Here is a 55,010-nt window from a genome sequence, read left to right as displayed (position 1 = left end):
GCATTGATGATGCTGGCGCAGTCGACCACCTTCGCCGAGGCGGCGGCGATACTGCCGACCACAGGGTCGGTGTACGACTACATCAACTGCGGCATGGGCCGGTTCTTCGCCATCACCGGCACCTTGTCGGCCTACCTGATCGTGCACGTGTTCGCCGGTACCGCCGAGACCATTCTGTCTGGCGTCATGGCCCTGGTGAACTTCGAGCACCTCAATACCCTGGCGGAGTCCGCAGGTGGCTCGTGGCTGCTCGGCGTGTTCTTCGTGTTGGCATTCGCGGTGCTCAATGCTTTTGGCGTCAGTGCCTTCAGCCGCGCCGAGGTGATCCTGACCTTCGGCATGTGGACCACGCTGATGGTGTTTGGCGTGCTCGGCCTGATCGCTGCCCCGGCGGTTGAGCTGGAAGGGCCGTTCGGCGCTTCGCTGGTCGGCACCGACCTGATGACCATCCTCTCGCTGATCGGTATGGCCATGTTCATGTTCGTCGGGTGTGAGTTCGTCACCCCGCTGGCGCCGGAACTGCGCCGTTCGGCCTGGGTGTTGCCGCGGGCCATGGCGTTGGGTTTGTTTGGCGTGGCCAGCTGCATGTTCATCTACGGCGCGGCGATGAAGCGCCAGGTGGAAAACGTTGTGCTCGATGCCGCCAGCGGTGTGCACCTGCTCGACACGCCTATGGCCATCCCGCGTTTCGCCGAGCAGGTGATGGGCGATATCGGCCCGGTGTGGCTGGGTATCGGCTTTCTGTTTGCCGGCGCTGCCACCATCAACACCTTGATGGCCGGGGTGCCGCGCATCCTCTACGGTATGGCGGTGGATGGTGCACTGCCCAAGGCCTTCAGCTACCTGCATCCGCGCTTCAAGACGCCTTTGCTGTGCATTCTGGTGGTTGCCTTGATCCCGTGCCTGCACGCCTGGTACCTGGGGGGCAACCCGGACAACATCCTGCACCTGGTACTGGCGGCGGTGTGTGCCTGGAGCACCGCTTACCTGCTGGTGACGTTGTCGGTGGTGATCCTGCGCATCCGTCGTCCGGACCTGCCACGTGCCTACCGCTCGCCGTTGTTCCCGCTGCCGCAGATCCTCTCCAGCAGCGGCATCGTCATCGGCATGGCGTTCATCACCCCACCGGGCATGAACCCGGCCGATATCTACGTGCCGTTCGCGATCATGCTGGCCGGCACCGCGACCTATGCGCTGTTCTGGACGCTGTGCGTACAGAAGGTCAACCCGTTCAAGCCGGCGCGGGTCGAGGATGTACTGGCACAAGAATTCGCGGCAGAGCCGGGCCCTGCAGTGGAGCACATGCAGCATGATCAGACATTTGCGTGAGCGCCTGCTGGCGCCGCGTGCCCCAACCGGTTACCGGCCAGGGGCTACGCTGGGGCTGCTGTCGCGTAACCTGGGGCAGGTACAGATGCACCTGCTGGAACCCGCCCGCGCGGTGCTCGACAACCCCGCCCAAGGCTGGCGTGCCGAGGTGCGCGAGTGCGTCGAGGCGCACTTGCTGATGCACGTGGTGACCTGCGAATTCCACCTGTGCCTGCCTGCCCTGCAAGGGGGCGAGGTGAGGCTTGAATTGCGTCACGCTGGTGCAATCCGCCGTACGGGCCTGGCCTGCGTGTACCGCAGCGGTGACAAGGCGCGCTTCATCCAGGCACGTGACCTGCTGCTGAGCAATGCGCAACTGACCGCTGCGCTCATGCCGCTGGATTTCAAGCGCCTGGCCCTGGAATGCCGCGATGGCCACTGGTGGCTGACCCTGGAACACATGGGCGGCAGCGAAGTGGTCAACCGCATGCCGGCGTTCCGGCGCTACATCCAGATCAGCCCGCCGCAGCGGGCGCACCTGATGGCTTGCCTCGGCCTGTTCGGGGAGTCGCTACCCCGCCTCTGACCTTTTTCTGGCACGTGCCTTGCTCCTGTTTCAGGCGAGAGATCACAGTTGTGCGGTCATTGATAACATGTTAACAATGGCTGCATAACAACAAATTCTGCGTCGAGGGCATCCATGCACACTCAACAACCCAATCGTCAGGGGCTGGAAAGCTGGACCACGGCCATGCAGCAGATCTGCGGCCGTTTCGAGACAGCGCTGGCCTCCAACCATTCCTTGTTCATCGGCGAAGTCTCCACGTTTTCCCGTGCGGGCCTGCCGCTTGCCAACCTGCGCACCAACGCCGGCAACATCCGCCGGCTGGGCGATAACCCGACCCTGGACGATGACCAGCATTGCTTTCTGGTCAGCCAGCGCATGGGGCATTCGACGGTGGCGCAAGGCGGCATGAGCGTCAGCCTGGCGCCGGGTGAATTGTTGCTGATGGATTCGGTCGGGCGTTGCGAAATCACCCCCAACGGCCTGATCGAACATGTGTCGCTGGCCCTTTCCCGCGAGCAGGTGCGCAAGCATGTACAAGGCGCGGGGGCAATGTTTGGCAAGATCTCCTCGACCAATGCCTGTGGGCGCATGCTGCATGTGCTGATGGACCAACTGTGCAAGGACGACCATGTCAGTGGCGATGGTGCACAAGGCGATGCGCTGCAGACTGCATTCATTGCGTTGCTCGAACCGGGCTTCGAGCGTAATGGCGAAGGCGCTTGCAACCTGGGGCCGCTCAGTGGTGGCAACCTGCGCAGCTATGTGCAGCAGGTGATTGATGAGTCCCTGTCGCAGCCGGGGCTGACACCGGCCAACCTGGCGGGTCGGCTGAATATTTCGGTTCGCCACCTGTACCGGTTGTTCGAGGAGGAGGGCGACAGCGTCTGCCGCTACATCCAGCGAGCGCGCCTGAAGCGCAGCGCGGACGACCTGGCCAACCCGTTCTTCAAGCGTGAGTCGATTACCTCGATCGCCTACAAGTGGGGCTTTACCGACTCGGCGCATTTCAGCCGCTCGTTCAAGAAGCAGTTCGAGCAATCGCCCAAGGACTTCCGCGCACAGGCCCTGGTCATGTAGGCCTCAGCTTACCGCCTGTTGTACGCCTTGCCGAGTGGCGGTGAGGGTCATGGCAGTGCTTCAGTAATGAAAGCAAAGGTTCAGCGGCGGCCGTTGAAATAGCCTGAAAGCTGGTGCACGGCTTTGCCGGCGGTAAGCAGTAGCGGGCGGAAATGGTCCTTGCCGAATATCCGCGCATGCTTGACCGAGCTGACCAGCTCATAGCGTGCCGACCCTTCGTGCATGCCTTCGGCGAGGAGTTTGCAAATGATGTGGCTGGGGGTGACGCCGAAACCCGAATAGCCCTGGACATAGAACGCGTTGGGACGATTGCTCAGCGTACCGATCTGGGGGAACAAGTTGGCGCTGGTGGCCATCGGGCCGCCCCAGGCCAGGTCGATGCGCACGTCCTTGAGGTACGGAAAAATCTTCAGCATCAGGGCGCGGTTCCACGCCTTGAGGTCCAGCGGGATGTGTTCGATGCAGGAGGTGGCGGCGCCGAACAGCAGGCGGTTCTCGCGGGTGACGCGGTAGTAGTCGATCACCGGGCGGATATCGCTGTAGGCGCCCCGGATCGGGCTGATGCGCGCGATCAGTTGATCCGGCAGCGGCTCGGTCATCATCTGGAAGGCGTAGGTGTTGACGGTGCGCGCGTGCAGCTCCGGCTCCAGCTTGTTGAGAAAACTGTCGCACGCCCACAGCAGTTTGCTTGCACGTACCGAGCCGCGGCCGGTGCGCACCTTGATACGCTCGCCGTAGGTCACTTCGAGCGCCGGGCTGTGCTCGAAAATGCGCGCACCGTGGCCGACCAGGGCCTGGGCCTCGCCAAGCAGCAGGTTGAGCGAATGCACGTGGCCACCGCCCATGTGCAGCAGGGCACTGCTGTAGGCGTCGCTGCCGATGATCTGGCGCACGTCCGAGCCTTCCAGGTAGCGGATTTCGTCTTGCGAATTGATGGCCTTGAACTGTTTTTCCCACGCGCGCAGGGTGTTCGCCTGGCGGCGATTGAAGCCCATGTAGCCGTAACCATGGCAGAAGTCGGCGTCGATGGCGTAGCGGGCGATGCGCGCCTTGATGATGCCGGCGCCCAGTTCGCTGAGCGCGAAGATTTCCTGCAGGCCCTGGTCGCCGACACTGCTTCTGATCTTCTCCAGGTCATGGCCGATGCCCGCCATGATCTGCCCGCCGTTGCGCCCGGTGCCGCCGAAACCCAAGTAGCGGGCTTCGAGCACGACGATGTTGGTCACGCCTTTTTCGGCCAGTTCCAGCGCCGTGTTGATGCCGGAAAACCCGCCACCGATGACCACCACATCCGCCTCGATGTCATGTTCCAAAGTGGGGTAGTTCAGGTTGTACTTTTTGGTGGCGCCGTAATAGGTCGGGCTTTCGAGGGTGATCATGACGCAGCCTGCCGAATGGGAGTTGTGATAGGGCTGTTTCGCAAGCGCACTGGCACATGCGGCCATTGAACGCCTGGCTATCGCCGGGGGTCTTGTCCTTGCCTGCCCCCCGAGTGTAACCAGCCTGCCAGCGTGGCGTACGGGCCCGTCATCGGCAGATTGGTTAATGTATTAATGAGCCTGCGATGGCATACTGGCCTGCTCGCCACTTTCCATGATGCTCGGGCACGCATGACCACACCAAGACCCTCTTTGACCCTGACCCTGCTACAGGCGCGTGAAGCCACGATGGCGTTCTTTCGACCGGCATTGAATGCCCATGACCTGACCGAACAGCAATGGCGGGTCATTCGCATTCTGCGCCAGCAAGGCGAGCTGGAAAGCCATCAGCTTGCCGAGCTTGCCTGCATCCTCAAGCCCAGCATGAGTGGCGTGCTCAAGCGGCTCGAACGCGACGGGGTGGTTGCACGGCGAAAGTCGCCGGAAGACCAGCGGCGGGTGTTCATCACGCTGACCGACAAGGGGCAGCAGGCGTTTCTGGCCATGAGCGAAGAAATGGCCCGCAACTACGACAGGATCCTCAGCCAGTTCGGCGAGGCAAAACTCGAGCAACTGATGCAACTGCTCAACGAGATGAAAAAGATCAAACCGTGATACGCCAACGGCCTTGTTTCATCGGCTGATGGCGCCATGGAAAGTACAATTTTCCCGCCGTAACGTGCATTCCGAGGTTTGGCCTTACCTCACATACTGAACGTGTCATTGCAGACTTTCCGGCTGTTCCTTCGCACCCAAACGCCCGCAACGACGGGCTTGGCGCAGCCGCTGTCGACTATCCAATAACAAGAGACCGTTCATGAAAAAGCCAAACTCCCTGCTGGAAGACCTCACGTCGATCTTGCCGACGATTGCCGCCAATGCTGTGCGCGCGGAGCAGGATCGCAGTGTTCCGGCAGAGAATATCGCGCTGCTCAAAAGCATCGGCATGCATCGCGCCTTCTTGCCAAAGCATTACGGCGGCATGGAGATTTCGCTGCCGCAGTTTGCCCAGTGCATCGCCACGCTGGCAGGCGCCTGCGCCAGCACCGCCTGGGCCATGAGCCTGCTGTGCACCCACAGCCACCAGATGGCGATGTTCTCGCCCAAGCTGCAGCAGGAGGTGTGGCAAGCCAACCCGGATGCAACGGCCAGCAGCAGCATCGCGCCCTTTGGCCGTACCGAAGAGGTCGAAGGCGGCGTGACCTTCAGCGGTGAAATGGGCTGGAGCTCCGGTTGCGACCATGCCGAGTGGGCGATCATGGGGTTCCGCCGGCAGAATGCAGAGGGCACCCAGGACTACTGCTTCGCCATTCTGCCGCGCAGCGATTATGAAATCCGTGATGACTGGTATGCCGTCGGCATGCGTGGCAGCGGCAGCAAGACCTTGATCGTGCGTGACGCCTTCGTGCCGGAGCACCGCATCCAGAAGGCCAAGGACATGATGGAGGGCAAGTCGGCAGGCTTTGGCCTGTACCCGGACAGCAAGATCTTCTTCGCCCCGTACCGCCCCTATTTTGCCAGTGGTTTCTCCACCGTCAGCCTTGGTGTCGCCGAGCGCATGCTGGCGGTGTTCCGCGAGAAAACCCGCAACCGCGTGCGCGCCTACACCGGTGCTGCGGTGGGCGCGGCAACGCCGGCACTCATGCGCCTGGCCGAGTCCACGCATCAAGTCGCCGCCGCACGGGCCCTGCTGGAAAAAAGCTGGGAAGAGATCGCCGAACACAGCGAGCGCCACCAATACCCGACACGCGCCACCCTGGCATTCTGGCGCACCAACCAGGGCTATGCCGTGAAGATGTGCATCCAGGCGGTAGACCGGCTGATGGAAGCGGCCGGTGGCGGCGCCTGGTTCGAAAGCAACGAGATGCAGCGCCTGTTCCGCGATGCGCACCTGACCGGTGCCCATGCCTACACCGATTACGACGTGTGCGCGCAAATCCTCGGCCGCGAGCTGATGGGCCTGGAGCCTGACCCGGCGATGGTCTGAGCCGCCGGCTGGCCGATCCCCCTCACAAATACAACAACGAACAGGGCAGGCTCTTGGTCTGCCCGGGAGTCTTGCATGTCCAATGAAACCGCAACTGCCGCTGGCTTCGATAGCCGTGCCTTCCGCCGCGCGCTGGGCAACTTCGCCACCGGCGTGACCGTTGTCACTGCCGCCGCCCCCGGCGGGCGCACGGTCGGCGTCACCGCCAACAGCTTCAACTCGGTATCGCTGGAGCCGGCGTTGATCTTGTGGAGCATCGACAAACGCTCCACCAGCCACGAGGTGTTCGAGCAAGCGTCGCACTTTGCCGTGAACATTCTGGCGGCGGACCAGATAGAGCTTTCCAACAACTTCGCACGGCCCCGGGACGACCGTTTTGCCGGTGTCGAATGCGAGCAAGGGGCGGGCGGCGCACCGCTGCTGGCCGACTGCTCGGCGCGTTTTCAGTGTGAGAAGTTTCAGCAACTGGACGGTGGTGACCACTGGATACTGATCGGCAAGGTGGTGGCGTTCGATGACTTCGGCCGCTCGCCGTTGCTGTACCACCAGGGGGCCTACTCGATGGTGCTGCCCCATACCCGCATGACCCAGCGTGCCGAGGGCCAGGCGCCGAGCAGCCACTTCCAGGGCCGCCTGCAGCACAACCTGTACTACCTGATGACCCAGGCGTTGCGGGCCTACCAGGGTGACTATCAGCCACGCCAACTGAGCACCGGCCTGCGTACCAGCGAAGCGCGGATGCTGATGGTGCTGGAGAACGATGCCGGGCTAGGCCTGAACGACCTGCAGCGTGAAGTGGCGATGCCGGCCCGGGAAATCGAGGAAGCGGTCGCCAACCTCAAGCGCAAGGGGTTGATTGCTAATGAGGAGGGCCGTGTGCGGCTTTCGGTCAAAGGTGTGGACGAGACCGAGATGCTCTGGACCATTGCCAGGGAGCAACAGGACAAGGTGTTTGGGCAGTTCAGCGATGAGCAGATGGACACCTTCAAGACGGTGTTGAGGGCGATCATCCAGGGGTAGGGCATTGCAGGCTGGGGCCGCGTTGCGGCCCTTTCGCGACGCAAGGCCGCTCCTACAGGCACAGCGCATGGCTCTGATGGTAGGAGCGGCCTTGCGTCGCGAAAGGGGCGCAAAGCGCCCCCCAAAGGTTGTCAGTAAACGCCGCCCCCATCACCGACCGCAGCCGCCCCCCCCTTGAACGCCCCCGCCAACGCCGTGAGCCCACGCATCAGCACCGTGGTATCCACCCCCACCGCCACAAACGCCGCGCCCAACGCCATGTAGCGCCGTGCCAGCGTCTGGTCCGCGCTGAGAATCCCCGCCGCCTTGCCCGCCTGGCCGATACGCACGATCGCGTCCTCGATGGCCGCTTGCACTTCAGGATGCCCAGGGTTACCCCGATGGCCCATGGCGGCGCTCAGGTCGGCCGGGCCGATGAACACGCCATCGACACCCTCGACCGCCACGATCTCATCCAGGTTGGCCAGCCCTTCCATGTTCTCGATCTGCACCAGCAAACACATTTGCGCATCAGCCTGGTCGAGGTAGCCGGGGATGCTGTTCCAGCGTGACGCCCGCGCCAGCGCGCTGCCCACCCCGCGTATGCCCTTGGGCGGGTAATGCATGGCCTGCACCAGCTGGCGCGCCTGCGCGGCGCTTTCCACCATCGGCACCAGCAAAGTCTGCGCGCCGATATCCAGCACTTGCTTGATCAGCGCGGTATCGCCAATCACCGGGCGGATCACCGCCTGGCTGGCGTAAGGCGCCACCGCCTGCAACTGCGCGAGCATGCTGCGCAGGTCGTTGGGTGCGTGCTCACCGTCGATCAACAGCCAGTCGAAGCCGGCGTTGGCGGCAAGCTCCGCGCAGTATGCATCGGCCAGGCCGAGCCACAGGCCGATCTGCGCCTCGCCACTGCGCAGGCGTTGTTTGAAACGGTTGACGGGCATGTCCATGGGCAAGTCCTCAGACGAAACGGCAGGCAATCGAGCCGAGTTGGTCGTAGTCGACGTGGAAGGTGTCGCCCGGCCGTGCGGCCACCGGGCGCGTGAAGGAGCCGCCCAGGATGATCTGCCCCGGCTGCAGCGTGACGTCATACGCGGCCAGCTTGTTGGCCAGCCAGGCGACGCCCTTGGCCGGGTGGTTGAGCACCGCAGCGCTGACCCCGGACTCCTCGATCACACCGTTGCGGTACAGCACGGCTGGCACCTTGCGCAGGTCGATCTCGGTGGGGCGCACGGCGCGCCCGCCCATCACCACGCCCGCATTGGCGGCGTTGTCGGAAATGGTGTCGAACACCTTGCGTGTGGCCTGGGTCTGCGGGTCGACCTGCTGGATACGGGCGTCGATGATCTCAAGCGCAGGGATCACCCACTCGGTGGCGTCCAGTACATCGAACACCGTGACATTCGGGCCCTTGAGCGGCTTGCCGAGAATGAAGGCCAGCTCCACTTCGACGCGCGGCACGATGAACCGCTCGAAGGGGATGTCGGTGCCTTCATCGAACAGCATGTCGTCCAGCAGGGCGCCGTAGTCAGGCTCGGTGATGTTCGACGACACCTGCATGGCGCGTGAGGTCAGGCCGATCTTGTGGCCGACCAGCTTGCGCCCGGCCGCGATCTTCTTGGCGACCCAGGCGCGCTGGATGGCGTAGGCATCTTCGATAGTGATAGCGGGTTGGTCGAGCGAGAACTGGCGCACCTGTTCGCGCGTGCGCTCGGCCTGGTCGAGGCGCTCGGCCGCCTGTTGGATGAAAGCGTTATCAAGCATGGTCAGAGTCTCTGCGTTCAAGGGTTGACGATGGCGGCGCGGGTGCGCAGCACCAGCAGGCCGCCGAGGGTGATGAAAGTGGCGAGCACATACAGCGCAAGGCTGGCGCTTTGCGTGGTGTCGCGGACCCAGCCGATGAAGTACGGTGTGGCGAACGAGGCGATGCTGCCCAGCGAGCTGATCAGGGCAATGCCAGCCGCCTGGGTGCGGTCATTGAGAAACGCCGGGGGCAGTTGCCAGAACATCGGCAGGGCGGCGCTCGCACCCATGCCTGCCAGTACCAGGCCGGCCAATACCGGCAGCGGCTGAGAGGGCGCAAGGGCGGCGATCGCGATACCGGCAGCGGCCATCAACAGCGGGATGGACAAGTGCCAGCGGCGCTCGCGGTGGCGGTCGGACGAGCGCCCGCAGGCCAGCATGAACACGCAGCCGGCCAGGTACGGCACGGCGCTGAGCAGGCCGACACTGGCGTCGCTGGCGATGCCGGCGGTGTGGATCAGGCTGGGCATCCAGAATGCCAAGGTGTTCACCGCCAGCATCACCGCGCTGTACACCGCCACCAGCAACCACAGCGCAGGGCTGACGAGGATGCCGGCGAACGAGGTAACCGGCTTGCGCTGTTCTTCCTGACCGAACTGAGCGCGCAGGGCGGCTTTTTGCTGCGCGTCGAGCCAGTTCACCTGCTCGAAGCGTTCCGGCAGGGTGGCCAGCACCACCAGGCCAAGCAGGATGACCGGTGCGCCTTCGAGCAGGAACATCCACTGCCAGCCACGCAGGCCCGCAGCGTCATGCATGAACGCCAGAATACCGCCAGACAGCGGCCCGCCGACCACCCCCGCCAGCGGCACGGCGATGGCGAACAGCGCGGTGATCTGCGCCCGGCGGCCGGCCGGGTACCAACGGTTGAGGTACACCAGAATGCCTGGGAAGAACCCGGCTTCGGCCGCGCCCAGGGCGAAGCGCAGCAGGTAGAACGCGCTGCTGCTCTCGATCAGCAGCATGCAGGTCGACAGCGCGCCCCACACCACCATCAGGCTGGCGATCCAGCGCCGTGGGCCGAAGCGTTCGAGCATCAGGTTGCTGGGCACGGCGAACAGCGCGTAGGCAATGAAAAACAGCCCGGCGCCCAGCCCGTAGACCGTGTCGGACAGGTGCAGGTCCTGGCTCATCTGCATCTTGGCGAAGCCGATGTTGATGCGGTCCAGGTGGGCGAACAGGTAACACACCAGCAGCAGCGGCATCAGCCGCCAGGTGATGGCCCGGTGTGTACTGTCGATGAGTGTGGCTTGCGCCGTGCTGCGCGAGGCGTGCTCCAGTGTGCTCATATTCTTGTACTTGTAGTGGATGAGACGTTGAGAGGGGCTGGCCGTGGCTTCAGGCCGGCGTGTTGAACAGCGGGTGCAGGGTGCTGTGCTTGGCGTCGTAGACCTGCGCGGTGCTCTCGTCGATCTGCACGGTGATGCCGATCGGGCGTTGCTGCAGCAGCCCGTCCAGGTGTTGTTTGAGCACTTGCAGCAGGCTGTCGCCCACCGTTTTGTGAACCTCGGCAGCGCGGCCGCTGCCCATCCGCAGGTTGGCGTACAGGAAGCCATAGTCGCCGTTGCCATCGGCTACCGCGCAGTGGGCGGCGGGGTAGGCCAGCACGCGCGTACCGCCGGTGGGGAATACCGCCTTGCCGGCGGCATCGCGCTGTTCAAGCATGGTGTCGGCCAGGGCGCGGCACAGGGCCGGGATGTCGGCGTCGGCTTCCAGGTCGGGGGTGTAGAGCAGAACCAGGTGTGGCATGAAGGGCATCCTCAGGGCAGGAATGCCTGGCCGCCGGGCAGGGCGGCCAGGCAGCGGGGTCACAGGCGGCTGGTGGAAAGCACAGCGGCCGGGTTGGCGGCCTGTGCGGCGGGAATGGCCGAACCATCCTGGGGGGTGACCGGGAAGATCGCGTTGATCTGGCCGGTGCCCGACGAGCCGAAGTAGGGCGTTACCACGTCGGCCTTGCCGTCGTACTTCGACCAGCCCAATGCGCCGAGCAGCATCGCGGTGTCATGCATGAACCCTTCGCCGTGGCCCTTGGCAGCGTATTCGGGGAGCATGCCGCAGAAGTCCTCCCATTCGGCGTTTTCCCACATCTTCACCACGCGGTGGTCCAGGGTTTCCAGGAATGGGCTCCACACCTTGGTGGCGAAGTCCGGCGCCTGGCCGTTCTGCGCGAAGCGGTGGGACAGCGAACCGCTGGCCAGGAACGCCACGGTGCCGTCGTAGTGGTCTTCCACGGCCTTGCGCATGGCCCAGCCGAGGCGCGCACTGTCGGCCAGGTAGTGGGAGGTGCACAGCGCCGAGACCGAGACCACCTTGAAGTGCTGGTCCTGGTTCATGTAGCGCATCGGTACCAGGGTGCCGTACTCCGGGCCCAGGGTGGTGGCGTGGTGGGCCATGGTCTCGACGTTGAAGCGGTTGCACGCTTCGGCCAGGATCAGCCCCAGGTCCTTGTTGCCCGGGAACTCGTACGCCATGTTGCTGATGAAGTGCGGCAGTTCATTGGAGGTGTAGACCCCCTTGAAGTGCTCACCACAGAGGATGTGGTAGTTGGCATTGACCAGCCAGTGGGTGTCGAACACCACAATCGTGTCGACCCCCAGCTCACGGCAGCGTCGGCTGATCTCGTAGTGCCCGTCGATGGCGGCTTGCCGAAAGCCCTGACGCGGGCCAGGCAGCTCGGACAGGTACATGCTGGGCACGTGAGTGATTTTGGCTGCGAGCGCCACTTTACCCATGATCAGACTCCTTATTCTTGTAAGTCCCGCAGCGCCGGGGCGGGTTTGCTCGGCGCTGCAGGAGGATGATCACACGCCCCAGCGCGGGATGTGGTGGCTGCCCATGGAAATGCACACGTTCTTGATCTCGGCGAACACTTCGAAGCTGTATTGCCCGCCTTCGCGACCGGTGCCGGAGCCTTTCACACCACCGAACGGTTGGCGCAGGTCACGTACGTTCTGGCTGTTGATGAACACCATGCCGGCTTCGATGCCGCGCGCCAGGCGGTGGGCCTTGCCGATGTCCTGGGTCCAGATGTAGGAGGCCAGGCCGTACTCGGTGTCGTTGGCCAGCTGCAGCGCTTGGGCCTCGTCCTTGAACGGGATCAGGCACACCACCGGGCCGAAGATTTCTTCCTGGGCGATGCGCATGCTGTTGTTCACGTCGGCGAACACGGTCGGCTGGATGAACTGCCCCTTGGCCAGGTGCGCTGGCAGGTTGGCCGGGCGCTCCAGGCCGCCTGCGACCAGGCGTGCGCCTTCCTCGATACCGATGCGGATGTAGCCGGTGACCTTGTCGTAGTGCTGCTGGGTGATCATCGAGCCGACTTGGGTTTTCGGGTCGGTCGGGTCACCGACGATCAGGCGCTTGGCGCGGGCAGCGAACTCGGCCACGAACTGCGAGTACACGCTTTCCTGGATGAAGATGCGGCTGCCGGCGGTGCAGCGTTCGCCGTTCAGCGAGAAGATGGTGAACAAGGCCGCGTCCAGGGCGCGCTCTAGGTCGGCATCCTCGAAGATCAGCACCGGTGACTTGCCGCCCAGCTCCATCGAGTACTTCTTCAGGCCTGCGGTCTGCATGATCTTCTTGCCGGTGGCGGTGCCGCCGGTGAACGAAATCGCCCGCACGTCCGGGTGACGCACCAGCGCATCGCCGGCAGTGGCGCCATAGCCTTGGATCACGTTGAGCACACCGTTGGGGATGCCGGCTTCAACGGCCAGGCGGCCGAGTTCATTGGCGGTCAGCGGCGACAGCTCGCTCATCTTCAGCACCGCAGTGTTGCCCAGCGCCAGGCACGGTGCGGTCTTCCAGGTGGCGGTCATGAACGGCACGTTCCACGGCGACACCAGGGCGCAGACACCCACCGGCTGGTACAGGGTGTAGTTGAGCATCTGGTCGTCGACCGGGTAGCTGTGGCCGTCCATGCGCGTGCACACTTCGGCGAAGAAGTCGAAGTTGTGCGAGGCACGCGGGATCAGCACGTTCTTGGTCTGGTGGATCGGCAGGCCGGTATCGAGGGTTTCCAGCTCGGCCAGTTTCGGCACGTTCTGCTCGATCAGCTCACCCAGCTTGCGCATCAGGCGGGCGCGTTCCTTGGCTGGGGTGTTGGCCCATTTGGGGAAGGCTTCCTTGGCCGCAGCAACCGCCTGGGCCACTTCCTCGGCACCGCCGCTGGCGACTTCGCAGATGGCATCGCCGGTGGCCGGGTTGTAGTTGACGAAGGTGTCTTTGCTCTCGACCTCACGGCCGTTGATCCAGTGCTTGATCATGCTGCTGATGCCTTGTAGTTCTTGAAGAAGTCAGCTTCGCTGACGATACGGTTGACCAGGCGGCCGACGCCTTCTACCTCCACCACCACTTCATCGCCCGGCACCACGTCGGCCAGGCCCTCTGGGGTGCCGGTGGCGATCATGTCGCCAGGTTGCAGGGTCATGAAGCTGGAGAAGTATTCGATCAGGTAGGGGATGTCGAAGATCATGTCCGAGGTGCTGCCTTCCTGCTTCAGCTCGCCGTTGATCCAGGTGCGCAGTTTCAGGTTGCTTACATCCGGCACGTCGGCGGCGTCGACGATCCACGGGCCGACCGGGGTGGTGGCGTCGCGGTTCTTCACCCGTAGGTTGGGGCGGTAGTAGTTCTCCAGGTAGTCGCGGATGGCGTAGTCGTTGCAAACGGTGTAGCCGGCAACGTAGCCCAGGGCGTCCTCGCGCTTGACGTTCTTCGCCGCTTTACCGATGACCGCGACCAACTCGCACTCGTAGTGCATGTAGGCGACGTTGTCTGGGCGCCAGGTGACCTGCTTGTGGCCGGTGTAGGTGCCGGGTGACTTGATGAACGCCAATGGCTCGGTGGGCGGCGAGAAGGCAAGCTCGGCAGCGTGGTCGGCGTAGTTCAGGCCAAGGGCGAACATGCTGCCGGTGGCCGGCGGCAACCAGGTCACCTGGTCTTCATGCACCAGACGGCCATCGGCCAGACGCAGGTGCTCGTCTTCGACGGTGACGGTGTGGGCTTGGCCGTCGAACTGGATACGGGCGTGTTTCACAGGGTGAGTCCTCATTCGGCGACGATGTGGTTGGTGAGCTTGCCCAAGCCGTCGATCTCGACCTCGACGCGATCGCCCGGCTGCACATCGACGCGGCCTTCGGGGGTGCCGGTGATCAGGATGTCGCCTGCATGCAGGGTCATGAATTCGCTGAGTTCGGCGATCAACTGGGCCACTGTGCGCACGCAGTTGGCCGTGGTGTTGTGCTGGCGCAGTTCACCGTTGACCCACAGGCGCAGGCCGAGGGCGTCCGGGTTGGCGACCTGGGCCGCAGGCACCAGCTCGGGGCCGACCGGGCAGAAGCCATCGCGGCACTTGGCCTTGACCGCAGGGCGGTAGTAGCTGGTTTCAGGCAGGCTGATTTCGTTGACGATGGTGTAGCCCGCCACATAGGCGAGTGCGTCTTCGGCGCTGACCCGGCTGGCGTCCTTGCCGATCACCACGCCCAGCGCAGGGCCCGGTTGCAGGCGCTCGACACCGGCCGGGTACAGCACATTGCCCTCATGGTGATTGCGGGTGTTGGGCGTCTTGATGAACAGCACCGGCTTGACGGGCGGTTGTTTGTAGGGCGCTTCGTGAAACGCCGCTTCGTGCTGCTGCAGCAGACCCTGGTAGTTCAGCGCAACGCCGAACAGGGTGCCGGTCGCAACGTCATGCAGGGCATGGCTCATGCTTTTCTCCAGGCGGTGCAGGGCGATAGTCGCTCTGCCGAGATTGTTAACGTGTTAATGTTATAGTTAATATGTTAACGAAGGTCAACACATCCGTCAGTGGTATCTGCCGGGCAGCCGGGGCACCATGGGTGAACGTCAACACGGTCAAGCGATTTGCGGGTAAGCAGGCATGAGCGATCGGCATCCGATTCCGAACATCAACATCGGCCAGGTCTACGACCAGCGCTACAGTGACAGCGAGGTGCATTACGACCGGCTGGGTAACCTTGCCGGGTTCTTCGGGCGCAACATGCCCGTGCACCGTCACGACCGGTTTTTTCAGGTGCATTACGTGAAGTCCGGCACGGTGCGGGTGTACCTGGACGATCAGCAGTACATCGAGTCGGGGCCGATGTTTTTCCTGACGCCGCCGACGGTGGCGCACGCCTTCGTCACCGAGGCGGACAGCGACGGCCATGTGCTGACGGTGCGTCAGCAGCTGGTCTGGCAATTGATCGAAGCGGACGCCAGCCTGCTGCCGGCGGGGGTGCAGGTACAGCCTGCCTGCGTTGCCCTGGGCAACGTGCCGGCCGCGTACAAGGCCGAGGCGCGCCGGCTGGAGCGCTGGCTGGATGCGCTCAGCGATGAGTTTGCCAGCCCCCACCCGGGGCGCGAGGCGGCACTGCAGTCGCTGACCCGGCTGATCATGGTCAGCTTGCTGCGGCTGTGCCCCAACTCGCTGGAGTCGACGCCGGCCCGGCATGAAGACCTGAAAATTTTCCACCGCTTCAATGCGCTGATCGAGGCGCACTACCTTGAGCATTGGCCGCTGGCGCAGTACGCACAACAGATCGGCGTGACCGAAGCACGCCTTAACGATGTGTGCCGGCGTATTGCCGACTTGCCGTCCAAACGCCTGGTGCTTGAGCGGCTGATGCAGGAGGCCAAGCGCCTGCTGTTGTTTTCCGGCAGCACGGCAAACGAAATCTGCTACCAGCTGGGCTTCAAGGACCCGGCCTATTTCAGCCGGTTCTTCAACCGTTACGCCAAGCTCACGCCCGGCGAATACCGCCAGCGGCAAGCCCAGTTGCAGTGATATGGCCACGTCGGTACGCCCGGATCGGGTTGTGAGTGTTTGATCCGGATGGTCGCAGCTTGCCCCTTGGCCTTGAATGGGTTTTCCATGGAACAGATTGCACTTTCCAGGTGCCTTGTCCCTTTTCGCCTATGCCCCTAATCTTGCCCGTTGTACTCCTATCACAGGCGCCAACATGACCAAGACTCAACCCTCGCTGACGCTGAGCCTGCTGCAGGCCAGGGAGGCTGCGATGGCATTTTTCAGGCCATTGCTGAACGAACATGACCTGACCGAACAACAGTGGCGAGTCATCCGTATCCTCAGCCAGCAGGGCGAGCTGGAAAGCTACCAGCTTGCGCACCTGGCCTGCATTCTCAAGCCGAGCATGACCGGGGTATTGAGCCGCCTCGAACGCGACGGCCTGGTGCGCCGGCAAAAGGCCGCCCAGGACCAGCGGCGCATGTTCGTGAGCCTGACCGAACGTGGCGAGGCCTGCTTCGAGTCGATGCGCGAGGGTATGGAGGCCAACTACCGCAAGATCCAGCAGCAGTTCGGCGAAGACAAGCTGGAGCAACTGATGGGCTTGCTGAATGAGCTCAAGCGCGTTGCGCCGTAGGCTTGGCTGAAGGGAAGGGCCGGCGCAGGCAGCGCACCGGCCTTGCTGCTACAACACTCAGTATTCCCAGAAGATACGCTGCAGCTCTTTGCTGTCCTGGGTCTTGGTCATTGCCACCATGGCCAGGATGCGGGCTTTTTGCGGGTTGAGGTCGTGGGCCACGACCCAGTCGTTCTTGTCGTCAGGCTGCTCGGCGTTACGCAGCACGAAACCGCCTTGGTTGACGTGGGACGAACGGATGATCTGCACGCCGTTCTTGCGCAGCTCTTGCAGCGCCGGCACTACCCGCGACGACACTGAGCCATTGCCGGTACCGGCATGGATGATCGCCTTGGCGCCGTTCTGCGCCAGTGCCTTGTAGGCGGTGTCGGTCACGTTGCCGTAGCCGTAGGCGATGTCGACGGCAGGCAGGCTGCTGATCTGCTTGATGTCGAATTCCGAATTGACCGTGTGGCGCTTGGCCGGCAGGCGGAACCAGTAGGATTTGCCTTCCACCACCATGCCCATTGGGCCCCAGGCGCTCTTGAACGCTTCGGTCTTGATGTTGACCGACTTGCTGACATCGCGGCCGGACTGGATTTCATCGTTCATGGTCACCAGTACGCCTTTGCCGCGCGACTGCTTGTCGCTGGCCACGGCCACGGCGTTGTACAGGTTGAGCATGCCGTCTGCCGACATGGCGGTACCGGGGCGCATCGAGCCGACCACCACGATGGGCTTGTCGGTCTTCTCTACCAGGTTGAGGAAGTAGGCGGTCTCTTCCAGGGTGTCGGTACCGTGGGTGATGACGATCCCGTCGACGTCGTTGCTCTCGGCCAGTTCGGCGACGCGCTTGCCCAGTTTCAGCAGGTCTTCGTTGGTGATGCTCTCGGAGGCGATCTGCATCACCTGTTCGCCGCGCACATTGGCCAGGTCTGCCAGCTCCGGTACGCCGGCGATCAGCTTGTCGACGCCAAGCTTGGCGGCCTGGTAGGTGGCACTGTTGGCCGCGCTGGCGCCCGCACCGGCAATGGTGCCGCCGGTGGCGAGGATGACCACGTTGGCCAGTTTCTGTTGGGTTTCGGCTTCCTTGGCCGAAGCCGTGGTCGGCAGGATCAGCAGCAGAGCGAGTGCGCTGGGGGCGAAGGTTTTAAGTGCAGCATTCATAGTTATTGTTCTCTCTTCCTAATGAGGCGATTGCTGAAGTGCAACTAACGCTAGGCATGTTTCGTACCAGCCTAGATGCGGCTTGTGGCAGGAGCGGCCTTGCGTCGCGAAAGGGCCCCGGATTTATGCGTCGCTGCGGATATCCCGGGGCCGCTATGCGGCCCTTTCGCGACGCAAGGCCGCTCCTACAAACATCAGGTTTAATTCGGGAACCCGAACAAGCATAGGAAAACCTGTTCGGTTTTTCGGATAAATTCCGGATACTCTGCCCCAGGGCGTGACTCAGGCCCAGCCAGCGAAACGGATTTGACAAAACCAGGTCCTGTTTCCATAGTGAGTCAACGCAAACGTTTGCGATCCGATAAAAAACACAAGATTCGGAGTCATCGTCCATGAAACTGCCGTTCCCCGGTCGTCTGCTGGCCCTCGCTGTCGTCTCCACCCTGTCCCTGGCCTTGCCGCTGTCTGCGGCCCACGCCGAAGAAAAACCCAAAGTCGCCCTGGTGATGAAGTCCCTGGCCAACGAATTCTTCCGCACCATGGAAGACGGCGCCAAGGATTATCAAAAAGCCCACGCCAGTGATTTCGACCTGGTCGCCAACGGCATCAAGAACGAAACCGACACCGGCGAGCAGATCCGCATCGTCGAGAACATGGTCAATTCGGGGGTCAAGGCGCTGGTGATTGCGCCGGCGGACTCCAAGGCCCTGGTTTCTGCGGTTAAAAAAGCCATGGACAAAGGCGTGGTGGTGATCAACATCGACAACCGCCTTGACCCCGAGTTGCTCAAGAGCAAAGGCATCAGCGTGCCCTTCGTCGGCCCCGACAACCGCAAGGGCGCACGCATGGTCGGTGACTACCTGGCCCAGCAAAAGCTCAAGGCCGGTGACCAGGTTGGCATCATCGAAGGCGTGTCGACCACCACCAACGCCCAGCAGCGCACGGCAGGCTTCAAGGATGCCATGGACGCTGCGCAGATGAAGATCGTCGCGGTGCAGTCCGGCAACTGGGAAATCGACAAAGGCAGCGCCGTCGCCGCCGCCATGCTCAACGAATACCCCGAGCTCAAGGCCCTGCTGGCCGGTAACGACAGTATGGCCTTGGGCGCAGTGTCGGCGGTGCGTGCGGCAGGCAAGGCCGGCAAGGTACAAGTGGTCGGTTACGACAACATCAATGCCATTAAGCCGATGCTCGAGGATGGCCGCGTGCTCGCCACCCTCGACCAGGCCGCCAGCCAGCAGGCGGTGTTCGGTATCCAGGCGGCGCTGAAGATGATCAACGGCGAGAAGCCGGGCGTGGATGCCGACAACGTCATCCAGACCCCGGTCGAACTCATCACCCAGCCCTGATACCCGCCAGGAGAGAGGGCTATGCCTGCTACGGCAAATGAAGTGGTGCTCGCCGCCAGCGGGCTGGGCAAGACCTACGCCCAGCCCGTGCTCGGTGACGTCTGCCTGAGCCTGCGGGCCGGTGAAGTGCTGGCCCTGACGGGCGAGAACGGCGCCGGCAAGAGCACCTTGTCCAAGCTCATCAGTGGCCTGGAAGTGCCCACCACCGGGCACATGACCTACCGCGGCCAGGCCTACGCACCTGGCAGCCGCAGCGAGGCGGAGCGCCTCGGTGTGCGCATGGTCATGCAGGAACTCAACCTGCTGGCGACGTTGACCGTGGCCGAAAACCTGTTCCTCGACAACCTGCCCAGCCGCTTCGGCTGGATCAGCCACAAGCGCCTGCGCCAACTGGCCACGGCGGCCATGGCCCAGGTCGGCCTGGACGCCATCGACCCGGACACGCGAGTCGGCGAGCTGGGCATCGGCCATCAGCAGATGGTCGAGATCGCCCGTAACCTGATCGGCGATTGCCACGTGCTGATCTTCGACGAACCCACTGCCATGCTAACCGCCCGCGAGGTGGAGCTGTTGTTCACCCAGATCGAGCGCCTGCGCCAGCGCGGCGTGGCCATCGTCTATATCTCCCATCGCCTTGAAGAATTGCAGCGCGTGGCGCAGCGGATTGTGGTGCTGCGCGACGGCAAGCTGGTGTGCGACGAACCGATCCAGCGTTACAGCAGCGCCGAGTTGGTCAACCTGATGGTCGGCCGCGAGCTGGGCGAACACATCGATCTGGGCCGCCGCGAGATTGGCGCGCCCTTGCTGCAGGTCGATCGGCTCAGCCGCGGCGACAAGGTGCGCGACGTATCATTCCAGGTCAGGGCAGGGGAGATCTTCGGTATCTCCGGCCTGATCGGCGCCGGCCGCACCGAGCTGCTGCGCCTGATCTACGGTGCCGACCGCGCCGACAGCGGCAGCATCGCGCTGGGCCAGCCGCCACAGGCCGTGACGATCGACTCACCGAAGGCGGCGGTAAAAGCCGGCATCGCCCTGATTACCGAAGACCGCAAAGGCGAGGGCCTGCTGTTGACCCAGTCGATCAGCGCCAATATCGCCTTGGGCAACCTCGGCGCGGTATCGCGTGCCGGTGTGTTAGACGGCGCGGCAGAAAGGGCCCTGGCCGAGCGCCAGATTCAGGCCATGCGCATCCGCAGCGCCGGCCCGCACCAGGCCGTGGGTGAATTGTCGGGCGGCAACCAGCAAAAGGTGGTAATCGGCCGCTGGCTGGAGCGTGATTGCCAGGTGCTGCTGTTTGACGAGCCGACCCGAGGCATCGACGTCGGCGCCAAATTCGACATCTACGGCCTGCTGGCTGAGCTGGCGCGCCAGGGTAAGGCCCTGGTGGTGGTGTCCAGCGACCTGCGCGAACTGATGCTGATCTGCGACCGCATTGCCGTGCTGTCGGCCGGCCGCCTGATCGACACGTTCGAGCGTGACCACTGGAGCCAGGACCAGCTACTTGCCGCCGCCTTTGCCGGCTATCAGAAACGTGACGCACTGCTGCATGACGCAGCGCCCAGGACGGATGCATGAAAACCACCCCCCTCGACAGCCAAAGCGCCGCCCCCGTGCGCCGCACTGGCACGTATTTCGGCCTGGGCACCTACCTGGGCCTGGCCGGGGCCTTATTGGCGATGATCGTGCTGTTCTCGTTTCTCAGCAGCCACTTCTGGTCGTACGCCACCTTCAGCACCCTCGCCAATCAGATCCCCGACCTGATGGTACTGGCGGTCGGCATGACCTTCGTGCTGATCATCGGCGGCATCGACCTGTCGGTCGGCTCGGTGCTGGCGCTGGCGGCCTCCACGGTCAGCGTGGCCATTCTCGGCTGGGGCTGGGGCGTGCTGCCCTCGGCGTTGCTCGGCATGGCCGTGGCCGCCCTGGCTGGCAGCATCACCGGTGGCGTCACCGTGGCCTGGCGTATCCCGTCGTTCATTGTCTCGCTCGGCGTACTGGAGATGGCGCGCGGTCTGGCCTATCAGTTCACCGACTCGCGTACTGCCTATATCGGCGACGCCTACGCCTGGTTCTCCGACCCGGTCGCGTTCGGCATCTCGCCGGCCTTCATCATCGCCTTGCTGGTGATCGTGCTGGCGCACCTGGTGCTGACCCGTACGGTGTTCGGCCGCTACTTGATCGGTATCGGCACCAATGAAGAGGCCGTGCGCCTGGCCGGCATCGACCCGCGCCCCTACAAAGTGCTGGTGTTCGCCCTGATGGGCCTGCTAGCCGGCCTGGCAGCGCTGTTCCAGATCTCACGCCTGGAAGCCGCCGACCCCAACGCCGGGTCGGGCCTGGAGCTGCAGGTGATCGCCGCCGTGGTAATCGGTGGCACCAGCCTGATGGGCGGGCGCGGCTCGGTGATCAGTACCTTCTTTGGCGTGCTGATCATCTCGGTGCTGGCCGCAGGGCTTGCGCAGATCGGCGCGTCGGAACCCACCAAACGCATCATTACCGGGGCGGTGATCGTCATCGCCGTGGTGCTCGACACTTACCGTAGCCGGCGTGCAGGCCGGCGGAACTGAAAACATGGCAACCATTAAAGATGTCGCGGCACTGGCGGGTATTTCCTACACCACCGTGTCCCATGTACTGAACAAGACCCGCCCAGTCAGTGAACAGGTGCGCCTGAAGGTCGAGGCCGCCATCGTCGAACTCGACTACGTGCCCAGTGCCGTGGCGCGTTCGCTCAAGGCGCGCAGCACCGCCACCATCGGTTTGCTGGTGCCCAACAGCGTGAACCCGTATTTCGCCGAACTGGCACGAGGCATCGAAGACGCCTGCGAGCGTAACGGCTACTGCGTGATCCTGTGCAACTCCGACGACAACCCGCAAAAGCAGCGCAGCTACCTGCGTGTGCTGCTGGAGAAACGCATCGACGGCCTGGTGGTGGCGTCCGTGGGCGAGGACAGCGACCTGCTGCACAGCCTGGCCTGCGTGCGCACGCCGATGGTCATCGTCGACCGTGAGCTGGATGGCGTCGACGCCGACCTGGTACGCATCGACCACGAGCACGGCGCCTACCTCGCCACCCGGCACCTGCTTGAGCTTGGCCATCGCGACATCGCCTACATCGGCGGCCCGGCCGAAACCGGCGTCAGCCAACTGCGCCTGGCCGGTTTCCGTCGCGCCATGGGCGAGGCGGGCGCAGCGGTGGGGGCGAGCCGCGTGCTGCATTGCGACTTCACCAGCCCGGGCGGCCACGGGGCGGCGGCACAGTTGCTGGATGGCAATCGGCCCACGGCGATTTTTGCCGGCAACGACATGATCGGCTTTGGCGTGCTGCGCGCTGCGGCCGAGCGCAATATCAACGTACCGGGCGAGCTGTCGGTGATCGGCTTCGATGACATTGAGCTCAGCCGCTACGTGTACCCGCCGCTGACCACCGTGGGCCAGTCGATCCGCGAGCTGGGCGAAAGCGCTGCTGCATTGCTGCTTTCACGCATCGCCACGCCCCGGCAAGGCTCGGCGGAGCAACGCATCGTTGCCCCGCGCATCGTGCAGCGCGAGTCCACCGGGCCACGCCCGGACCTGTTCAATGATTACCGCTAAGGAATTCCCATGCATGCCAAGGTAGTGGTGGTCGGTAGCCTCAACATGGACCTGGTGGCCCGCGCCCAGCGCCTGCCACGGGCCGGTGAGACCCTGCCCGGCGAGGCCTTTTTCACCGTGCCCGGCGGCAAGGGTGCCAACCAGGCGGTGGCGGTGGCGCGGCTGGGCGGCAGCGTGGCGATGATCGGCAACGTGGGCGACGACGCCTACGGCCAGCAACTGCGCAAGGCGCTGGAAGTAGAAGGTATCGACTGCCAGGCAGTGAGCGTGTGCGAAGGGGTTTCCAGTGGTGTGGCGCTGATCACCGTCGATGCCGCCAGCCAGAATTGCATCGTCATCATCCCTGGCGGCAATGGTTTGCTGACACCGCAGGCGGTGCAGCGCTTCGACGCGCTGCTGCAAGCGGCCGAGGTCATCATCTGCCAGTTGGAGGTGCCGTACGACACCGTGGCCTGGACGTTGGCGAGGGGGCGTGAGCTGGGTAAGCAGGTCATTCTCAACCCGGCACCCGCCACCGGGCCGTTGCCACCGGCATGGTTCGCCCATATCGATTACCTGGCCCCCAACGAAAGCGAGGTCGAAGCCCTGACCGGGATCGCCGTCAGCGACCAGGCCAGCGCCCGGCGCGCCGGCGAACGGCTGCTGCAACTGGGGGCTGGCAAAGTGATCATCACCCTCGGCGCCCAAGGCGCCTTGCTGGTGACCGAACAGGGCCATCGGCACTTTCCCGCGCCCAGCGTGCAACCGCTGGACACCACGGCGGCAGGCGACACCTTCATCGGTGGCTTTGCTGCCGCCCTGGTGCGTGGGCTGGAGGAGGGCGAGGCGATCGCGCTCGGCCAGCGCGCAGCGGCCTTGTCGGTCACTCGCGCCGGGGCGCAGCCGTCGATCCCTTACCTTGCGGAGCTGCAGCCATGAAGAAGACCGCGCTGCTCAATGTCGCCCTGTCACGGGTCATTGCGGGGTTGGGGCATGGCGATATTCTGGTGATCGGCGATGCCGGGTTGCCGGTGCCGCCGGGCGTCGAGCTGATCGACCTGGCGTTGACCCCGGGCATACCGGATTTCGCCAGTGTCTTGCGCGTGGTGCTGAGCGAGTTGCAGGTGGAGCGGCATGTGCTGGCCGAGGAAATGCAGAAAGTGGTGCCGCCCGGGCTGGTGGAAATCGAGCGCTTGCGCGGCAAGTTGGGCAAACGGGAATGGATGCCCCATGAAGATTTCAAAGTGCTCTCACGCAGCGCGCGGGCCGTGGTGCGCACGGGGGAGTGCCAGCCGTACAGCAACATTGCTTTGATCTCAGGCGTTACGTTCTGATCGCATCGCCGCGCCTACAAAACCCGGTAAATACCCCAAGGCAACAGGAGTGCCTCATGCTCAAACCCCTGCTACAAGGACTCACTTTCATGGCTGCAGCTGCCACCACCACCCTCCAGGCCGCCCCACGCGACCTGATCATCGACACCGACCCCGGCGCCGACGACGTGGTCGCGCTGTTCCTGGCCATGGCCTCGCCCGATGAGCTGAACATCCGCGCCATTACCACCGTGGCCGGCAACGTGCGCCTCGACAAAACCTCACGCAACGCCCGCCTGGCCCGCGAATGGGCTGGCCGCGAAGACATCCCCGTCTACGCCGGGGCAGGGCGCCCGCTGGTGCGCGCCCCCATATACGCTGCCGACGTCCATGGCGAAGAAGGCCTGACCGGCGTTCCGGTGCATGAGCCGAAAAAGCCCCTGGCCCAGGGCAATGCCGTGCAGTACCTGGTCGACACCCTCGGCGCCGCCAAGCCCAACAGCATCACCATCGCCATGCTAGGCCCGCAGACCAACCTGGCCCTGGCACTCATCCAGCGCCCGGAAATCGCCAAAGGCATCAAAGAGGTGGTGGTCATGGGCGGCGCCCACTTCAATGGCGGCAACATCACCCCCGCCGCAGAATTCAACCTCTACGCCGACCCGCATGCCGCCGAGGTGGTGCTGGCCAGTGGTGTGCCGCTGACCTATCTGCCGCTGGATGTCACCCACAAACTGCTCACCAGCGAGGCACGCCTCAAGCAGCTTGCAGCGGTGAACAACCGGGCCAGCCAGCGGGTGGTGGACATTCTCAACGCCTACATTACCCATGACATGGACCTGTACGGCATGCCCGGCGGGCCGGTGCACGACGCCAGCGTCATTGCCTACCTACTGAAACCCGAACTGTTCAGCGGCCGGCGCATTCACTTGGCCATCGACAGCCGCGAAGGCCCGACCTTGGGGCAGACTATCGCCGACTGGTATGGCGTGCTTAAACAGCCCGCCAACGTGATGTGGGTGGAGGAGGGAGACGCCCAGGGCGTGTTCGACCTGCTCAGCGCGCGCCTGGCTCGATTGCAATAGCCGGATGGGGTGCGAAGCGTTCGAGCACCTGGTCGATGAAGCTGCGCGCCGCTTCACTGCCGCGATCGCGTACCAGCAGGTCGATGGCAATCAGTAGCAACTCTTCCGGTGTGCTGGGGCTGTAGGCGCTCTGGCCCTCGGCCCATTTGACCTTGATATCGGCATCGATGCTGTGGCTGCTCATGAAAGGCTCTCACTGGGGGCCTGGGACGGAAGGGCGAACACCGGACCCTGGTGTTCGCTGGAGGCACGGTGCGCTCCACTTTTTGCAGTAAATCATGCCGTTGCGTCAATGACTCTGCGACTTAAGAATAAAAAGCTTTGCGCAGCAAACCAAGCCCATTGTGCAAAATCCGGTCACGATTGCATTTCGCCTCCTAGGGCGTGTTCAGGCAGACTTGTGCGGTTTTGCAACAAACTATGCGCGCAGCTGTCGGATCAGACAGTGCCCAGATCGATTTTAGGAGGATTCATGTTCCGTACCCGTGCTTACCTGGCAACCCTGGCGGTGGCTGCTGTCCTGGCTGGTTGCAGTACAGGTGGCAAGTCTGGTGGTGGCGCCCCTGCCGCGCCAGCAGGCAACGACGGTCGTTGTGAGGCCAGCGGTGCCGATTTCGCCATCGGCAAGCCGGGCAGTGCAGAGCTTCTGGAGCAGGCGCGCAAGGCCAGTGGCTCGCAGATGGCACGTATCCTCAAGCCGCATGACGTGGTGACGCTGGAGTACCGCTCCGAGCGTCTGAACCTGAATGTGGACGAGCAAGGTGTGGTCACGCGCGTCAACTGTGGTTGAGCCTTTGCAAACCCCATAAAAAAACCCGCCACCAGGGCGGGTTTTTTTACAGCTACCCGAATTACTCCGGACGAACCTGTGCAGCCTGCATGCCCTTCTGGCCTTTTTCGGCTACGAAGGAAACAGTCTGGCCTTCTTTCAGGCTCTTGAAGCCGTCAGATTCGATGGCCTTGAAGTGTACGAACAGGTCGTCGCCGCCGCCTTGTGGGGTGATGAAGCCGAAGCCTTTCTCATCATTGAACCATTTAACGGTGCCGGTTTGGCGATTGGACATGGGGTGAATCTCCAGATTTGATTTTTTTCAGTAGTGCGATGTTGCCGAGGCTTCGAAGCACAGGACACATCATAGTCTAATTCTGCGCATCTAGCGCCTTTTACCTTCGCCAAATGTTGATCCAGCGCAAACACGGGGTGGCGAACCCCCCGGCTTTATGGTTTCAGCCCTTCATGCACGCTTGCTGCACGACCTTCTGTGCCTTCTGCATCAGGGCGGCGTCAACGCCGTCCTTGCTGTCCAGGTCCTTGATTTCCTCAGTGCTGAAGTTCTTTTCGATAGCGGTTGCGCCACAGGTGCAGTGCTGCTGCGCCGATTTGGCGTCCAGGCCCTGGCCGGTGGCGGCCTCGGTGCACTGGGTCATGTAGTTTTGCTTCGCGCCAGCCGGGAATTCACCCGCATTGGCGGCCACAGGTAGCAGCAGGGCGCCAGCAACGCTCAGGGCCAGAAGAGACGGAAATCTCATAACCAGACACTCCTTGGTTTAGGTCTCATCAAGAGTAGGATGCTTCCCAAAGTCTGATAGGGAATTTTCCGCGGAAGTTCACCCCTGCGGTGTAATTTCCAAATATTTCTGCATAGCGCCCAACCCCGCGTGCTAGCATGCTCGGCTTGCAGTCCCGCAGCCGCGGCCTGCAGCTATTTCTTACTTTCCAGTCACTCTGGTTCGCCCCTGGTAAGCCGAAAGGCTTCTGCCACTGTGAGGCAGGCTTTCTCTTGAGAAAGACAGCGCGGATCTTGTACTGGCTCATCCCAACCCACGTGACCTTTGGTAGGGGTCACCACTAGGAGAGGAGGCGCCATGCCCACTATTACTCTTCCCGATGGCAGTCAGCGCTCGTTTGATCACGCCGTATCCGTAGCCGAAGTCGCAGCCTCCATTGGTGCAGGCCTGGCCAAGGCCACCCTGGCCGGCAAGGTTGACGGCAAGCTGGTCGACGCTAGCGACCTGATCACTCACGACGCCACCCTGCAGATCATCACCCCTAAAGATGAAGAGGGACTGGAGATCATCCGTCACTCGTGCGCCCACCTGATCGGCCACGCGGTGAAGCAGCTGTACCCGACCGCCAAGATGGTGATCGGCCCGGTGATTGACGAAGGCTTCTATTACGACATCGCCTATGAGCGCCCCTTCACCCCAGAAGACATGGCCGCCATCGAAAAGCGCATGCTGCAGCTGATCGAGAAGGACTACGACGTCGTCAAGAAGATGACCCCGCGCGCCGAAGTCATCGACGTGTTCAAGGCCCGTGGCGAAGACTACAAGCTGCGCCTGGTCGAAGACATGCCGGACGAACAGGCCATGGGCCTGTACTACCACGAAGAATACGTCGACATGTGCCGCGGCCCGCACGTGCCGAACACGCGCTTCCTCAAGGCATTCAAGCTGACCAAGCTGTCCGGCGCCTACTGGCGCGGCGATGCCAAGAACGAGCAGCTGCAACGCGTCTACGGCACCGCCTGGGCTGACAAGAAGCAGCTGGCTGCTTACATCCAGCGCATCGAAGAAGCCGAAAAACGCGACCACCGCAAGATCGGCAAGCAGCTCGACCTCTTCCACCTGCAGGAAGAAGCCCCGGGCATGGTGTTCTGGCACCCGGACGGCTGGACCGTCTATCAGGTGCTCGAGCAGTACATGCGCAAGGTCCAGCGCGACAACAACTACCTCGAGATCAAGACCCCGCAGGTCGTTGACCGTATTCTCTGGGAGCGTTCCGGCCACTGGTCCAACTACGCCGAGAACATGTTCACCACTTCGTCGGAAAACCGCGACTACGCGGTCAAGCCGATGAACTGCCCGTGCCACGTGCAGGTGTTCAACCAGGGCCTGAAGTCGTACCGCGACCTGCCGATGCGCCTGGCCGAGTTCGGTGCCTGCCACCGTAACGAGCCGTCCGGCGCCCTGCACGGCATCATGCGTGTGCGTGGCTTTACCCAGGACGACGCGCACATCTTCTGCACCGAAGACCAGGTAAAGAAAGAAGCCGCCGACTTCATCAAGCTGACCCTGGACGTCTACAAAGACTTCGGTTTCAGCGACATCGCCATGAAGCTGTCGACCCGCCCAGCCAAGCGTGTGGGCTCTGAAGAGCTGTGGGACCGTGCCGAAGGTGCACTGGCCGATGCCTTGAATGAATCGGGCCTGGAGTGGGAATATCAACCGGGGGAGGGTGCCTTCTACGGCCCGAAAATCGAATTTACCCTGCGCGACTGCCTCGGCCGTAACTGGCAGTGTGGTACCCTGCAGTACGATCCGAACCTCCCAGAGCGTCTGGATGCCAGCTACATCGCCGAAGATAACAGCCGTAAGCGCCCGGTCATGCTGCACCGCGCCATTCTCGGCTCGTTCGAACGCTTCATCGGCATGCTCATCGAGCACTATGCTGGCGTGTTCCCGGCTTGGCTGGCGCCGACCCAGGCGGTGATCATGAACATCACCGACAAACAGGCCGATTTCGCCCTTCAGGTAGAGAAATCTCTGAACGGTAGCGGTTTCCGTGCCAAGTCGGACTTGAGAAATGAGAAGATCGGCTTTAAAATCCGCGAGCATACTTTGCTCAAGGTCCCGTACCTTTTGGTTATAGGGGATCGCGAAGTCGAAACGCAAACCGTCGCTGTGCGTACTCGCGAAGGCGCAGACCTGGGCTCCATGCCCGTCGCGCAATTCGCTGAGCTGCTGACACAAGCGGTTTCCCGGCGTGGTCGCCAAGAATCGGAGTAATGACTATTAAGCGTGAAATGAGAAACGATAAACGTGCTGCACCGAAGGCCCCGATCAACGAGAATATCTCGGCTCAAGAGGTTCGCTTAATCGGTGCTGACGGTGAGCAGCTGGGCATCGTCTCGATCCACGAAGCGCTTCGTATCGCTGAAGAAGCGAAGCTGGATCTGGTAGAAATTTCTGCCGACGCCGTACCTCCTGTCTGCAAGGTCCTCGACTACGGCAAAAGCCTCTTCGAGAAGAAAAAGCAGCAGGCTGCGGCGAAGAAGAACCAGAAGATCATCCAGATCAAAGAAATCAAGTTTCGTCCAGGGACGGAGGATGGGGATTACCAGGTAAAACTACGCAACCTGGTACGTTTCCTTACCGATGGGGACAAGGCCAAGATCTCTCTGAGATTCCGTGGTCGTGAGATGGCCCACCAGGAGCTGGGCATGGAGCTGTTGAAGCGGGTCGAAGCTGACCTCGCCGAATACGGCACCGTTGAGCAGCATCCTAAGATGGAAGGACGCCAGCTTATGATGGTCATCGCCCCCAAGAAAAAGAAGTAATCTCCCGGGCACGGCAGGCCTGATGATTATGTGTAATTTTATCGAATGCGGAGTTCCAACATGCCAAAAATGAAAACCAAAAGCGGTGCTGCGAAGCGTTTCCTGAAAACGGCTACCGGCTTCAAGCACAAGCACGCTTTCAAGAGCCACATCCTGACCAAAATGTCGACCAAGCGTAAGCGTCAACTGCGTGGTAGCAGCATGCTGCACCCGTCTGACGTCGCGAAAGTCGCGCGCATGCTGCGCGTTCGTTAATTCTGGTCAAAGATAGAGGAAGTTACTCATGGCTCGTGTAAAGCGCGGCGTTATCGCTCGTAAGCGTCACAAAAAAATTCTGAAACTGGCTAAAGGTTACTACGGTGCACGTTCGCGCGTATTCCGTGTTGCCAAGCAGGCTGTCATCAAGGCCGGTCAATACGCCTACCGTGACCGTCGCCAGAAGAAGCGTCAGTTCCGCGCACTGTGGATCGCTCGTATCAACGCTGGTGCACGCAACAACGGCCTGTCTTACAGCCGTCTGATTGCTGGCCTGAAAAAAGCGTCGATCGAAATCGACCGTAAGGTTCTGGCCGATCTGGCAGTGAACGAAAAAGCGGCGTTTGCTGCGATTGTCGAGAAAGCTAAAGCCGTTCTGGCTTAAGTACCCGCGACAATCACCCGGCGGCGCTTGCGCCGTCGGGCATTGAACGTCATCGATAGGGGAAGAGCCTTCAAAGCTCTTCCCCTATTTTCGTATCTGGAGTCTGTACATGGAAAACCTGGATGCGCTGGTCTCCCAAGCCCTTGAGGCCGTAGAGCGCGCTGAAGACATCAATGCCCTGGAACAGATCCGGGTTCAATATCTCGGCAAGAAAGGCGAGCTGACCCAGGTGATGAAGACCCTGGGCAACCTGCCAGCCGAAGAGCGGCCGAAAGTCGGCGCGCTGATCAACGACGCCAAGGAACGCGTCACCGTGGTGCTCAACGCACGCAAGGCCGCCTTTGAAGAAGCCGAGCTCAGCGCTCGCCTGGCTGCCGAATGCATTGACGTCACCCTGCCAGGCCGTGGCCAGACCACCGGTGGCTTGCACCCGATTACTCGTACACTCGAGCGCATCGAGCAGTTCTTCACCCACATCGGCTACGGCATCGCCGAAGGCCCAGAGGTCGAAGACGACTACCACAACTTCGAAGCGCTCAATATCCCCGGCCACCACCCGGCCCGGGCGATGCACGACACCTTCTATTTCAATGCCAACATGCTGCTGCGCACCCACACCTCGCCGGTGCAAGTGCGGACCATGGAGTCCACTCAGCCGCCCATCCGCATTGTCTGCCCGGGCCGCGTCTACCGCTGCGACTCGGATATCACCCACTCGCCGATGTTCCACCAGGTCGAAGGCCTGCTGATCGATCGCGATATCAACTTTGCCGACCTCAAGGGCACCATCGAAGAATTCCTGCGCGTGTTCTTCGAAAAAGAACTGGCCGTGCGCTTCCGCCCGTCGTTCTTCCCCTTCACCGAGCCGTCCGCCGAAGTCGATATCCAGTGCGTGATGTGTTCCGGCAACGGCTGCCGCGTGTGCAAGCAGACCGGCTGGCTCGAAGTCATGGGCTGCGGCATGGTCCACCCGAACGTGCTGCGCATGTCCGGCATCGACCCTGAAGAGTTCCAGGGCTTCGCCTTCGGCATGGGCGCCGAGCGCCTGGCCATGCTGCGCTATGGCGTCAACGATTTGCGTCTGTTCTTCGACAACGACCTGCGCTTCCTCGCGCAATTCCGCTAGGTCAATGCCCGACGCAACTTTCAGGAGAACAGCATGAAATTCAGTGAACAGTGGCTGCGCGGTTGGGTAAACCCGCAAGTCTCCCGTGACGAACTGGTCGCCCGCCTGTCCATGGCCGGCCTTGAAGTCGATAGCGTGACCCCCGCTGCCGGCCAGTTCAGCGGCATCGTCGTGGGCGAAATCCTCGCCACCGAACAACACCCGGACGCCGACAAACTGCGCGTCTGCCAGGTCAGCAACGGCCAGGAAACCTTCCAGGTAGTGTGCGGCGCCCCCAATGCGCGCCCGGGCATCAAGATCCCGTTTGCCATGATCGGCGCCGAACTGCCAGGCGACTTCAAGATCAAGAAGGCCAAGCTGCGCGGCGTCGAGTCGTTCGGCATGCTGTGCTCGGCGGCTGAGCTGCAGATCAGCGAAGAAAACGACGGCCTGCTCGAACTGGCTGCCGATGCCCCGGTTGGCCAGGACATACGCCAGTACCTGAGCCTGGACGATGCCAGCATCGAAATCGGCCTGACCCCGAACCGCGGTGACTGCCTGTCCCTGGCCGGCCTGGCCCGCGACGTCAGCGCGCTGTACAACGTCCCGGTCACCCGCCCGGTAGTGCCAGCCGTGCCGGCTGCCCACGATGAAGTGCGCCCGGTCGAAGTGTCCGCCCCGGCTGCCTGCCCACGCTACCTGGGCCGCGTCATCCGCAACGTCGACCTGTCCAGGCCGACCCCACTGTGGATGGTCGAACGCCTGCGCCGCAGTGACGTGCGCAGCATCGATGCCGCCGTCGACATCACCAACTACGTGATGCTCGAGCTCGGCCAGCCGATGCACGCCTTCGACCTTGCCGAAATCAACGGCGGCATCCGCGTGCGCATGGCCGAAGAGGGCGAGAAGCTCGTCCTGCTCGACGGCCAGGAAGTTGCCCTGCGCGCCGACACCCTGGTTATCGCCGACCACACTCGCGCCCTGGCCATTGCCGGCGTCATGGGTGGCGAGCACAGCGGCGTCAATACCGAGAAAACCCGCGACCTGTTCCTCGAAAGCGCCTTCTTCGAGCCGATCTCCGTTGCCGGCAAGGCCCGTTCCTACGGCCTGCACACCGACGCCTCGCACCGCTACGAGCGCGGCGTCGACTCGCAGCTGGCCCGCGAAGCCATGGAACGCGCCACCGCGCTGATCCTGGAAACCGTCGGCGGCGAAGCCGGCCCGATCGTCGAGGCCGTCAGCGAACAGCACCTGCCGCAGGTCGCCCCGGTGACCCTGCGCGCCGAACGCATCACTCAAATGCTCGGCATGCAGATGGACCCAGCCCAGGTCGAGCAACTGCTCAACGCCCTGGAGCTGACCACCACGGCCAATGGGGCAGGGCAGTGGACCGTCAACGTCCCAAGCCACCGCTTCGACATCAGCCTGGAAGTCGATCTGATCGAAGAGCTGGCCCGCCTGTACGGCTACAACAACCTCCCGGTCCGCTACCCACAAGCGCGCCTCGCGCCCCAGGGCAAGCCGGAAACCCGCGGTGACCTGCCGAACCTGCGCCGCCTGCTGGTTGCCCGTGGCTACCAGGAAGCCATCACCTACAGCTTCATCGACCCGAAACTGTTCGAGCTGTTCAGCCCTGGCGTCGAGCCACTGCTGCTGGCCAACCCGATCTCCAACGACATGGCCGCCATGCGCGCGTCCCTGTGGCCGGGCCTGGTCAAGGCGCTGCAGCACAACCTCAACCGCCAGCAAGACCGCGTACGCCTGTTCGAAAGCGGCCTGCGCTTCGTCGGCCAGCTCGGTAACCTCGAGCAGCAGCCGATGATCGCCGGCGTCGTCACCGGCAGCCGCCTGCCAGAAGGCTGGGCGAACGGCCGCGACGGCATCGACTTCTTCGACGTCAAAGCCGACGTCGAAGCCCTGCTGGGCTATTCCGGCGCCCTGAGCGACTTCACCTTCAGCGCCGGCAAACACCCCGCCCTGCACCCAGGCCAGACCGCCCTCATCGAGCGCGACGGCAAGCCAGTCGGTTACCTCGGCGCCATCCACCCGGAGCTTGCCAAAGCCCTGGACCTGGACCGCCCAGTGTTCCTGTTCGAGCTGGTGTTGGGCGACGTGGTCGAAGGCCGCCTGCCAAAGTTCAGCGAACTGTCCAAGTTCCCAGAAACCCGTCGTGACCTGGCCTTGATCGCAGGACGTGATGTAGCTTCTAGCGCGGTGCTTGAATTAATTCGTGACAATGCAGGCGAATGGCTCACAGACCTCAGGCTGTTTGATGTCTACCAAGGTAAAGGCATTGATCCTGATAGAAAAAGCCTGGCCGTCGGCTTGACCTGGCAGCATCCATCGCGCACTCTTAACGACGATGAGGTGAACACTACCCTGCAAAACATCCTCACCTCGCTTGAACAAAGGTTGAACACCACGTTAAGGAAATAACGGCATGGGTGCTCTGACGAAAGCTGAGATGGCCGAAAGGCTGTACGAGGAGCTGGGGCTTAACAAGCGTGAGGCCAAGGAGTTGGTCGAGCTGTTTTTCGAAGAAATTCGGCACGCACTTGAAGAGAACGAGCAGGTCAAGCTGTCCGGTTTCGGCAACTTTGACCTTCGCGACAAACGCCAGCGGCCGGGCCGCAACCCCAAGACTGGGGAAGAGATCCCGATCACCGCTCGCCGCGTCGTCACCTTTCGTCCAGGGCAGAAGTTGAAGGCCCGGGTTGAGGCCTATGCTGGAACCAAGCAATAACGACGAGCTGCCCCCCATACCGGGCAAGCGCTACTTCACCATTGGTGAAGTGAGCGAGCTTTGTGCGGTAAAACCGCACGTGCTGCGGTATTGGGAGCAGGAGTTCCCTCAGCTGAACCCTGTGAAGCGGCGGGGGAATCGGCGGTATTACCAGCGCCAGGATGTGCTGATGATCCGCCAGATTCGGGCGCTGCTTTATGATCAGGGGTTCACCATTGGCGGGGCGCGGTTAAGGCTCTCCAGTGATGAGGTGAAGGATGAGTCAAGCCAGTACAAGCAGCTGATTCGGCAGATGATTGTTGAGTTGGAGGATGTGTTGGTGGTGTTGAAGAAGTGATCTGCTCCGACGAATGGAAATTTTTTGAGAAAAAGCTTTCATTTATCAAAAGGTTAGGGTAGATTCTTCATCGTTCTCAGCAGTATCGAGAATAGAGTCGGGGCGTAGCGCAGCCCGGTAGCGCACTTGCATGGGGTGCAAGGGGTCGAGTGTTCGAATCACTCCGTCCCGACCAATAATCCCAATGACTTAGGCCATTTCCGCAAGGAGTGGCCTTTTTCATGTGCGTGACTTTTGCGTGACTTCTCAGGTTTTTACGCCTGCCTCCTCTTCTTATTTGTCAGCACCGGCCCACGCGAGTCCGTCGCTGAGGCTTTGTTTGCCGCTTCTATCAGCTGCCAGCTCTGCACCAGAGTAGTGGCGGTCTTGTGTCTCAGAAACGATTTCCGATCTTCCTCTGTTGCACCTGCTGCTTTCAGGCGCCTACCGAAGGTGTGCTTCAGGTCGTCTTTGACCAAACTCAAATCATCAGTACATTTGTTGATTACTATTTCTGGTGCTTTTCAAAGCGAATATCACCTTCTGGTAAGGTCTTCACGGGCTGCCAGCCGAGGTTTCGATAGAAGCCACTCGCGCGGCTAGCCTCAGCCGTTTCTAACCAGATCGTCTTGTGGTGTTGAAATAGGAAAGTCTCTGCTTTATCCATCAGTCTGCGCCCTAATCCGTTTCCTTCGAATTCGGGTAGAACGAAAGCGGCAAACACACATCCGTCCTCGACATTGGCCATGGAAAAGCCTACAGGGGCACCATTGACCTCGGCGACCCAAGCGCATGGGGCCTCTATAATTGCCTGTCGTATCGTTCTAGGAGTAATCCCGATTTCCGCGAGCTGATCAAGGGATAAGTGATTTTCGTGAACGCTGGTTCGAATATCAAAAATGGCATCGATATCCGCGAGGTTGGCGAGTCTGATTGTTTTTTCCATGATGTCCTCCTTTATAGCCCCTCTCGAATGAAAGTATCCTTTCACAGCTGGCGCAATGAACGGTGGCCCCCTTTGTACGGCAGTAACTCCGTAATCTTACTCGCCCACTGCATCGGCGGCCGTGTCAGCAGGTCTGCTTTCCTGTGCGTCAGGGTCCCGCATTCTTCGCGCTGCGGCAGAGTGTGGTTACGAAGGCTGGATGAGTGGCCAGCCGGACAGATGCGCTGCCGTTAGCCTTCAGGTAGGGTGCTACCGCATACGAATTCCTTCGAGCCAAGGCGGTGTGACCCGTACTCAACGACGTAGCCATCACCAAGGCGCTCCGCCTCCGCCTTGGCTGTCTTCTGGTCTGCATAGACGTCGACAAAATGCCATGGATGCCTGTCCCGAAGGACGCCCCACCCAAGCACCCAGCCTTCTTTGGCGGGGTCTGGAGGCAGGTTTTTCGCTAAGCTGCGGATGCCCATATAGCGGTCCTCTGAAGCGATAGCTATTAAAGCGCCGGATTCACGAAGTTCTACAGCATTGAGGATCTTAGTTCCATATACGCATAGTGTGCTCGCGGTTCTACGCGCATCCCGGTATCGTCTATTGAGACGATCAACTCAGATCCAGACGTCGTTCAAAGCCGTCCGCTCACCGCCTTCATGGCCGGTATTCACCACGCCGCGTGGCTCGATCATCATCAGTTTCGCTTCCCCCTGCGCCGCTGTCCTGTGTTCCACACCACGTGGCACGACATACAATTCGCCGGGGTTCACATAAACGCAGCCCTCCGGCAGATCGATGCGCAAGGTGCCTTCAAGCACAAGAAACGCTTCATCGGTCTCCGGGTGCGAATGCCAGATGAATTCACCTTCGATTCGCACAACCTTGAACTGGTAGTCGTTCATTTCCGCGACCACCCTGGGGCTCCACTGCTGTTCAATCAGTGAAGCCTTCTGGGTCAGGTTCACAGGGCATGATGCGCGTTGCGTGTTGGCGTCGGACATGACGGATCCTCTGTAGTTGAGGTGATCAGCCTACCCAACCCAACGCACGCCGCTCTTGTACGATCCTGCAAGTCAGCGGGCAGGCCGCAAGCGTTCCAGCCAGCGCAATGGCGACACGCCATAGCTGCGGGTGAAGTGCCGTGTCATGTGGCTCTGATCGTGAAAGCCCGCAGCCAGTGCTGCATCGACCAGCGTGAAGCCATCCAGCATCAGCCGCCGAGCAGTGTCCAGGCGCCGCAGCGTGACAAAGCGGTAGGGGCTGGTGCCATAAAGGGCGCGGAAGTCGCGTGACAAGCTCCATTGCTCGCGGCCGCTGGCCTGTTCGAGCATCTCCAGGGTGATGCCCTGTTGAAGGTGTTCCATGATGAATGCCCGGGCGCGCTCGGCCGAGCGGTAGTCCAGGCGTTTGCGGCCGCGGGGCTTGCCGCCGACCGCACGCAGCGCCATGGCCAGGTCATAGACGGCGTCCTGCTCCTCCAGCGTTTCGAGTGGGTGATCCAGTGCCTGCACGAAGGCTTCACTGGCGCGGTACAGGCGCGGGTCGCGGGTCAGCCCGCCGGCAATGAAGGGCAATGGCTCACCGCTGAGCACGTTTTGAATCAGCGCCGGGTCGATGTAGGCCATCCGGTAGCGAAAGCCCGCATCCGTACCCGCCATACCATCATGGACTTCGTCAGGGTGGAGGACGAGCGTATTACCCGGTACGCCGTGGCACAGCGCCCCCTTGTAGTGAAAGCTCTGCACGCCGGCGAGGGTGCGGCCGATCGAGTAGGTGTCGTGACGATGCGGGTCGTAGCCATGGCTGCCGAACCATGCTTCGATCCGCTCCACGCTGCCGGGTTGAGCGCTACGTATGACCCAGTCCGAGGTGGCAGCGGGGCTTGCTTTTCGTACCATGAAGGGGCTTTCCTGCGAGTTACCTCGCGTGATGGTCACATGAAAACGGTCGCTTTCTGTAAGGCCGCTCTCAGCCAGAGGCCCTGAACCTCTAAAGCAGATCGGCGGTCCCAGGCGCTGTCTGAAGCGAGGTGTCGCAGACAGTTTCCAGCCTTCCTAACGTACACCTCAATAGCGTTAGAGCCGCCTAGAGCGTAATGCTGTTCACGTGAGTTTTCCATCGCTTGGAGTGGGGCCGCTTTGCGGCCCATCGCGGCACAAGGCCGCTCCCACAATGTTCGCGCATGCCCTGTAAATAGCGGCATAACGCGGTCGGTGGAGCGGCCTCGGCATTCTTATGTGAACAGCAGCAGACCATGCCAACGATCGCTTCATTCTCTCCGCGCCCCTTCAGGGTGCGAAGTGGCCTGGAATAACAGCCTTCATGCACCAGCAGTGAGTGTCTAGTGGTAGCCACTACCCGGCATTCCGCTTGGATTACAGTTGGCGTGGAAGTTGCTGGCATTTTGATATCTGTGTCGCTTATGGTGAACTTAATGTCGCTTTCAAGTAGTTCCATGCAGTTGTCATCGAGCGAGCGGGGTTGGCTGCCCTGGTTCGGCAAAGCCGGCAAGTTCAGCATGAGGTGGGCGTGCCGCCTCAATCGTTCGAACTATGTAGAAATCGAGCAGACGTTCGAAGCCATTGCCCAGACGCGGGTGCAATTGCTGCACAACTGGGCGCGCGAACAATGGGATCACCTGGCAGAGTTGGCGGAATGCCTGGCAGCAGACTTCGCTCATATTCAGCCCTCGGCATTACTCGACAAGCTGGCACAGGCCGAAGATTTTTCGGAACTGAGTGTGATTGACTGCACGGGCAACGTCAGGGTATCCACCTGGCCAAAGCGTGGCAGTACGCAGAGCGAGCAGCTCGCGGCGTTGGCCCAAGGCCTGAAAGCGCCATTTCTTCACGGGCCCTACAGCGACCCGATGACCTTGCAGATCGGCCCATCCTCGTCGCGTTTTCACGATGAGGTGACGCTGATGTTCTACCAGCCGATCAGGCACGCGGGCAACGTCCTGGGCTGCCTGTGTGGCCGGGTCCCCAATGATGTGCTGGGCGACCTGATCCAGCGCGAGGCCGGGCATATTTTTGCCGAGTCGGGCGACAACTATCTGTTTATGGTGCAATCGCGTTTCGACCTGACCGTGCAACCAGGCACCGCTTTGTCCCGTTCGCGCTTTGAGGACGGGACGTTTACCCATGGCGAAAACCTCAAGAGCGGCGTGCGTACGCCCTGGAGCACTGTGCAGGTGCAGCGCCATACCGAGCTGGAGCTGCGCTTCACCGACCCCGCGACGCGTGAGCTGCACCCCGGCGTGCGGGAAACCATCCGGCGTGGTACCAACCTGTTCGTGACTTACCCGGGTTATTCGGACTACCGCCATGTGCCGGTGGTCGGCAAGGGCGTGACCTTCCAGTTACCAGGGTCGCCCGACCGTTGGGGCATGATGTGCGAGGCCGACTTGGAGGAGGTCTATCGCCGCCGTTCGCTGAGCTACCGGTTGATGAAACCCTACGTGGCGACCATGGTTGGGCTGTTCGGCTGTAATTACCTGGTGCAGCATTACGCCGGATTGCCACAGGGGGTGAACGACGCCATCCAGGCCCTCAGCATGGTCGGTGCTACGCTGCTGTTCGGCGTGCTCGGGCCAAGGCGCCTGGCGGCCAGGTTGAACGGCATGAGCGGTGTGCTGCGTACCATCGCCGAGGGTGAGGGCAACCTGCGCCAGCGCCTGGACACTGGCGCCCTGGCCAATGACGAGAGTGGCGACATGGCGCGCTGGATCAACAGTTTCATCGACCGCCTGGACGCCGTGGTGGGGCAGGTGGTCAAGGCCAGCCGCACGGTTGCCAGCACCAACCAGATGATGCTCGGGCGCAGCCAGGAAGCGAGCGTGAGCTCTGTCGAGGTGGCCGATGCGGTGCACCAGATGATGATCATCATGGAGGAACAGCTCGGTGAGCTGCAGCAGGCTTCGGTCAGCGCCGAACACATGAAGCAGGCCATGGACGAGGTGGTCAGCCGCGCCCGCGAGCAGTACCTGGCTGTGCAGGCGGGCACCCAATCGATTCGCGATGTGGTGGCCCGCTCGGCCTCTAGTGTGCAACTGCTCGACAGCCGCATGGCGCAGATTGGCAATATCACCGGGCTGATCAGCGACATTACCAACCAGACCAACCTACTGGCGTTAAATGCCGCCATTGAGGCGGCACGGGCGGGCGAGCATGGCCGTGGGTTCGCGGTGGTGGCCGATGAGGTGCGCAGTCTGGCGGCCCGCACCGCGCGGGCGGCCGACGATATCCGGCACATGGTCGAAGGCCTGCAGAACGAAACGCAGCAAGCGGTGAGTTTTATGGAGGAGGGCGTGCAGAATGTCGATGATAGTTTGCGCCTGGCCGAGGATGCGTCGTCGGAGAACGTGCAACTTCACCAGGCGGTGGAGGGCATGTTCGCCATCATCCAGCAGCTCAACCGCCGCAGCATCGAGTATGGCAAGACCATCGAACAGGTTAACCACTCCTCCAGCGAGATGCGCCAGACCGCAGTGGTGCTGCAAAACAGCGCGCAGAAGGTAAAGGTGGATGCCGGCAAGCTGCAGAAGCTGGTGGGGCAATTCGAGGTCAGCGGTGATGGCGAACGGGTCGCTGCTGCTTGAGCGCCGACGGCGCCTCACACAAGTAACCCAGAATTCGCGTAAAAAAAAGCGCGAATTCTGGGTTGTCCGCTGCCAATTAAAAGTAGGTAGTTACCCCAGCAAAATACGCCCGGCCAGGCACGTAATAGCTGGTCGAGTCATCACGCGGGTCTTCATCCAGCAGGTTCTGCACGCCGACATTCAGGGTGAGCCAGTGGGTGGCTGCCCAGTTGGCGGTCAGATCGTACGTGGTGTACGGCTTGACGAAGTCGGTACCCAGGCCGCGTTGCTTACCCACGTGCTGAGCTGACAATTCGGTACCGAACCGTTCGGTGATCTGCCAGTCGATGGCGCTGTACAACGACAGCTTCGGCGAGCTGATCAGGTCTTCACCGGTCGACAGGTTGCGGCTTTCGAGCATGTAGGTGGCATTGGTGCGCCAGCTGGCGTTTTCCCACAACGGCACTTTGGTGCTGCCTTCCCAGCCGCGGGTGCGGGCTTTGTCAGCATTTTCCAGCATGGTCCACCAGCGGCCCTGGAAATACCCCAGCGGCGCATACTCGATTTTGTCTTTGAAGTCGGTGTGGAAGTAAGTGAGGCTGGCCTCCCAACCGTCGCGGTCGAAGGAGACGCCAATCTCTTTGTTGGTGCTGATTTCCGGACGCAGGTTCGGGTTGCCTGCCATCCAGCAACTGCCGGTCACATAACCCAGCGGGCGCAATGATGTACAACCGCGACCGCCAGAGTTGGTCGCCGCGCCAGCACTGCCTTCTTTCAGGCTGGGGGCACGGAAGCCGCGTGACACGCCACCGCGTACAGTCCAGTCAGGGTGAGGGTGATAGACCACGTAAGCACGTGGGCTGTTGTGGTTGCCGTACTCGTCGCTGTGGTCGAAGCGGTTCCCCAACGTCAGCGATAGGTTGTCGAGCAGAAACAGCTCGTCTTCGATAAACAGCGCGGAATAGTCGCCCTCAAGCTCCGCGCCGCCCACCGTTGCCCCTTGGTAATCAACCGGTACGGTGCCCAGCGTGTCGGTGTTGGTCAGTTGCTCGCGTTTCCATTGGCCGCCAACGGTGAGGCGCTGGTTTACCAGCAGTTCAAACGGGATGTTAAGGCTACCCTCGACGATTTTTTCTTCGGAGTTGGCCTTGCCCTCGCTGAGTTCGTTGTCGAACTTGTTCAGGTAAGCGTCGATACGCGAGGTACCAAAGCCCCAATCGCCGTGGTGAGAGACCACGAAGCTATCACGGGTCAGGCGCCCGGCACCGAAGCCCTCACCGACCGTGTCACCCCAGTCACCGAAGGTTTTCTTCGACGACCACGAACGCTCCACGCCTTGGATAGCCTCGAAGGACAACTCATGGTTGTCGTTGATCTGCCAATTAAGCAAGGCATTGACGCTGTGGTCTTTGGAACCGCCGGCGCCGTCGTTGTAAACGAAGTCACCTAGTGCATCGAGGCGCGGCTCGGCTTCGTCGGCAGCGCGCCGAGTAAGGTTGGCGCCCAGGCGCAGCCCCAGGGAGTCGGTGACAGGGCCAGAGAGGTTAACGCTGGTCTGGTTGGTCTGACCGCGGTCGGAGTCTTCTGGGATCGTGGTATTGACGTTGAGCGAGCCGCTCCACTCACGGGATACCTTGCGGGTGATGATGTTGATCACACCACCCATGGCGTCCGAGCCATACAACGACGACATCGGCCCGCGCACGATCTCGATCCGCTCAATCATGTTCGGCGAGATCCAGTTGATGTCCTGGCGACCCAGATCACGGCGGTAGTTAGTGTCGGCGGAGCTGCCGATGCGTTTACCGTCCACCAGGATCAAGGTGTATTTGTCGTCAAGGCCGCGCAGCTTGATCTTCGACTGCTCGCCCACGGGGCCGTAACCCCCGGTAACGCCGGGGATGCGGCGTAGCAGGGTGTTCAGGTCGTAGACCGGCTGGCGCTCGATCTCCTCCCGGGTGATGACGCTGACGCTGGCCGGCGCATCTCGCACATCCGTGCCGCCGCCCGTGGCGGTGACGAACGAGGCTTGCAGTTCTGTGGCGGGAAGCGGTTCAAGCTCGTGAATTTCCTCGGCCTGCACCGCAGTCGCGGCGAGCAGTGCGACGGTGAGCAGGGCACGGGAAAAAGGTGGGAATGGCATCGTGTAACTGTCCTTGTCGAGCGGTTGGATTCCAGGGGCAGAATGCAATCGGGGCGGGACATTAACGCAAACGAGAATCATTTAAAAGAAAATGTGAAAAATAATTTACCTAGAATTTACAAAAATTGACTGTGGGGAGGGGGCTTGCAGACAGGGGATGGCCAGGCGGGTACCTGTATTCCTGGGCGCTGTATGAGTCCGTGGTGGTAATTGAGTTGCTGGGCCGCTTTTGCGGCCCTTCGCGGGCCAAGCCCGCTCCCACAAGTGGTTACTTTTGAGTTTTCAGCATGCCCAGCTCGGCATCGTCAAGCAGGGCCTTGGCCAGGGCGCAGAGGTAGTGCGAGGCCCAAAGCAAGTAGGGTTTGTCTTCCATCAGGCCGTCGATGGACAGGTCGCGGGCGTAGATGCCCTTAGTGCCGCGTTCCCGGCTCAGTCGGCATTTGCACTTGCGCCAATGCCACCTCAAGCAGTCTGCGCAAGGTTTCAAGCTCGTGCATCGAGGTCATGATCAATAAGGAGGAGGGCGACTTGGGTTGCATGAACATCGCCTGCTGGGCAACGGCTTCGGCAGGGACTATCTTCAGCATCAAAAACGACCGCAACGAAAAACAGGCGCAGCGAGTATCTTTGGGAAATGGACTACAAGATAGGGTTTAAATCTGATTTTTAGGCCGTTCGCCGCAACAACTCGCAACGCTCGGGCTTCGAAACTAACCCGTGACAGGCATTCAAACCAAGGAAGGTCATGACTAACTTAAAACCCGCAAGCTGCCTCCTGTTGTTGCTGGCCATGACCACCCTGGCCGCCTGCGTCCCCTGGAAGCGCGAACGCGCTGCCTACGCGGACCTCTGCCAATCCGAATTCCAGTTCAAAGTCCCAGGCCCGCAAGGCGAGACCACCCTCTACCTGGAAATGTACCTCTACGACCACGCCGCCCAGTGGAGCGACCGGCCATTTTCGCAGGGCTTGTACGTCGACTATCCCGGCGAGAAGTACTCGCGGCCGGAGTTCTACGTACAGCTCATCGCCTACAACAAAAACCGCCAACGCCCATCGTCTGGCAACCGTGGAGAGCCGCCGATCCCGATCCTGTACGACAGCCGCCAGGCCTACATCACCTTCGAAGACGGCTCGCGCCTGAGTGCGCGGCCAGAGGTCTACCTGGGCATCGACAAAACCTACGACTTTCCGCTGGTGTACCCACCCTCAGCGCGCCCATCGCCCTACAACATCAACAGCGACGAAGTGCAGCGCCACATCCCCAAAATCACCAACAACAAACGCTACGGCTCCGCCTATGTGATTTTCCAGACGGACAAGTTCAACGCCGATGCCAAGTGGATCATCCACCTGGGCGCATTAGAGGCCCAAGGCCGAAAACTGCCGATCCCACCCATCGAGCTCTGCTACCACCCCGTGAAGAAGTGGATCGGTATCGAGCCTTTGATGCGGCCTTGAAGTAATGCATTGACCGACAATGCAAAGCCTGTGTGCGGCGAGCCGGTCTTCACCGCGCAGGCGTGAGCGGCCAGCGTCGCACATTCGCTTGAACTGCCCAACTGCAGGGGTGCCTAACGTTCATCAACCTGAGGGCAGCACGATGACTGAGCGCAAAGACGATACGCAACAAAGCCAGGTACCGGCGCATTCCACGGAAGAGGAAAAGGCCAAGCTCAAGGACAAGAACAAGGACGGTATCCCCCCGGGCGCTGAATAAGGCCGGGGCGTTCGGTGTAGTCGTGCACCCCGGTTTCAAGCGCCAATAGGCGCTGCCGGGGCACGCTCTCTCTATTGAGGCGTTGGCACGCAAACTGGAGAACTATCATGGCAATCGATCACAACGGCCCCGATGCGCCCTATCCAGGCCCAGAAGAACTGGCACCTGAAACCGGCGCGGTCCATGGGTCAGGGCTGGAGCAGACTGAGTCTGAACCCAAACAGGGCGCGGGCGAAAAATGGTCCGAGAAACGACCGGAAGATTGGAACCCTCCACCCGGCGACCCAGGCTCGGGTCAGGACGCCCAGGATGACGCGGCGCAAAAGGCTGGCCCTGATGAAGGCGAAGTACCATTGCCGGCGGACGATGAGTCGCCGATTGAGGAAGAGATGAGGGATGTCGACGCCAACAATTCAGTGTCCAGCGAGCATCCGTAAGCTCGCTGGGTGACCCAGCGTTTCATCCGAGGCGTACAGCGATGAACAGTGACCACACCGCGCAAGGCGGCAGCAACCGTGACCTGCCCACTTCGCCCGACCCTGCCGTGAACCCGGACAACCCTACAGTCCCGAACCCTGATGACGACCCGCTGATGAATGAGCAAGAGGACGCAGATTGGCCAGCGCGTGATGGCGCGACGGACGAGGAACGGCAGAGCGTTGAACAGCCCTATGAGTATCAAGCCCCTCGTAAACGATCGGATTGAACGTTTCAGCACGCAGTATCGTCGGTACTTCCAAGTCCTTTGCATTTGGAGGTACTCACCATGAAATACCGCGCACTTGGCAATACCGGCCTGCTGGTTTCGGAGCTGGTCATCGGCACAGTCCCGTTCGGCGGCCGGGGCGCATTCGAAAAAACCGGCAGCGTGGACGTAGCGCTGGCCAGGCGCATGTTCGACATGGCCTTCGACGTTGGGGTCAACCTGGTCGACACAGCGGACCTTTACTCCCACGGCCTGGCCGAAGAAATCGTCGGCCAGGCGCTGGGGCAGCGGCGCCAGTCGATCATACTGGCCACCAAAGCGCGCAGCCCGATGGGCGACAACCCCAACGACAGCGGGGCTTCGCGCTATCACCTGATCCGCGCCTGCGAGGCGAGCCTCAAGCGCCTGGGCACCGACCATATCGACCTCTACCAGATTCACAATTGGGATGGCATCACGCCAGTTGAAGAGACGCTGTCGGCGCTGGAGCAATTGGTGCAAAGCGGCAAGGTGCGATATTTCGGCACCTCCAACTACACCGCGTGGCAGATGATGAAAACCCTCGGCACCGCCCAGCTCAAGGGCTGGCAGCAGCCGGTTACCCAGCAGATCTATTACACCCCCGAGGCGCGCGAGGCCGAGTATGAGCTGCTGCCGATGGCGCTCGACCAGGGTATCGCCACACTGGTGTGGGGGCCGCTGGGGGAGGGGTTGTTGACCGGCAAGGTACGGCGCGGGCACAAGACCCCGAGCGGCACGCGCCAGGGCAATGACTGGCCAGAGCCCTACGTGCACGACCAAGAGCGCGCGTACGACATCATCGAGGCACTCATCGAGGTGGGGCAGCGCCATGGCTGCTCGCCGGCGCGGGTGTGCCTGGCCTGGCTCAAGGACCGGCCCGGTATCACCAGCGTGATCACGGCGGCGCGCACGGCCGAGCAGTTGCACGATAACTTGCAGGCGGTGGAGCTGCTGCTGACCGCCGAAGACCAGCAATTGCTCGAACGGGTGACGCGGATTGCGCCGCAGTATCCGTACTGGCACCGGATTGCGGCGGGCATGGATCGAATCGACCCGGCCGAGGCGCCGTTCATTGAGTTGCATCGGCAGACCATGAAGCAGCAGAAACAGTAATAGCTTGCGCCATGAGGCGGTGCCTGGCGTAGAGGTGCCACCTCTTTCAGGTCACGACGCCCGTGGGGCTCCCTGACGGTTAGTCGTTGTGCTCGGCTACTCGCCCTCCTGCGCTCAATAAGTGCGCGTGCAATTGCGAGGTCAGCATTTCAATCCTCTCGCTCATCTGCTTGGTGGCTTCGGTCAAATGGGTATTCACCTCCAATAGCTGCTGCAATTGTTTACTGTGCGTCTCAGCATCGCGCTGGCGGCGTTGGTTGGCCATGGCAATGGCCTCGCGGTGGCGGGCATCTGCCTCGGAAGAGGCCTTGTCACGATCGGCCTGGCGGGTTTGAGCGAGCAGAATCAGGGGCGCCGCATAGGCTGCCTGTAGGCTGAACGCCAGGTTGAGCAGAATGAAGGGGTAGGGGTCGAAATCGGACAGCCCTGACAGGCTGATGCCCACCCAGATCAATACCACGAGTGACTGTGACCCTAGAAACAAGGGCGTGCCAAAGAAGCGGGCGAAGGCTTCTGCCTTGCGGGCGAACGCGTCGTTGCCAAACACCGGTTGCATGTGCGCATGGGCGCGGTGAAACCTGAGATGGTCGACGTGTTCGGAAGGCTCGGAGACAGAGGGCTGTGCAGGTTTGGAAGGGTCCATCGGCGGGCTCCGGATGGCTGGGGCATGTCCAAACTAGCTTAGCCCGCAGCTACGCAATGGCCGCATGGCCTAAAGTTCAGTAAACCGCTTCACTGAAAAAGGGTGTCGTAATGGCCAAGTTGCACGTGTTGATTGCCGCAGTAACCTCAATGGCGCTGTTAGCGGCCCCTGGCGCTTCGTACGCCGACCCGGGAAACGGTAACGGCAATAACAAAGGGCACGGGCAAGGTAAGGGGCAGGGCCAGCATTCCCAAGGGCAGGGCAATCCTGGCGGTAAAAAGTCGAGCTCGGGTGGCGGTGACTGGCACGGCGGGCCATCAATCGACCGAGGCGATGTGCTGGGCATCTTGAGTGGCCATCGCAGCTATTGGAGCCCAGGCCCTGCATTGCCGCCTGGCATTCAAAAGAACCTGGCGCGCGGCAAACCGCTGCCGCCGGGTATCGCCAAGAAGCTGGATGGCCGGTTGCTTGGGCAACTGCCTCATTATGAGGGCTACGAGTGGATGCAGGCGGGGGGGGACTTGCTGCTCGTGGCGGTCGCGACCGGGATTATTTACGAGGTTGTGAACGGGGCGTTCGATTGAGCCGCCGAAGTTAAGCGGCCAGAGAGGAATCTGGCTTGATTGGCATCCCCGCCGCGGTGCCAAATTTAGATGAGAATGCTTGAAAATGGACTTGAAGGTTTTATTTAGTATTGTGAGTGCAGTGACGACAATGATGGCTGCGGCCAAGGTTATTATTGACCTTTCGGTGGGTACCAAGGCCCGTCTCAAAGACGACTATCGCTTTGCGAAGGAGTTTTTCAGTGACCTTGATGCTGAACGGCTACACCCCCTGGCGGTGGAACGCGGCTACCATGCCATAGCTGGCACGCGAGGCATCAACGCTACCGATATTGCTTACTTGATATCGCTGGATAAGCCTCAGCGACGGTTAACGGATTACGTTTTTTCACGTGCCTATGTTGATATGGACGCGTCGAATCATAAGATAGCGTTCAAGCAACCTTACAGGACCGCGTTCTCCAGGCGGTGGCGTAAATGTTGGGAGTGCCTGAAGTATGTTGTGCTCGCCGCCATTGCGCTTGCCCCATTCTTGGTGGTTGGCGTTCTTCGCTATGACCTTGAATATCTGATGCTTCTGATAGTCACCGTGCCCATATTTGGTACGTTGGCCGTCAATTCATTGGTTAATTATGTGAGGATTGGCTGTGCGGAAGAACTCGTGAAAGAGCAGCGCCTGCATACACCGCTTATTCAACTCGAAAATGTGGGCAAGGCCGTCGCTCGGCACCGGGCTTAATCTGCAGGGGGGCGCATTTGGCTCAAAAGGCCAAGTGCTTTGGCAGTGGCTCGGAAGAGCCACGGCTGCTGATCTAAATGGTGGCAATTTTGCCATTCAGAACAGGCACTTCAATTACGCCCTTATCAACCGCTTCTGCATCACAATCGTACGTTCCTCGCCACAAAATACATCCCGCACCTTGCAGAACCCCAGGCCTGCATAGAACCCTTCAGCAGTAACGGAAGAGGGCACTCGCAACCCTTCCAGCCCTCGGGCAATCGCTTCATTTTCGATCACCTCCATCATCTGCTTGCCGACCCCATGCCCCTGAAATTCAGGGTCAACGAACACACTCCTGACCACATCTGCGTCAAGGCTGGCGGTGGCAATCACTTGGCCCTCATTCAATGCCACGAATACCAGGCGTCGAGTGAGCAGTTCAAGAATGGCGTTTGCGCTAAACGATGCTTCCACGCGCAATATCGTGCCGGCATCGTAGTCAGCTGCGTTCGACCGGCGTAATGCAGCTATCACGACGCGGCTTATGTCCTCGGCATCTTCTGGTTTCGCCAAGCGGATATGGCAGTTCATCACTCGGTTCCTTGTGTAGTGCCTGCTTTGCAGATCAGAACATATTTTTTGCACTGGCGGGGTATGGCACCGGCGTTGCCGGTGTTCGCGGGGTAAACCCGCTCCTACAGGCAGTGTGGAAGCGCCATAGAAGAAGCTGATAGCAAATCGCTACCCTCTGTATTCCAAAATAAACGAAGCCCCCTGTCAAAACGCTCCTACTCTCTCCGTCGATGGACCAACCTGCCCCCCGGAGCAAATCATGGAAAGATTAGCGTCGTCGCCCCCGCACGCCCGTACCCCCGTCACCGTCGTCCCAGAATCGCGCTTCATGCAGAACTACCGCGTGGCCAGTGCGGTGCACGGTGGCAGCTCGGCATCGGCCATCGTCAATGGCCGTGGCGATGTGGAGCTGTTCACCAGCGGCAGCAATACCGAGGTCTGGAACATCTACCCCGACCCGCAAAGCACCACGGCCAACAGCGCGACAGCCACCGGGCTGACCGGTGAGGTGATCGCCACCGGCCTGACCCCGAGCGGCGACATCGTGCTGTTCGCCGCCCAAGGCACCAACCTGCTGTACTGCGTCGAGCAGCCCACATCGGCTTCGCGCTGGTCGGCGGTGAAAATGATCGATGTGCCGTTGCCTTCCAATGCCATCCGCATTGCGCGTATCACCACCACGCGCATCAACAACAAGCTGTACATCGGGGTGCTGATCGAAGCCAAGGGCCTGGTTGGCACACTGTACAACTTCAGCTGGGGCGTGTGGGCTGGGCGTGCACCGGCCTCGCTCAATGGCACCACCTTGCAGTTGCAGACCCTCAACGCGGTGTGGACGGGCAACAGCGACGCCAATGTGGCGTTCTCGGTGTTCGATACGGTCATCCTCGAATACACCCTCAGCACCGGGCAGCTCGATCGGCCGGCGATTGCCGCCAACTTCCGCAGCCTGGATGTGGCGGCGGCGACCGATGAGGTGGGCAATACCCAGGTGCTGGCCGTTCTTTCCGATGGCAATGCCTATTGCCTGGTCGGGGGTGGCAAGCAGCCGTACAGCTGGGCGCAGTTGACGGTGGCGTCGTCGTTCAAGCAGGTGGCTGTGCTGCCTTCGCGCCCGGCGCTGAATGCGCTTTTGCTGGGCGTGGACAATACGCTGTACCACGCCAGCCAAAGCGCCCCTTCAGCCACCGGCTGGTCGCAGCCGACGCCGATATACAACGGCGTGCAGTCGTTTCAGGCGACGGTGGAAGACGGCGGGCTGGCGGTGTTCGCGATTCAGGCGCAGCAAAACACCGTCACTCAACTCACCCGCGAAACCCTCAGCGGTAACTGGAATATTGCGCCGCTGCAGGTGCAGGCGGGCGGCAAGATCGAGGACTTCGCTTCGTACAGCACGGATGTCACGTTGTTCAGTGAAGTGGGCACGCCACTGGCCGATACGCCGGTCGAAGTATGGACCGAGGAGCCGTCGCGGCTGGCCATCAATGGTGGGGTCTACTACGCCACGCCGCGCCGGCCGGTGCGGTTGTTGACCAACAGCGCCGGGGTGCTGTCGATTGCGCAGCAGGTCAGTGCGTTGGCGGCTCCGGCGATTTTGGTGGCGGTGCCGTCGTTGATGTCGCCCGGCGAGCGCATCGAGATCCGTCAGGATGCCGAGGTGCAGGACAGGCTCAGCGTCACCACGGGCGAGGAGTTGATGAACGCCAAGCTGGCCGGTGGTGCGCCGTTGCTGCGCGATCAGTACCACAAGCAGGAAACCGCCAACGCGGTGGCCGAGGCGGTCAGCCGCAGCATGCAGTTGGCAAGCCCGCTGTACCGCAAGGCTTCGGCGGCAACGCCGTATGTAGACCCGCGCCGGCCTCGCGCTGGGGTTTCGTTGCGTAGCGATGCGCTTGCAGGCGCGCGCTTGCTCGACCTGGCGCTGGTGCCGGAGCAGCACTGGCATTTGAGTGTTCAGGATGGCGAGGTGCGCTTTACCGATTTGTCCGCCGATGCGGCGTCGGGGCTGCTGATGGCCTTGCGCAGCAGTTCGCTGTCGGGCGGGTGGTTCAGCTGGTTGACCGACATCGGTGATTTTATTGCCGGGGTCGCCCAGGGCATCATCAAGGTGGTCGATTTCGTAGTGACCACGGTCAGTGCCGGGATACAGGCGGCGATTCACTTTGTGGTCGACGGCGTCACCTACCTGTTCGAAACCCTGGTGGACACGGTCGAGAAAGCGTTCGACCTGGCCGAGGCGGTGTTCTCGGCGGTGAAGGTGTTCTTCCAGCAGCTCTACGAATGGCTGGCATTTCTGTTCAACTGGGGCGACATTCTGCGCACCCATGACGCCATTGCCCACATCGTCAACACCGGCTTCGACTTCCTGGTCGGCGCCACCGGGGGTATCCAACGTATCGTCGATGGCAGCATCAACACCTTGCAAAGCCAGTTGCAGCAGTGGTTCGCCGAGGCCCGCAACACCTTGGCCGGTAGCTACAGCCTGGGTGGGTACGAGCAGGCCAATACGCCGGATGACCCGGCCACGTCCAAGGCGGTGGCCAACAACATCGTCTACAACGGCCTGATCAACAACGCGCCGGCCGCACAGTCGAGCATGGCTGCCGCGGCGCTGATCCAGGAGGCCGACGGCCCGTTCACCCAGTTCATGGAGGCGCTGGCGAACTTGGTCGACTTTACCGAGTCGTCCCAGGCGTTCGCCCAGGCGCTGGTGTACCTGCAAGACCTGGGCACGGCGCCGGACGAGATCTTCCGCAAGCTGCTGGCAGCGCTGATGAGCGTGGTCGAAGGGGTGCTGCAGGCGGTGCTGTCGGGCGTGCAGGCGGTGATCGATGCGATGCTGAAAACGGTCGCGACGCTGATCGCGGGCCTCAAAACGCTGATGAATGCCAAGTGGAACATTCCCTTTGTCAGTGACCTTTACCGGCTGATCACCAACGGCTCGGACCTCACCACCCTGGACTTGATGTCGTTGGTGCTGGCGGTGCCGGGCACGGTGCTGTTCAAGATCCTGCAAAACAAGGCGCCGTTCCCGGACCAGGCGAGCGTGCTGCGCTTCAAGGCCGCGTTCAATGCCGACACGCTGCTCACCGCCACCGGGCTCAAGCCGGCTGGCCGACAGGTGCTGGCGCAGGCCGAGGATGGCTGGAGCGGTTGCCTGCCCCGCGACCTCGCGCTGCTGACCGGGGTATTGGGCTCGGTGGCCTACTTCTTCTACGGCAGCCTCACTGCCCTGGGCGACATCATGCCACCGGAGGCAGGGCCGCCAGCGATCGTCGCCTACGTCGCGCTCACCCTGGAGACTGCTGCGCAATTGTGCAGTTGCCCGTGGATCTTCTCCAGCGGCGTGCCTGGCTGCGCCACCGCCGACGGTGCCAGCCGCACGCTGTGGATTTACACCTGCGTAGGCGTGCTGCTGGACGGGATATTTGTGCTGGGCGCCAACAAGATGCCCGAAAACCGCGACGACATGGGCGTGGTTGCGACCTTCCTGTATGGCCTGGGCCACCTCGGTGCAGCCATCCCCGCATCGCTTGGGCAAAGCGCCTCGGTCGTGGCGCTGAACATCGTCCCTTGCCTGCCGGAAGTGTGCAAACCCTTGCGTCTGAAACGGGTGGTACTGGCTACCGAAGGCCTTTCGCTGGTGGGCCAGGCGGCCCTCGATGTGATCTGTTACACCTCGACCACGGTGCTCAATGTGGTGTCGGTGTCTGCTGCAACCCAACCCACCCTCGTCGATGCCAGTGCGCTGCGCACCGGTACTCGTTCGATGTAGTCAAAAAGGAGTTTGGCAATGTTGATCGTAACCAAGAACCCACCCGTGGTCGGCCATGGCCAGGTGCTGCGCGGGCCGTCCGTGCAGGCACCCAGCCGGATAGCCGCCTTGCAAGGTGCCTACGACAGAGGCATCTACCTGCGCCCCAACCTGAGCAGCGAGGGCACGGTGCCGGCCAGTTCGCCCTTGTCGGCATCGCCCGATATCTGGATCGCGGGCACCCAGCCAGTGGCCAACTTCCAGACCGCGTTGGCCACGCCTAACAGCTATGCGCAACAGTCGCCTGGCACCATTACCCAAGGCACACCCAATTACATCTATGTACGCGGGCGCAATGGCGCTGCCGTCAGCAGCTCGACCAAGGTGCTGCTGTACGGCGTACCCTGCGCCTCCATTCAGTGGCCCAGCGAGTGGGCCAAATACGGCATCCCTACGGACCGCGACCACCCGGACGGCACGAACCCGCATTACGACTCATCGATCGTCAACCTGGCATCGTCGAGTATCGGGGTGACGGCCGACACCTTTGTCTGGAGCAACCCGCAACCGCCAACCGGGGGCAGTGACCACTATTGCTTCATCACCTGGATGAACAACGCCGGTAACCCGTTCCCGGATGTGTTCTCGCAACTGGACATGGCTGCGCTGATCACCAACAACCTTCAGTTCGGCTGGCGCAACGTGTCGATGCAGTCCGGGCGTTCGCCCACCCGGCAAATGGCATCGCAGCTGATCATCCCCAGCGACGTGACCGCAGGCAGCCGCGAGTACTCGTTGCAGGTCACCAACATGGGCTTCCCGACCACGGGCTGGACCCTGTCGATGAGTTGCAGCCAGCTGGACTCGAAGGGCAACAAGATTGCCATCGACAACGTCGCCATGCCTGCCCTGGGGCAGTTCGTTGGCGTGCGCTGCACACTAGTGCCGGGCTTCAGCGCGCTGCTCACCCTCAACCTGTACAAGAACAACGGGCCCGACTCGCAGCCGGGCGCCTCGATCGACATCACCCCGACGTACTTCTCCGACGGCTCGCCGCAGGAGCTGCAAGAGGCACTGGACCGGGGCCTGGTGGACTTCGCCATGTCGCATGCCCTGCACCGGGCCTATGCCGGCACCGAGGTCGCCGATATTCGTCCACGCCCGGTGGTGCCGCTGGGTGCTGACGGCTTGCACGTCATTTGATGATTACAGGGAGTTAAACGTCATGAGCGAAACAGTCGTCAATTTGTTCAGCAGCAGCCAGCCCGCCAGCCAGACGCTCTACCTGCGCAACAACCTGGCTTCCACCGGCAGTGTGCCGTTCAAGGGGCCGCTGGGCCTGTGCCCGGACATCATCCAGAGCGACCAGCCGGTGGACAACGCGCAAAGCGTGTTCAGCACGGTCAGCAGTTGGGAGCAGACCTACAACGTGCAGCCGGTCGCCGCCGCGCGCAACTACTACTACCTGCGTGGCATGAACGGCGGCAGCGAGACTGAGAGCAATGCGCTTTCCCTGTACTTCGCGCCGGCCCAGGTGTTGTTGCTACCGGCAACGTTCAGGGGCAACGCGCTGACCACGGTCGATGGCCTGGACTGCACGCAGGCCAGTGCACCACCAGGGCATATCGGTGTAGGTGAGCAGGCCTTCCTCTGGAAGCCGCCGGCCTTGCCGGCTGACAGCTACTTCAACCTGATTGCCCAGGTGAGCGCGGGTGCTCATCCTGACCCGCTCCCGCAGGTGCGGGACTGGCTCGACCTGGCCAAGTTCATTGGCCAGACCCCGACCTTCGGCATTCGCTCCCAGGCGCTGGTCAGTGACGACCCGTGGGTACGCCGTCAGCAACTGAACGTGCCGGCGAACTTCACCACCGCGCCAATTACCATCACCCTGTCCGCAAGGGGGCTGGCCGGTACCCGGGTTAGCGTGTTGTGTGACACCGTGACTGCGCTACAGACCCCAGTGCTGCTGGGGCCACTGACGCTTGGCAGCGATGGCACGCAAACCGGTGCGGTGTTCATTCTGCCAGCCGGCTATTCGGCCAACCTGGCCGTGCAGTTCTGGAACCCGGACAAGCAGAAGGTCGAGCCGGGCGCGAGCTTGTCGGTGACCTTTGGCTACCCGATCAACCCAGGTGCGGAACTGGAGCGGGCGATTGCCGACAACCTGGTCAACCTTCACCTTCACGGTGCGCTGGATGACAAGGTCAGTGCGTCGATCCAGCCCAAGGCCATGGCGATTGTGAGCCAACTGACGTTCACCTTTGTTTAGGTGTCGTTAAGCGTTCAGCCAGTGGTGCCCGTGTTTCCACCAAGCGGACACCACTGGTCTTGCCAGGCGCCCTGTTCGCCACCCCAAAAGGCACGTGGACCATCGGCAAATCCCCCGCCGGCGATTGCAGGTGGCTGCGCTGGTCATCAAAAAACACATGGGGTTTGAGAATCGACAGCACCCGGGGTTTTTCCATCCCGCCAAGGAAGAAGCATTCGTCCGGCGACACCCCCCAATCTTTCAGTGTGGTTACCACCCGCTCGTGCGACGGTGCGTTGCGTGCGGTGACGATGGCAATGCGCAGGATGCGTGTGTAGTCAGGGTCTTGTGCCAGCTTCTGGTCTTCGAGCGTGCGAATGTGTGAAAGCTTGCGGTAAAGGTCGGCCAACGGCCCGGGCTGGTGGGGGATGGCTTTGCGTGCTCGCTCATGGGCCTGGAAGTCGTCCAGGTTGTCATTCTGCTTGTACACGCTCTCTGCCTCGTCATCGGCAATTACCCCGTCAAAGTCGAACGCCACGCGCAGTTCGGTATCGATCTCGTCGTCATAGATTCGCGTCGGCAGCACCAGGCCGGCCGGGTAGCTGGCGTCGATGGCGCGCTGCACATCGTCCTCGTTGGCGCTGAGAAACAATGAGGCGTTGAACGCCGGGATGTACTCGTGGGGCGAGCGGCCGGACATGAACGCGGCGCGGGTGATGTCCAGTGCGTAGTGGCTGATGGAGCGAAACACCCGCAAGCCGGTCTCTGGCGAATTGCGCGAGAGCAGCACCACTTCCACCGGCAGTTGATCGGGGAATGCCTGGTTGATGCTGAGGAAGCGGCGGATGAAAGGGAAGGCGACCCCTTTCGGGAACGGTTCATCCAGGTTCTGCTCCTGGTGCTGGCGGTAAGCCTCGACGCCTTCGGTCTTGTAGATGTCGTCAGACACGGTGAGGTCGAAGAGTGCGCTGGAGGCCACGCCGATGACCAGTTTGTGTTCGATGGGGTAGGGCATGAACGTGCTCCGTGAAGGGTGCTGGTAACGAGTATACGGGCATGCAGGCGGGGCAGGCCTCAACCTTCCGGCACCAGCCCCAGCAGCAGTTGCACCTGGCGGCGCAACTGGCTCACATGCTCGC

The 55,010-nt window shown here is 61.8% G+C and carries 56 protein-coding genes, 1 tRNA gene and 1 pseudogene (2 of these 58 cut by a window edge); 35 read left to right on the top strand and 23 right to left on the bottom strand.

Going from position 1 to position 55,010, the window contains the following annotated elements; all coding sequences use genetic code 11:
- The 3 genes from CKW22_RS14430 to feaR all read left to right on the top strand — a co-directional run.
- Positions 1-1,329 carry the 3' portion of an APC family permease gene (locus CKW22_RS14430; protein WP_033696897.1) on the top strand. It extends 168 nt beyond the left edge of the window, so only the last 1,329 of its 1,497 coding nucleotides appear in the window; its start codon lies beyond the left edge, outside the window; it ends in the stop codon at positions 1,327-1,329.
- Positions 1,310-1,894 (top strand): DUF3156 family protein, encoded by a 585-nt coding sequence (locus CKW22_RS14425; RefSeq protein WP_033696899.1) that lies wholly within the window; start codon positions 1,310-1,312, stop codon positions 1,892-1,894. Before CKW22_RS14430 ends, CKW22_RS14425 begins: the two co-directional genes overlap by 20 nt.
- 114 nt (positions 1,895-2,008) lie before the next feature.
- Positions 2,009-2,953 carry a transcriptional regulator FeaR gene (gene feaR, locus CKW22_RS14420; protein ID WP_095064271.1) on the top strand — a complete coding sequence of 315 codons (945 nt, stop codon included), beginning with the start codon at positions 2,009-2,011 and terminating at the stop codon, positions 2,951-2,953.
- Positions 2,954-3,033: 80 nt separating this feature from the next.
- Here feaR and CKW22_RS14415 read toward each other — a convergent pair whose 3' ends face one another.
- Positions 3,034-4,332, bottom strand: coding sequence for an FAD-binding oxidoreductase (locus CKW22_RS14415; protein ID WP_047581948.1), 1,299 nt, complete (start codon positions 4,330-4,332; stop codon positions 3,034-3,036).
- A gap of 231 nt (positions 4,333-4,563) precedes the next feature.
- On the opposite strand from CKW22_RS14415, the gene hpaR (CKW22_RS14410) reads away from it, so the two are divergent.
- The 3 genes from hpaR (CKW22_RS14410) (at position 4,564) to CKW22_RS14400 (ending at position 7,378) form a co-directional block, all read left to right on the top strand.
- Entirely contained in the window at positions 4,564-4,986 is a 423-nt protein-coding gene (hpaR, locus tag CKW22_RS14410; RefSeq protein WP_033696906.1) for a homoprotocatechuate degradation operon regulator HpaR, read from the top strand.
- A 202-nt stretch (positions 4,987-5,188) separates the two neighbouring features.
- Positions 5,189-6,358: a p-hydroxyphenylacetate 3-hydroxylase oxygenase component gene (locus CKW22_RS14405; protein WP_033696908.1), complete on the top strand. Its 1,170-nt coding sequence runs from the start codon at positions 5,189-5,191 to the stop codon at positions 6,356-6,358.
- Between the two features lie 75 nt (positions 6,359-6,433).
- Positions 6,434-7,378, top strand: a complete 945-nt coding sequence (locus tag CKW22_RS14400) for a p-hydroxyphenylacetate 3-hydroxylase reductase component (protein ID WP_047581950.1) — start codon at positions 6,434-6,436, stop codon at positions 7,376-7,378.
- A gap of 131 nt (positions 7,379-7,509) precedes the next feature.
- On the opposite strand, the gene hpaI is transcribed toward CKW22_RS14400, so the two are convergent.
- From hpaI to CKW22_RS14360, 8 genes are all read right to left on the bottom strand, one after another.
- Positions 7,510-8,313 carry a 4-hydroxy-2-oxoheptanedioate aldolase gene (hpaI, locus tag CKW22_RS14395; protein ID WP_047581952.1) on the bottom strand — a complete coding sequence of 268 codons (804 nt, stop codon included), beginning with the start codon at positions 8,311-8,313 and terminating at the stop codon, positions 7,510-7,512.
- Between the two features lie 10 nt (positions 8,314-8,323).
- Positions 8,324-9,127, bottom strand: a complete 804-nt coding sequence (gene hpaH / locus CKW22_RS14390) for a 2-oxo-hept-4-ene-1,7-dioate hydratase (RefSeq protein WP_033696913.1) — start codon at positions 9,125-9,127, stop codon at positions 8,324-8,326.
- 17 nt (positions 9,128-9,144) lie between these two features.
- Positions 9,145-10,452, bottom strand: coding sequence for an MFS transporter (locus tag CKW22_RS14385; RefSeq protein ID WP_095064270.1), 1,308 nt, complete (start codon positions 10,450-10,452; stop codon positions 9,145-9,147).
- A 49-nt stretch (positions 10,453-10,501) separates the two neighbouring features.
- Entirely contained in the window at positions 10,502-10,912 is a 411-nt protein-coding gene (locus CKW22_RS14380; protein ID WP_033696918.1) for a 5-carboxymethyl-2-hydroxymuconate Delta-isomerase, read from the bottom strand.
- Positions 10,913-10,971: 59 nt separating this feature from the next.
- Positions 10,972-11,895, bottom strand: coding sequence for a 3,4-dihydroxyphenylacetate 2,3-dioxygenase (hpaD, locus tag CKW22_RS14375; protein WP_033696920.1), 924 nt, complete (start codon positions 11,893-11,895; stop codon positions 10,972-10,974).
- Between the two features lie 69 nt (positions 11,896-11,964).
- Positions 11,965-13,425, bottom strand: coding sequence for a 5-carboxymethyl-2-hydroxymuconate semialdehyde dehydrogenase (hpaE, locus tag CKW22_RS14370; protein WP_095064269.1), 1,461 nt, complete (start codon positions 13,423-13,425; stop codon positions 11,965-11,967).
- Positions 13,422-14,195 (bottom strand): fumarylacetoacetate hydrolase family protein, encoded by a 774-nt coding sequence (locus CKW22_RS14365; protein ID WP_047581955.1) that lies wholly within the window; start codon positions 14,193-14,195, stop codon positions 13,422-13,424. Before CKW22_RS14365 ends, hpaE begins: the two co-directional genes overlap by 4 nt.
- 11 nt (positions 14,196-14,206) lie before the next feature.
- On the bottom strand, positions 14,207-14,866 hold the full coding sequence (locus tag CKW22_RS14360) for a fumarylacetoacetate hydrolase family protein (RefSeq protein WP_033696928.1): 660 nt from the start codon (positions 14,864-14,866) through the stop codon (positions 14,207-14,209).
- A gap of 172 nt (positions 14,867-15,038) precedes the next feature.
- On the opposite strand from CKW22_RS14360, the gene hpaA reads away from it, so the two are divergent.
- Positions 15,039-15,944 carry a 4-hydroxyphenylacetate catabolism regulatory protein HpaA gene (gene hpaA / locus CKW22_RS14355; protein WP_033696929.1) on the top strand — a complete coding sequence of 302 codons (906 nt, stop codon included), beginning with the start codon at positions 15,039-15,041 and terminating at the stop codon, positions 15,942-15,944.
- A gap of 175 nt (positions 15,945-16,119) precedes the next feature.
- Positions 16,120-16,542, top strand: a complete 423-nt coding sequence (hpaR, locus tag CKW22_RS14350; protein WP_033696931.1) for a homoprotocatechuate degradation operon regulator HpaR — start codon at positions 16,120-16,122, stop codon at positions 16,540-16,542.
- A gap of 57 nt (positions 16,543-16,599) precedes the next feature.
- Here hpaR (CKW22_RS14350) and CKW22_RS14345 read toward each other — a convergent pair whose 3' ends face one another.
- Positions 16,600-17,688 (bottom strand): asparaginase, encoded by a 1,089-nt coding sequence (locus tag CKW22_RS14345; protein ID WP_033696933.1) that lies wholly within the window; start codon positions 17,686-17,688, stop codon positions 16,600-16,602.
- Positions 17,689-18,080: 392 nt separating this feature from the next.
- On the opposite strand from CKW22_RS14345, the gene CKW22_RS14340 reads away from it, so the two are divergent.
- From CKW22_RS14340 to CKW22_RS14310, 7 genes are read left to right on the top strand one after another with little or no spacing between them, the layout of a single operon-like run.
- On the top strand, positions 18,081-19,037 hold the full coding sequence (locus CKW22_RS14340) for a sugar ABC transporter substrate-binding protein (RefSeq protein WP_047581957.1): 957 nt from the start codon (positions 18,081-18,083) through the stop codon (positions 19,035-19,037).
- A 21-nt stretch (positions 19,038-19,058) separates the two neighbouring features.
- Positions 19,059-20,612, top strand: coding sequence for a sugar ABC transporter ATP-binding protein (locus CKW22_RS14335; RefSeq protein WP_095064268.1), 1,554 nt, complete (start codon positions 19,059-19,061; stop codon positions 20,610-20,612).
- The gene (locus tag CKW22_RS14330; RefSeq protein ID WP_033696936.1) at positions 20,609-21,604 is read left to right on the top strand and encodes an ABC transporter permease; all 996 of its coding nucleotides are present in this window, start codon (positions 20,609-20,611) and stop codon (positions 21,602-21,604) included. The genes CKW22_RS14335 and CKW22_RS14330 overlap by 4 nt, the downstream gene beginning before the upstream one ends.
- 4 nt (positions 21,605-21,608) lie before the next feature.
- Complete coding sequence (locus CKW22_RS14325; RefSeq protein ID WP_033696937.1) at positions 21,609-22,631, top strand: LacI family DNA-binding transcriptional regulator; 1,023 nt, start codon at positions 21,609-21,611, stop codon at positions 22,629-22,631.
- Between the two features lie 9 nt (positions 22,632-22,640).
- The gene (rbsK, locus tag CKW22_RS14320) at positions 22,641-23,549 is read left to right on the top strand and encodes a ribokinase (RefSeq protein WP_095064267.1); all 909 of its coding nucleotides are present in this window, start codon (positions 22,641-22,643) and stop codon (positions 23,547-23,549) included.
- On the top strand, positions 23,546-23,944 hold the full coding sequence (gene rbsD, locus CKW22_RS14315) for a D-ribose pyranase (protein WP_033696939.1): 399 nt from the start codon (positions 23,546-23,548) through the stop codon (positions 23,942-23,944). The genes rbsK and rbsD overlap by 4 nt, the downstream gene beginning before the upstream one ends.
- A 56-nt stretch (positions 23,945-24,000) precedes the next feature.
- Positions 24,001-25,008 carry a nucleoside hydrolase gene (locus tag CKW22_RS14310; RefSeq protein ID WP_095064266.1) on the top strand — a complete coding sequence of 336 codons (1,008 nt, stop codon included), beginning with the start codon at positions 24,001-24,003 and terminating at the stop codon, positions 25,006-25,008.
- On the opposite strand, the gene CKW22_RS14305 is transcribed toward CKW22_RS14310, so the two are convergent.
- A complete protein-coding gene (locus CKW22_RS14305; protein ID WP_033696941.1) occupies positions 24,980-25,192 on the bottom strand; it encodes a hypothetical protein in 213 nt (70 codons plus the stop codon). The genes CKW22_RS14310 and CKW22_RS14305 overlap by 29 nt on opposite strands.
- Before the next feature lie 288 nt (positions 25,193-25,480).
- On the opposite strand from CKW22_RS14305, the gene CKW22_RS14300 reads away from it, so the two are divergent.
- Positions 25,481-25,798, top strand: coding sequence for an I78 family peptidase inhibitor (locus tag CKW22_RS14300; RefSeq protein WP_095064265.1), 318 nt, complete (start codon positions 25,481-25,483; stop codon positions 25,796-25,798).
- Positions 25,799-25,859: 61 nt separating this feature from the next.
- On the opposite strand, the gene CKW22_RS14295 is transcribed toward CKW22_RS14300, so the two are convergent.
- Positions 25,860-26,072, bottom strand: coding sequence for a cold-shock protein (locus CKW22_RS14295; RefSeq protein WP_003179963.1), 213 nt, complete (start codon positions 26,070-26,072; stop codon positions 25,860-25,862).
- A gap of 163 nt (positions 26,073-26,235) precedes the next feature.
- Entirely contained in the window at positions 26,236-26,538 is a 303-nt protein-coding gene (locus CKW22_RS14290) for a hypothetical protein (protein ID WP_033696944.1), read from the bottom strand.
- 336 nt (positions 26,539-26,874) lie between these two features.
- On the opposite strand from CKW22_RS14290, the gene thrS reads away from it, so the two are divergent.
- From thrS to CKW22_RS14245, 9 genes are all read left to right on the top strand, one after another.
- Positions 26,875-28,797: a threonine--tRNA ligase gene (gene thrS, locus CKW22_RS14285; RefSeq protein ID WP_033696945.1), complete on the top strand. Its 1,923-nt coding sequence runs from the start codon at positions 26,875-26,877 to the stop codon at positions 28,795-28,797.
- Positions 28,797-29,348 carry a translation initiation factor IF-3 gene (gene infC, locus CKW22_RS14280; RefSeq protein ID WP_177326478.1) on the top strand — a complete coding sequence of 184 codons (552 nt, stop codon included), beginning with the start codon at positions 28,797-28,799 and terminating at the stop codon, positions 29,346-29,348. The genes thrS and infC overlap by 1 nt, the downstream gene beginning before the upstream one ends.
- 60 nt (positions 29,349-29,408) lie before the next feature.
- Entirely contained in the window at positions 29,409-29,603 is a 195-nt protein-coding gene (gene rpmI / locus CKW22_RS14275; RefSeq protein ID WP_028696462.1) for a 50S ribosomal protein L35, read from the top strand.
- Positions 29,604-29,631: 28 nt separating this feature from the next.
- Positions 29,632-29,988 (top strand): 50S ribosomal protein L20, encoded by a 357-nt coding sequence (rplT, locus tag CKW22_RS14270; protein ID WP_009394046.1) that lies wholly within the window; start codon positions 29,632-29,634, stop codon positions 29,986-29,988.
- A 109-nt stretch (positions 29,989-30,097) separates the two neighbouring features.
- Positions 30,098-31,114, top strand: a complete 1,017-nt coding sequence (pheS, locus tag CKW22_RS14265) for a phenylalanine--tRNA ligase subunit alpha (protein WP_047581971.1) — start codon at positions 30,098-30,100, stop codon at positions 31,112-31,114.
- A 33-nt stretch (positions 31,115-31,147) separates the two neighbouring features.
- Entirely contained in the window at positions 31,148-33,529 is a 2,382-nt protein-coding gene (pheT, locus tag CKW22_RS14260; RefSeq protein ID WP_033696947.1) for a phenylalanine--tRNA ligase subunit beta, read from the top strand.
- 4 nt (positions 33,530-33,533) lie between these two features.
- On the top strand, positions 33,534-33,836 hold the full coding sequence (ihfA, locus tag CKW22_RS14255; protein ID WP_033696948.1) for an integration host factor subunit alpha: 303 nt from the start codon (positions 33,534-33,536) through the stop codon (positions 33,834-33,836).
- On the top strand, positions 33,817-34,173 hold the full coding sequence (locus CKW22_RS14250) for a MerR family transcriptional regulator (RefSeq protein WP_033696949.1): 357 nt from the start codon (positions 33,817-33,819) through the stop codon (positions 34,171-34,173). The genes ihfA and CKW22_RS14250 overlap by 20 nt, the downstream gene beginning before the upstream one ends.
- Before the next feature lie 98 nt (positions 34,174-34,271).
- A tRNA-Pro gene (locus CKW22_RS14245) sits at positions 34,272-34,348 on the top strand.
- A 79-nt stretch (positions 34,349-34,427) separates the two neighbouring features.
- Here CKW22_RS14245 and CKW22_RS27845 read toward each other — a convergent pair.
- The 5 genes and pseudogenes from CKW22_RS27845 to CKW22_RS14220 all read right to left on the bottom strand — a co-directional run.
- Positions 34,428-34,619 (bottom strand): annotated as a pseudogene (locus CKW22_RS27845) (site-specific integrase); the annotation flags it as partial.
- Between the two features lie 41 nt (positions 34,620-34,660).
- A complete protein-coding gene (locus CKW22_RS14235) occupies positions 34,661-35,098 on the bottom strand; it encodes a GNAT family N-acetyltransferase (RefSeq protein WP_095064264.1) in 438 nt (145 codons plus the stop codon).
- A gap of 230 nt (positions 35,099-35,328) precedes the next feature.
- The gene (locus CKW22_RS27840; protein ID WP_033697049.1) at positions 35,329-35,565 is read right to left on the bottom strand and encodes a hypothetical protein; all 237 of its coding nucleotides are present in this window, start codon (positions 35,563-35,565) and stop codon (positions 35,329-35,331) included.
- 138 nt (positions 35,566-35,703) lie between these two features.
- Positions 35,704-36,090 carry a cupin domain-containing protein gene (locus CKW22_RS14225; protein WP_047581975.1) on the bottom strand — a complete coding sequence of 129 codons (387 nt, stop codon included), beginning with the start codon at positions 36,088-36,090 and terminating at the stop codon, positions 35,704-35,706.
- Between the two features lie 72 nt (positions 36,091-36,162).
- Complete coding sequence (locus CKW22_RS14220) at positions 36,163-36,987, bottom strand: AraC family transcriptional regulator (protein ID WP_095064263.1); 825 nt, start codon at positions 36,985-36,987, stop codon at positions 36,163-36,165.
- A gap of 524 nt (positions 36,988-37,511) precedes the next feature.
- Between CKW22_RS14220 and CKW22_RS14215 the strand changes: the two genes are divergently transcribed.
- Positions 37,512-39,689, top strand: coding sequence for a methyl-accepting chemotaxis protein (locus CKW22_RS14215; protein WP_371856420.1), 2,178 nt, complete (start codon positions 37,512-37,514; stop codon positions 39,687-39,689).
- A gap of 76 nt (positions 39,690-39,765) precedes the next feature.
- Here the strand turns inward: CKW22_RS14215 and CKW22_RS14210 are convergent, their stop codons facing one another.
- A complete protein-coding gene (locus tag CKW22_RS14210; RefSeq protein WP_095064261.1) occupies positions 39,766-41,811 on the bottom strand; it encodes a TonB-dependent receptor domain-containing protein in 2,046 nt (681 codons plus the stop codon).
- Positions 41,812-42,556: 745 nt separating this feature from the next.
- Between CKW22_RS14210 and CKW22_RS14200 the strand changes: the two genes are divergently transcribed.
- The 4 genes from CKW22_RS14200 to CKW22_RS14185 all read left to right on the top strand — a co-directional run bounded on the left by CKW22_RS14200 (position 42,557) and on the right by CKW22_RS14185 (position 45,369).
- On the top strand, positions 42,557-43,270 hold the full coding sequence (locus tag CKW22_RS14200) for a hypothetical protein (RefSeq protein ID WP_033697059.1): 714 nt from the start codon (positions 42,557-42,559) through the stop codon (positions 43,268-43,270).
- Between the two features lie 366 nt (positions 43,271-43,636).
- Positions 43,637-43,966 carry a hypothetical protein gene (locus CKW22_RS14195; protein WP_033697060.1) on the top strand — a complete coding sequence of 110 codons (330 nt, stop codon included), beginning with the start codon at positions 43,637-43,639 and terminating at the stop codon, positions 43,964-43,966.
- 41 nt (positions 43,967-44,007) lie between these two features.
- Positions 44,008-44,235, top strand: a complete 228-nt coding sequence (locus tag CKW22_RS14190; protein ID WP_052040628.1) for a hypothetical protein — start codon at positions 44,008-44,010, stop codon at positions 44,233-44,235.
- 60 nt (positions 44,236-44,295) lie between these two features.
- Positions 44,296-45,369 (top strand): aldo/keto reductase, encoded by a 1,074-nt coding sequence (locus CKW22_RS14185; RefSeq protein WP_095064259.1) that lies wholly within the window; start codon positions 44,296-44,298, stop codon positions 45,367-45,369.
- Between the two features lie 79 nt (positions 45,370-45,448).
- Here the strand turns inward: CKW22_RS14185 and CKW22_RS14180 are convergent, their stop codons facing one another.
- A complete protein-coding gene (locus tag CKW22_RS14180; protein WP_033697062.1) occupies positions 45,449-46,012 on the bottom strand; it encodes a DUF1003 domain-containing protein in 564 nt (187 codons plus the stop codon).
- A gap of 110 nt (positions 46,013-46,122) precedes the next feature.
- Here CKW22_RS14180 and CKW22_RS14175 point away from each other — a divergent pair, with 110 nt between their 5' ends.
- Both CKW22_RS14175 and CKW22_RS14170 read left to right on the top strand, forming a co-directional pair.
- Positions 46,123-46,596 (top strand): anti-virulence regulator CigR family protein, encoded by a 474-nt coding sequence (locus CKW22_RS14175; RefSeq protein ID WP_033697065.1) that lies wholly within the window; start codon positions 46,123-46,125, stop codon positions 46,594-46,596.
- Between the two features lie 79 nt (positions 46,597-46,675).
- Positions 46,676-47,314: a hypothetical protein gene (locus tag CKW22_RS14170; protein WP_143500738.1), complete on the top strand. Its 639-nt coding sequence runs from the start codon at positions 46,676-46,678 to the stop codon at positions 47,312-47,314.
- 114 nt (positions 47,315-47,428) lie between these two features.
- On the opposite strand, the gene CKW22_RS14165 is transcribed toward CKW22_RS14170, so the two are convergent.
- Positions 47,429-47,887 (bottom strand): GNAT family N-acetyltransferase, encoded by a 459-nt coding sequence (locus CKW22_RS14165; protein ID WP_033697067.1) that lies wholly within the window; start codon positions 47,885-47,887, stop codon positions 47,429-47,431.
- A 241-nt stretch (positions 47,888-48,128) separates the two neighbouring features.
- Here CKW22_RS14165 and CKW22_RS14160 point away from each other — a divergent pair, with 241 nt between their 5' ends.
- The 3 genes from CKW22_RS14160 to CKW22_RS14150 are packed head-to-tail and all read left to right on the top strand — an operon-like array spanning position 48,129 to position 53,892.
- Positions 48,129-51,644: a hypothetical protein gene (locus tag CKW22_RS14160; protein WP_143500736.1), complete on the top strand. Its 3,516-nt coding sequence runs from the start codon at positions 48,129-48,131 to the stop codon at positions 51,642-51,644.
- A gap of 18 nt (positions 51,645-51,662) precedes the next feature.
- A complete protein-coding gene (locus CKW22_RS14155; protein ID WP_033697071.1) occupies positions 51,663-52,826 on the top strand; it encodes a hypothetical protein in 1,164 nt (387 codons plus the stop codon).
- Positions 52,827-52,848: 22 nt separating this feature from the next.
- A complete protein-coding gene (locus CKW22_RS14150; RefSeq protein WP_033697072.1) occupies positions 52,849-53,892 on the top strand; it encodes a hypothetical protein in 1,044 nt (347 codons plus the stop codon).
- On the opposite strand, the gene CKW22_RS14145 is transcribed toward CKW22_RS14150, so the two are convergent.
- Together CKW22_RS14145 and CKW22_RS14140 are read right to left on the bottom strand one after the other, a co-directional pair.
- The gene (locus tag CKW22_RS14145; protein WP_033697074.1) at positions 53,879-54,886 is read right to left on the bottom strand and encodes a 5'-nucleotidase; all 1,008 of its coding nucleotides are present in this window, start codon (positions 54,884-54,886) and stop codon (positions 53,879-53,881) included. The two genes, CKW22_RS14150 and CKW22_RS14145, sit on opposite strands and share 14 nt — an antisense overlap.
- A gap of 59 nt (positions 54,887-54,945) precedes the next feature.
- On the bottom strand, positions 54,946-55,010 hold the final stretch of the coding sequence (locus tag CKW22_RS14140) for a hypothetical protein (protein WP_033697075.1). It continues 181 nt past the right edge of the window; 65 of the gene's 246 nt are visible here — the last part of the coding sequence; its start codon lies beyond the right edge, outside the window; the stop codon is at positions 54,946-54,948.

Origin of the sequence: Pseudomonas sp. Irchel s3f19, assembly GCF_900187555.1 — a bacterium.
Lineage (GTDB): Bacteria > Pseudomonadota > Gammaproteobacteria > Pseudomonadales > Pseudomonadaceae > Aquipseudomonas > Aquipseudomonas capeferrum.
This window is presented reverse-complemented; position numbering and strand designations above follow the sequence as displayed.

Excerpts from the sequence above, each read along its gene's own strand:
- CKW22_RS14425 (WP_033696899.1), top strand. The coding sequence starts at position 1,310 with ATGATCAGACATTTGCGTGAGCGCCTGCTGGCGCCGCGTGCCCCAACC.
- feaR (WP_095064271.1), top strand. The coding sequence starts at position 2,009 with ATGCACACTCAACAACCCAATCGTCAGGGGCTGGAAAGCTGGACCACG.
- CKW22_RS14415 (WP_047581948.1), bottom strand. The coding sequence starts at position 4,332 with ATGATCACCCTCGAAAGCCCGACCTATTACGGCGCCACCAAAAAGTAC.
- hpaR (WP_033696906.1), top strand. The coding sequence starts at position 4,564 with ATGACCACACCAAGACCCTCTTTGACCCTGACCCTGCTACAGGCGCGT.
- CKW22_RS14405 (WP_033696908.1), top strand. The coding sequence starts at position 5,189 with ATGAAAAAGCCAAACTCCCTGCTGGAAGACCTCACGTCGATCTTGCCG.
- CKW22_RS14400 (WP_047581950.1), top strand. The coding sequence starts at position 6,434 with ATGTCCAATGAAACCGCAACTGCCGCTGGCTTCGATAGCCGTGCCTTC.
- hpaI (WP_047581952.1), bottom strand. The coding sequence starts at position 8,313 with ATGGACATGCCCGTCAACCGTTTCAAACAACGCCTGCGCAGTGGCGAG.
- hpaH (WP_033696913.1), bottom strand. The coding sequence starts at position 9,127 with ATGCTTGATAACGCTTTCATCCAACAGGCGGCCGAGCGCCTCGACCAG.
- CKW22_RS14385 (WP_095064270.1), bottom strand. The coding sequence starts at position 10,452 with ATGAGCACACTGGAGCACGCCTCGCGCAGCACGGCGCAAGCCACACTC.
- CKW22_RS14380 (WP_033696918.1), bottom strand. The coding sequence starts at position 10,912 with ATGCCACACCTGGTTCTGCTCTACACCCCCGACCTGGAAGCCGACGCC.
- hpaD (WP_033696920.1), bottom strand. The coding sequence starts at position 11,895 with ATGGGTAAAGTGGCGCTCGCAGCCAAAATCACTCACGTGCCCAGCATG.
- hpaE (WP_095064269.1), bottom strand. The coding sequence starts at position 13,425 with ATGATCAAGCACTGGATCAACGGCCGTGAGGTCGAGAGCAAAGACACC.
- CKW22_RS14360 (WP_033696928.1), bottom strand. The coding sequence starts at position 14,866 with ATGAGCCATGCCCTGCATGACGTTGCGACCGGCACCCTGTTCGGCGTT.
- hpaA (WP_033696929.1), top strand. The coding sequence starts at position 15,039 with ATGAGCGATCGGCATCCGATTCCGAACATCAACATCGGCCAGGTCTAC.
- hpaR (WP_033696931.1), top strand. The coding sequence starts at position 16,120 with ATGACCAAGACTCAACCCTCGCTGACGCTGAGCCTGCTGCAGGCCAGG.
- CKW22_RS14345 (WP_033696933.1), bottom strand. The coding sequence starts at position 17,688 with ATGAATGCTGCACTTAAAACCTTCGCCCCCAGCGCACTCGCTCTGCTG.
- CKW22_RS14340 (WP_047581957.1), top strand. The coding sequence starts at position 18,081 with ATGAAACTGCCGTTCCCCGGTCGTCTGCTGGCCCTCGCTGTCGTCTCC.
- CKW22_RS14335 (WP_095064268.1), top strand. The coding sequence starts at position 19,059 with ATGCCTGCTACGGCAAATGAAGTGGTGCTCGCCGCCAGCGGGCTGGGC.
- CKW22_RS14330 (WP_033696936.1), top strand. The coding sequence starts at position 20,609 with ATGAAAACCACCCCCCTCGACAGCCAAAGCGCCGCCCCCGTGCGCCGC.
- CKW22_RS14325 (WP_033696937.1), top strand. The coding sequence starts at position 21,609 with ATGGCAACCATTAAAGATGTCGCGGCACTGGCGGGTATTTCCTACACC.
- rbsK (WP_095064267.1), top strand. The coding sequence starts at position 22,641 with ATGCATGCCAAGGTAGTGGTGGTCGGTAGCCTCAACATGGACCTGGTG.
- rbsD (WP_033696939.1), top strand. The coding sequence starts at position 23,546 with ATGAAGAAGACCGCGCTGCTCAATGTCGCCCTGTCACGGGTCATTGCG.
- CKW22_RS14310 (WP_095064266.1), top strand. The coding sequence starts at position 24,001 with ATGCTCAAACCCCTGCTACAAGGACTCACTTTCATGGCTGCAGCTGCC.
- CKW22_RS14305 (WP_033696941.1), bottom strand. The coding sequence starts at position 25,192 with ATGAGCAGCCACAGCATCGATGCCGATATCAAGGTCAAATGGGCCGAG.
- CKW22_RS14300 (WP_095064265.1), top strand. The coding sequence starts at position 25,481 with ATGTTCCGTACCCGTGCTTACCTGGCAACCCTGGCGGTGGCTGCTGTC.
- CKW22_RS14295 (WP_003179963.1), bottom strand. The coding sequence starts at position 26,072 with ATGTCCAATCGCCAAACCGGCACCGTTAAATGGTTCAATGATGAGAAA.
- CKW22_RS14290 (WP_033696944.1), bottom strand. The coding sequence starts at position 26,538 with ATGAGATTTCCGTCTCTTCTGGCCCTGAGCGTTGCTGGCGCCCTGCTG.
- thrS (WP_033696945.1), top strand. The coding sequence starts at position 26,875 with ATGCCCACTATTACTCTTCCCGATGGCAGTCAGCGCTCGTTTGATCAC.
- infC (WP_177326478.1), top strand. The coding sequence starts at position 28,797 with ATGACTATTAAGCGTGAAATGAGAAACGATAAACGTGCTGCACCGAAG.
- rpmI (WP_028696462.1), top strand. The coding sequence starts at position 29,409 with ATGCCAAAAATGAAAACCAAAAGCGGTGCTGCGAAGCGTTTCCTGAAA.
- rplT (WP_009394046.1), top strand. The coding sequence starts at position 29,632 with ATGGCTCGTGTAAAGCGCGGCGTTATCGCTCGTAAGCGTCACAAAAAA.
- pheS (WP_047581971.1), top strand. The coding sequence starts at position 30,098 with ATGGAAAACCTGGATGCGCTGGTCTCCCAAGCCCTTGAGGCCGTAGAG.
- pheT (WP_033696947.1), top strand. The coding sequence starts at position 31,148 with ATGAAATTCAGTGAACAGTGGCTGCGCGGTTGGGTAAACCCGCAAGTC.
- ihfA (WP_033696948.1), top strand. The coding sequence starts at position 33,534 with ATGGGTGCTCTGACGAAAGCTGAGATGGCCGAAAGGCTGTACGAGGAG.
- CKW22_RS14250 (WP_033696949.1), top strand. The coding sequence starts at position 33,817 with ATGCTGGAACCAAGCAATAACGACGAGCTGCCCCCCATACCGGGCAAG.
- CKW22_RS14235 (WP_095064264.1), bottom strand. The coding sequence starts at position 35,098 with ATGGAAAAAACAATCAGACTCGCCAACCTCGCGGATATCGATGCCATT.
- CKW22_RS27840 (WP_033697049.1), bottom strand. The coding sequence starts at position 35,565 with ATGGGCATCCGCAGCTTAGCGAAAAACCTGCCTCCAGACCCCGCCAAA.
- CKW22_RS14225 (WP_047581975.1), bottom strand. The coding sequence starts at position 36,090 with ATGTCCGACGCCAACACGCAACGCGCATCATGCCCTGTGAACCTGACC.
- CKW22_RS14220 (WP_095064263.1), bottom strand. The coding sequence starts at position 36,987 with ATGGTACGAAAAGCAAGCCCCGCTGCCACCTCGGACTGGGTCATACGT.
- CKW22_RS14215 (WP_371856420.1), top strand. The coding sequence starts at position 37,512 with ATGGTGAACTTAATGTCGCTTTCAAGTAGTTCCATGCAGTTGTCATCG.
- CKW22_RS14210 (WP_095064261.1), bottom strand. The coding sequence starts at position 41,811 with ATGCCATTCCCACCTTTTTCCCGTGCCCTGCTCACCGTCGCACTGCTC.
- CKW22_RS14200 (WP_033697059.1), top strand. The coding sequence starts at position 42,557 with ATGACTAACTTAAAACCCGCAAGCTGCCTCCTGTTGTTGCTGGCCATG.
- CKW22_RS14195 (WP_033697060.1), top strand. The coding sequence starts at position 43,637 with ATGGCAATCGATCACAACGGCCCCGATGCGCCCTATCCAGGCCCAGAA.
- CKW22_RS14190 (WP_052040628.1), top strand. The coding sequence starts at position 44,008 with ATGAACAGTGACCACACCGCGCAAGGCGGCAGCAACCGTGACCTGCCC.
- CKW22_RS14185 (WP_095064259.1), top strand. The coding sequence starts at position 44,296 with ATGAAATACCGCGCACTTGGCAATACCGGCCTGCTGGTTTCGGAGCTG.
- CKW22_RS14180 (WP_033697062.1), bottom strand. The coding sequence starts at position 46,012 with ATGGACCCTTCCAAACCTGCACAGCCCTCTGTCTCCGAGCCTTCCGAA.
- CKW22_RS14175 (WP_033697065.1), top strand. The coding sequence starts at position 46,123 with ATGGCCAAGTTGCACGTGTTGATTGCCGCAGTAACCTCAATGGCGCTG.
- CKW22_RS14165 (WP_033697067.1), bottom strand. The coding sequence starts at position 47,887 with ATGAACTGCCATATCCGCTTGGCGAAACCAGAAGATGCCGAGGACATA.
- CKW22_RS14160 (WP_143500736.1), top strand. The coding sequence starts at position 48,129 with ATGGAAAGATTAGCGTCGTCGCCCCCGCACGCCCGTACCCCCGTCACC.
- CKW22_RS14155 (WP_033697071.1), top strand. The coding sequence starts at position 51,663 with ATGTTGATCGTAACCAAGAACCCACCCGTGGTCGGCCATGGCCAGGTG.
- CKW22_RS14150 (WP_033697072.1), top strand. The coding sequence starts at position 52,849 with ATGAGCGAAACAGTCGTCAATTTGTTCAGCAGCAGCCAGCCCGCCAGC.
- CKW22_RS14145 (WP_033697074.1), bottom strand. The coding sequence starts at position 54,886 with ATGCCCTACCCCATCGAACACAAACTGGTCATCGGCGTGGCCTCCAGC.